The following is a 56,032-nucleotide window of genomic DNA, read 5'->3' on the forward strand; positions in this document are numbered from 1 at the left end:
CGCCGGTGCTGGCGGAGCTGCGCCCGGACGTCGTGGTGCACGAGGCGGGTGACCTCGGCGCCGGGCTCGCGGCGAAGGTGGCCGAGGTGCGGGGCCTGTGCCACGGGTTCGGCCGGGTCGCGGGCGGGAAGCTGCTCGCCCGCGCCGGCGACCATGTCGGCGGGCTGGCCGCCGAGCTGGGCCTGGACCCCGCCGCGGTCGCCGGGCCGGGACTCGGGGACCCGTTCCTCGACATCTGCCCCGCGTCGCTGCAGGACCCGGAGTTCCTGGCCGCGTTCACGCCGGGCCGCGCGCCGCGCGTGCCGCTGCGCCCGGTGCCCTTCGCCGAGCCCGCGCCGCTGCCGGCCTGGGTGACGGAGCCGGGTCCGCCGCTGGTCTACCTCACCCTGGGCACGGCGTTCGCGGAGGGCAGCGTGCTGCGCACGGCCATCGACGCGCTCGGCCGCCTGCCCGCACGGGTGCTCGTGGCCGCGGGCCCGATGATCGACGCCGCGCTGGTCGGCGACCTGCCTGAGACCGTGCGCGTCGAGCAGTGGGTGCCGCAGGCGGACCTGCTGCCGTACGCCGCCCTCGTCGTGCACCACGGCGGGTCCGGCACCACGCTCGGCGCGCTGGCGAACGGGGTGCCGCAGCTGGTCCTGCCCCAGGGGGCCGACCAGTTCGACAACGCCGGGGCCGTGGTCGCCGTCGGCGCCGGCCGGCTGCTGCGGCCCGGCGAGGCGACGACCGAGGCCGTCGCCGAGGCCGCGTCGTCGCTGCTCACGGACCCGGAACCCCGGGCCGCCGCCGCGGCGGTGGCCCGGGAGATCGCGGCGATGCCGTCGCCCGCCGAGGTGGTCGCCGACCTGCTGCGGTGAGCACGCTGCGCTGATCGGGCGTCAGCACTCCGGCACCTCGCGGCGGATCTCGTCGAGCCAGATCCGCGCGGACATGTCCGACGGCGCCCGCCAGTCCCCGCGCGGGGAGAGCGACCCGCCCGCGGACACCTTCGGCCCGTTCGGCAGCGCGCTGCGCTTGAACTGGCTGAAGGAGAAGAACCGCTGCGCGAACACCTCGCTCCAGCGCCGGATCTCGGCCATGGAGTAGCTCGGCCGCTCGTCCTCGGGGAACCCGGGCGGCCAGGGGCCCTGCGCCGGGTCGTGCCAGGCGTGCCACTGCAGGAACGCGATCTTCGACGGCCGCAGCCCGTAGCGGAGGGTGTAGAAGAGCGTGAAGTCCTGCAGCGAGTAGGGCCCGACCTTGGCCTCGCTGCTCTGGACCTCCTCGTCCTCACCGGTCGGCACCAGCTCCGGGGTGATCTCGGTGTCGAGGACGTCCGTGAGGACCGCGCCCACCTCGTCGTCGAACTGCTTCGACGAGACCACCCAGCGGATCAGGTGCTGGATCAGCGTCTTCGGCACGCCGCCGTTGACGTTGTAGTGCGACATCTGGTCGCCGACGCCGTAGGTCGACCACCCCAGGGCCAGCTCGGAGAGGTCGCCGGTACCGAGCACGATGCCGCCGCGCTGGTTGGCCGCGCGGAACAGGTAGTCGGTGCGCAGGCCGGCCTGGACGTTCTCGAACGTCACGTCGTAGACGGGCTCGCCGGAGGAGAACGGGTGGTCGAGGTTGTGGAGCATCATCCGCGCGGTCTCGGTGATGTCGAGCTCCTCGAAGGTGACGCCCAGGGCCTCGGCGAGCCGGTAGGCGTTGCCCTTCGTCCGGTCGCCGGTGGCGAAGCCGGGCAGGGTGAAACCGAGGATCTCGCTGCGCGGGCGGCCGGCCCGGTCCATCGCCCGCGCCGCCACGATCAGCGCGTGGGTGGAGTCGAGCCCGCCGGACACGCCGATGACGACCTTCGGGTCCCCGATCGCCCGCATCCGCTGCTCCAGCCCGGAGACCTGGATGTTGTAGGCCTCGTAGCAGTCCTGCTCGAGCCGGGACTCGTCCGCGGGCACGAACGGGAAGCGCTCCACCTCGCGGCGCAGGCCGAGGTCGCCGCGGGGCGGGTCGAGCCGGAACTCGATCCGCCGGAAGGCGCCCGTGCGGTCGGCGTGGTGGCGACGGTTGTCGTCGAACGTCCCCATCCGGATCCGCTCGGCGCACAGGGTCCCGAGGTCGACGTCGGCGACGGACTGCCGCGGTCCCTGCGGGAAGCGCTCGGTCTCGGCGAGCAGCAGGCCGTTCTCGTAGATCATCGTCTGGCCGTCCCACGCGAGGTCGGTCGACGACTCGCCCTCGCCGGCGGCGGCGTAGACGTACGCGGCCAGGCAGCGCGAGGAGGCGCTGCGGGCCATCAGCTTCCGGTCCTCGGCGCGGCCGACGGTGATCGGGCTGCCGGAGAGGTTGGCCAGCACCGTCGCGCCGGCCAGCGCGGCCTCGGCCGAGGGCGGGATCGGCACCCACATGTCCTCGCAGATCTCCACGTGCAGCACGAAGCCCGGCACGTCGGAGGCGGCGAAGAGCAGGTCGGGGCCGATCGGCACGTCCTCGCCGCCGATCCGGACCGTGCCGGTGACGTCGTCGCCCGCGCCGATCTGGCGGCGCTCGTAGAACTCGCGGTAGGTCGGCAGGTAGGACTTCGGCGCGACACCGAGGACGCGCCCCCGGTGGATGACGACGGCGCAGTTGCGCACCCGCTGCCGGTGCCGCAGGGGCGCGCCCACCACGAGCACGGGCAGCAGCTCGGCCGAGCCGGCCACGATCTCGTCGAGCGCCGCGGCCACCGCGTCGAGGAGGGTGTCCTGCACGAGCATGTCCTCGATCGAGTAGCCGCACAGGGTCAGCTCGGGGAAGACCGCGAGACCGACCCCGTCCTCGTCGAGCGCGCGGGCCGTCTCCAGGACCGCGGCGGCGTTCGCCTGCGGGTCGGCGATCGTCGTGTGGATCGTGCAGGCGGCCGTGCGCAGGAAGCCGTGCCGATAGGCCGAGTAGAAGTCCTCCACACCGGCAGTCTGCCCCAGCTGATCGGCGGCTAATCCAGTCGGTGGGCATCCACCCGGAGCCATGTGCGCCGACGTTCTCGGCGTGTCCTGCGACAGGGGGCGCGGTTGCCCGCTCGTCCACGGAACCCGGACGCCGCCTGATCTCCGGCCCGGCGCCGGAGGCCCCGTAGGCTGCCGGAATGGCGATCCCGGTCGGGACGGAGCGACGCCAGCTGTCCGAGCACGTCGCGATGGTCGTGCGTGAGGCGATCATGTCCGGGGAGCTCCGCGGGGCGGACTACCTGCGCACGGAGCAGCTCGCCGAGCGGCTCGGGGTGAGCGCCACGCCCGTCCGCGAGGCGTTGATGGTGCTGCACAGCGAGGGTGCCGTGCGCTGGGAGCCCCGGCGCGGGTTCCGGGTGGTGCCGCTGACCGAGCGCGACGTCGTGGACATGTTCGCCGTGGCCGCGTTCATCGAGGGGGAGCTGGCGGCGCGGGCCGTGGACCTGCTGTCCGACGCCGAGGTGGGCCGGCTGCACGAGATGCAGGGCGTGCTGTCCGACGCCGCCCGGGCGGGCGATCTCGACGAGGTGTTCCAGGTCAACCACGAGATCCACTCGGCGATCAACCGGCCGGGTCTCTCGGCGCGGCTGCAGACCCAGCTCACGATGTCGTTGAAGTACCTGCCGCGCAGCCACTACGGCCGGGTCGACGGCTGGGTGGAGGCCTCGGTGCGCGACCACGGCCCGGTGCTCGCGGCGTTGGCCGCCCGCGACGCGGAGGCGGCGCGGGCGGCCATGCGCGACCACATGCTGCACATCGGCGAGCTGCTGCGGGTCCACCTGGAGCGGGTCGGCGTGTTCGGCTCCTGAGGCGGAGGCGACCCTCGTCACTGAGCCGGTGGAGCCGACCCTGGCCCCGAGTCGGCCCGGCCGACCGCTCCGGTCCCGGAGCGGAGCTGCCGTCAGACCCTGATCGTGGCCATGGAGACGTCCCACAGTCGCTCCGCGGACTCCGGGTCCACGGCGTAGTCGGCAACGCCCCGGTAGGTCCCGGGCACGTGCCGCCCGGCCTCCGCGCAGTCCTCGAAGTAGCGCCCGCCGATGCCCTCCACCAGGGGTGACGCGGCGAGCAGCACCGAGGTCGCGGCCCCCTGTTCCGGCGTCTTCCAGCCCATCGTGGCGCCCCGCTCCTCCAGCGGGACACGGTCCGCCGGGCCGAGGTGGCGCTGCAGGTTCGTGCGGATGCCGCCCGGGCTGAGCGCGTTGACGTGGATGCCGTCGCCGCCCCACTGCCGGTTGGCCTGCACCGCGAACAGCACGTTCGCGGTCTTGGACTGCCCGTACGCGGTCCACGGGTCGTAGGCGCGGCCGTGGTAGTGCACGTCGTCGAACACGATCGGCGAGCGCAGGTGCGCCGCCGAGGACACCGACACCACCCGCGCCCCGTCCGCGGCGACGAGCGCCGGGTGCAGTCCGGTGGCGAGGGCGAAGTGCCCGAGGTGGTTGGTCGCGAACTGGAGCTCCCAGTGGTCCGCGGTGCGGGTCAGGGGTGCGGCCATGACCCCGGCGTTGAGGACCAGCATGTGGAGCGGGCCGTCCCAGTTGGCCACGAAGACCCGGATGGACGTGCGGTCGGTGAGGTCGAGCGGGGCGACCGAGACGAGCTCGTTGCCGGTGGTCCGCGTGATCTCGGCGGCGGTGGCCGCGCCCGCGTCCAGGTCGCGGACCGCGAGCGTCACGCAGGCGCCCGCGGAGGCGAGCGCGCGGGCGGTCTCCAGGCCGATGCCGGAGGCCCCGCCGGTGACGACGGCCCGGCGGCCGCCCAGGTCGAGGCCCGCGACGACCTCGGCGGCGGTGGTGTCGGCCCCGAACGGGCCGGTGAAGGGGCGGGAGATCGAGGGGGTGAACGTGACGGTCATGGGAACCCCTTCCGCGAAGATCGTGGCACGCCCGGCAGAACGCCCGGGCGCGTACAGTGCAACCGGAGCTGCCTCCGGTCCGAACCCCGATAAACCGGAGGCTGTTCCGGTTGGTAGGAGACAGTGATGCAGGTCACAGCAGGAGGCGGCGCGGTGGCGGAGTCGGGACGGCCGCTGCGCGCGGACGCGCGCCGCAACCGCGAACGGCTGCTCGAGGTCGCCGTCGAGGCCTTCTCCCAGCCCGGCCGGGATGTCTCCCTGGAGGGCATCGCGAAGGCCGCCGGCGTCGGGATCGGCACGCTCTACCGGCACTTCCCCACGCGGGAGGCCCTGGTCGAGGCCGCCTACCGCAGTGAGGTGGCCCGCCTGTGCGACGCGGTCCCGGGCCTGCTCGAGGCCGAGCCGCCGGACCGCGCGATGCGGACGTGGACGGACCGGTTCGTCGACTACATGACGGCCAAGCGCGGGATGGCCGACACCCTGCGCGCGATCGTCGCGACCGGCGGCAACCCGTACGCCGAGACGAAGGCGCGCATGCGGGAGGCCGTCGGCACCTTCCTCGAGGCCGGCGCGAAGGAGGGCACGCTGCGCTCCGACGTCGACCCGGGGGACGTGATCGCCGCGCTGTCCGGGATCACGCTGTCGGCGGGCGCGCCCGAGCAGCGCGAGCAGGCCGGCCGGCTGCTCGACCTGGTGATGGACGGGCTGCGGCCCCGGACCTGAACCACGGGTCCCGAGCTGCCTGGGCTACCGGGGCGCCAGGGCCTCGACGGTCGCGACCGGGTCCCCGCCGCCCAGCGGCGCCAGCACCGGCGTGGTCACCCCCGCCTTCACGTACGCCTCCACCTGCTCGCGCACCGCGGCGGCGGGGCCGTGCAGCACCAGCCCGTCGACGACGTCGTCGGGGATCGCCTCGACCGCAGCCCGCCGGTCCCCCTCCGCCCACAGCTTCCACATCGGCCCGAGCTCGGTGCGGCCCAGCCACTGGTGGAAGGCCTTGTAGACCGGGACGTTGAGGTATGCGGCGGTGAGCCGGCGGCCGAGCGCGCGGGCCTCGTCGGGCTCGACGTCGGGCGCCACGAAGATCCGGGCCACGATCTCGGCCTCGGGCTTGCCGTACTCGCGCACGTGCGGCGCGACCGCCCGGACGTCGTCGGCCGTGAGCCAGTTGACGATCGCGCCGTCGCCCTCCCGCCCGGCGAGCCGCAGCATCCCGGGCCGCAGGGCCGCGACCAGCACCGGCGGCACCTGCTCGGGCACCTCACCGAGGCGGAAGCCGCGGACCGTGAACGACGCCCACTCCTCCGACACCCGCTCGCCGGCGAACGCCGCGCGGAGGAACCGCAGGACGTCGCGCACCCGCCCGTACGGCTCGGTGAAGGGGATCCCGTTCCAGCCCTCGACGATCACGTCGGACGAGCTGCCGATGCCCAGCGCGAACCGTCCGGGCGCCAGGTTGGCCAGCGTGGCCGCGGACTGGGCGAGCAGGGCGGGGCCGCGGGTGAAGGCCGGCACGATCGCGGTGCCCAGCCGCAGGGCGGGCGCCCACTGTGCGGCCAGGACCAGTGGGGTGAACGCGTCCGTCCGGTCCGCCTCGGCGCTCCAGGCGTCCGTGTAGCCCAGGTCGGGGAGCCGTTCGACGACCGCGCGCTGCTCGCGGAGCGGGAGACCGGAGAGCGGCAGGGTGATGCCCCAGCGGTCGGGCACGAGGTACCTCCACGAGCGACGGTGATCTTCCCGGGACGCTAGTTCGCCCGGGCCCTCCGGCGCCACCACCGACTGCGTGGCGCGGGTGACTCCTCGGCTGTCTCCTCGGCGCGGGCCCGGCGGAGGGACTCCGACCGCGCCGCCCGGTGGGTCCGCCAGACCTCGACGGCGGCGTCGGGGTCGGCGCGGCGCAGCGGCAGCCGAGGACCGTCGGGGGCGCGCAGGTAGGCGACGACGCGGGCGTTCAGCTCGGCGACGAGGTCGCGCACGGCCCGTTCGGTGGGCAGGTCGCGGACCGTCTCCGGCAGCCGCTCGATCTCCTTGCGGAGCTGGATCGGGGTGGGCAGCAGGGCGTCGGACGGCACGCCCTCGCGCCTCAGGTAGCCCTTGATCCACCAGTTCTCGTCCGCGTCGGCCAGGTCGGGCAGGGGCTTGCCCTTGCCGGGCAGGTCGTCGAACTCGCCGCGTTCCACGGCCTCGCGGATGGCCTTCTCGACGGCGGACTCGTACCTCATGGAGCACCCCCGCTCCCACCGTAGGCGATGAGTTCCGGATCCGCGGCCGGTCCACCGCACGACGACCCGAGGAGGCCCGCCATGACCCGCACGCTCGAGCCCGTGACCGAGTTCGACGGCCGCTACAGCGAGCCCGCCGCGCAGCCGACCCCGTGGGGCACGGCGCGCGCCCGGCTCGCCGACGCACCGCTGTACTGGGTCTCGACGATCCGGCCCGGCGGCCGCCGCCCGCACGTCACACCGCTGATCGGGGTCTGGCACGAGGGGGCGCTGCACTTCTGCACCGGGGCGGGGGAGCGCAAGGCGCGCAACCTCGCGCAGAACCGCGGCTGCGTGGTGACGACCGGGTGCAACGACCTGGACCGCGGGCTCGACGTCGTCGTCGAGGGCGAGGCGGTGCGCGTCACGAACCTCGCGGCGCTGCACGACGTCGCCGACGCCTACGTGGCGAAGTACGGCGAGGAGTGGCACTTCGACGTCACCGGCGACGACACCGACGGGGCCTTCGTCGGCGACGGCGGCCCGGCCCTGGTGTTCGCCGTGGCCCCGGAGGCGGTGTGGGCCTTCGCCAAGGGCACCTACGGGCAGACCCGGTACCGCTTCTGAGGGGGCAGGAGAACGCGGGTCAGGAAAAGGCGTCGGCCACGGCCTCGAGCCCGCGCGGGTCGCCCTGCACCAGGATCGTGTCGACGACCGTCTCCTCCCAGGCGGCGAGCTCCGCGCGGATCTTGTCCTTCGGCCCGATCAGCGCGACGTCCTCGACCATCGCGGTGGGCACCGCGGCGACGGCCTCCTTCTTGCGGCCCGCCAGGTACAGCTCCTGGATCCGTGCGCACTCGGCCTCCCAGCCCATGCGCACGAAGACCTGGTTGTGGAAGTTGGCGTCCTTGGCGCCCATCCCGCCGACGTAGAGGGCGAGGAAGGGCCGGACGTGGTCGGCGGCCCGCTCCACGTCCGCGTCGACGATCACGGGCAGGGATGCCTGGACCCGGAAGTCCTCCGGCGTGCGCCGGGCGCCGGGCCGGGCGAAGCCCTCGGCCAGGGCCTCGCGGTAGAAGGCGTCGGCCTTGGGGGAGAAGAAGAGCGGCAGCCAGCCGTCGGCGATCTCGGCGGCGAGCGCGACGTTCTTCGGGCCCTCGGCGGCCAGGAGGATCGGCAGGTCGGCCCGCACGGGGTGCACCGTGGAGCGGAGCGGCTTGCCCAGGCCTGCGCCCCCGTCGACCGGGAGCCGGTAGAACTCGCCGTCGAACGCCACGGGCTCCTCGCGGGCCAGCACCTTCCGCACGATCGTGACGTACTCCCGGGTGCGGGCCAGCGGCCGCGGGTAGCGCTGCCCGTACCAGCCCTCCACGACCTGCGGGCCCGACGCGCCGAGACCCAGCACGAACCGGCCGCCGGAGAGGTGGTCCATGGTCAGCGCGGCCATGGCGGCGGCGGTCGGGGTGCGCGCGGCCATCTGCAGGATGTTGGTGCCCAACGTGATGCGGCTGGTCGCGGCGCCCCACCAGGCCAACGGCGTCAGGCAGTCCGACCCGTACGCCTCGGCCGACCACACCGACTCGAGGCCCAGCCGCTCGGCGGCCAGCACCGACTCCTGCGCACCCGGCGGCGGGCCCGAGGACCAGTAGCCGACGTGGAACCCCAGCCGCATGACGCCTCCTCCTGTGTCGGCGGAAACCTACCCGGCTCCTGTGGATGGCCCTGTGGACCGTGTGGATGGAGATGCGGAGCGGGCGCGCGAACACGTCGAGCGCCGCTAGTCTCCGCCCCATGAGCCCGGTCGACGAGATCCTCGCCCAGGTTCCGCTCGGAGACCTCGCCGCCCGCCTGGGCGTCGACGAGGCCACCGCGGAACACGCCGCCCGCCAGGCCCTGCCCGCCCTGCTCGGCGGTATCCAGGCCAACGCGGAGGACCCCGCGCGGGCCGCCTCCTTCGCGCAGGCCGTGCAGCAGCACGACTCCGGCCTGATCGACGGCGGCGTGGACCTCGGGCAGGTCGACACCACGGACGGCGACCGGATCGTCGGGCACGTGTTCGGCGAGCAGCGCCCGCTCGTGGTCAACCAGCTCGGCGGGATCGGCCCGCTCGGTGCGGGTCCCGGCGGTCCGGGCCCGGGCGGCGCGGGCCCAGGCGGCGCGGCCCCCGACGCACCCGCCGCGCAGGGCGCCCTCGGCGGGCAGGACGGCTCCGGGCTGATCGCGAAGCTGCTGCCGCTCCTGGCCCCGATCGTGATGTCCTACCTGGCCAAGAAGCTGGCCGGCGGTTCCGCGAACACGGGCGGGCTGCCCGGGGCCGGCGCGGGCTCCGGCGGCGGGCTCGGCGACCTGCTCGGCGGCATCCTCGGTGGCGGAGCGGGCGGGCAGTCCGGCCAGGGCGGGATCCTCGGCGGCGGCCTGGGCGACCTCCTCGGCGGCCTGCTCGGCGGCGGCCGCAAATAACCCCGAGTGCGTTATGGCTCCACAACGCACTCACAGGACGCCAATCCGAACATTTATGGTTCCATAACGCACTCACGAGGCTCGCATTCGTGCGTCATGGCTCCATGATGCGTGGGCTCAGCGCACCTGCTGGCGCAGTACCGGCTTGAGGACCTTGCCCGAGGCGTTGCGCGGCAGCGCGTCGAGCACCAGCACCCGGGTCGGCTTCTTGTACGAGGCGAGCCGGGTGCGGCACCACTCGGTGAGGTCGTCGAGCGACGGCGGCGCGGCGGGGTCCAGCGGCACGACCACGGCGACCGGGGTCTCGCCCCACTTCTCGTGCGGCGCGGCGACCACGGCGACGTCGGCCACCGCGGGGTGCCCGGCCAGGACGTTCTCCACCTCGGCGCAGTAGATGTTCTCCCCGCCGGAAATGATCATGTCCTTCTTCCGGTCGACGACGTAGAGGAAGCCCTCCTCGTCCTCGCGCACCAGGTCGCCCGAGTGGAACCAGCCGCCGGCGAAGGCCTCCTCGGTGGCCCCGGGCAGGTTCCAGTAGCCGGACATGAGGTTCGGGCCGCGGTAGACGATCTCGCCGATCTCGCCCTGGGCGACGTCCTTCATCTCGTCGTCGACGATCCGGATGGCCACGGCCGGCACCGGCCTGCCCACCGAGCCGATCTTGCGGATCGCGTCCTCGCCCTCCAGCACCGTGGTGACGGGGGACATCTCGGTCTGCCCGAAGGTGCACACGTTGGGCACGCCGGGGAAGGTCTCGGCCATCCGCTCCAGCAGGGTGACCGACGCCGGGGCCGCACCCCAGCACATGACCCGCAGGTGGGCGGCCCGCCGGCCGGCGTCGGGCACGCCGACCACGGCCTGCCACTGCGCGGGGACGAGGAACACGTGCGTGACCCGTTCGCGCTCCAGGACGTCGAGCAGCGCGTCGGGCTCGAACTGGCCGCTGGGCTGGATCACCGTGGTGCCGCCGGTCGCGATCAGCGGCGCGATGCTGCCGATCGCCGCGATGTGGAACATCGGCGAGGCACAGAGGTTGACCTCGTCCTCGCGGTAGAGGCGCCAGTAGCGGATCAGCGTCTGGGTCTGCACCGACAGGTTGAGGTGGCTGAGCACCGCGCCCTTGGGTCGCCCGGTGGTGCCGGACGTGTACATGATCAGCGCGGGGTCGTGCTCGTCGATCTCGACCTCGGGCAGCGGGCGCTCGGGGCCCGCCGCCAGCTCGTCGAACGACAGGGAGCCGGGGCCGGCCCCGGCCGGGTCGGCCCCGGTGACCAGCACGACGCCCGGGCCGGCGAGCGTGCCGCGGACCTGCGCCGCGAGCGGGGCGAGGTCGGCGTCGACGGCCAGCGCGACGGCGCCGCTGTCGCCGAGGATGAACGCGACCTCCTCGGCCGAGAGCCGGAAGTTCACCGGCACGGCGATGGCGCGCAGGGCGTTCGCGGCCAGCACGGCCTCGATGAACTCGGGCCGGTTGCTCATGAGCACACCGACGCGGTCGCCCTCGCGCACGCCCTGCTCGGCCAGCGCTCCCGCCAGGGCCCGGACGCGCGACCGCAGCCGCGTCCAGGTGATCGGTTCGCCCCGGAAGACCAGGGCGGCGCGGTCGGGCGTCTGGTGGGCGTGCCGGTCGATCTGCGCGATCCAGTGCTGGCCGCTGCCGGGGAGTCGCGAGGACGTCATCGTTCTCCTGAGGTCGCCTGGACGTGGTCATCCTCCGGCGGCGGGAGGGGCCCGCCGCCGGAGGAGAGCTTGCCGGACCGCGGTCTACCAGTCGGCCTCGGTGTAGCGGACGACGCCGCGCAGGTTCTTCCCGTCGCGCATGTCCTGGTAGCCCTGGTTGATCTCCTCCAGGGAGTAGGTGCGGGTGACGAGCTCGTCGAGCTTGAGCCGGCCCGCGCGGTACTCGTCGAGCAGCTTCGGGATCTGCGTGCGCGGGCTGATCCCGCCGAAGATCGCGCCCTGGATCCGCTTCTGCAGCAGGGCCAGCTCGAACAGCCCGACCTTGGCGTCGATCTGCTGCATGTCCGCGATCGCCGTGACGACGACCTGGCCGCCCTTCGCGGTGAGGTCGAGCGCGGGCTGGATCATGTCGCCCTCCAGCTCGCCGACGGTCAGCGCCACGGTGTCGGCCATCGCGCCCCAGCTCAGGTCGCGCAGCGGCTCGAGCGCCTCCTCCATCGAGGAGAAGGTGTGGGTGGCGCCGAACTCCTGGGCCCACTCGCGCTTGTAGGCCACCGGGTCCACGGCGACGACCATCCGGGCCCCCGCCGCGGCCGCACCCTGCACCGCGTTGATCCCGACGCCGCCGACGCCGACGACGACCACGACGTCGCCGGCCTTGGTGCCCCCGATCGAGGCGGTGGAGCCCCAGCCGGTGGAGACGCCGCAGCCGAGCAGGGCCGCGGTGGCCAGGTCGACGTCCTTCTCGATCTTGATCACGGACGACTGGTTGACGCAGACGTACGGGGCGAACGTCCCGAGCAGGCACATCGGCGAGACCGGGTTGCCGGACGCGGTGATCCGGAAGGTGTCGTCGGCGATGGCCTTGCCGGTCAGCAGGTTCGCGCCCTGGTCGCAGAGGTTCTGCATGCCCCTGGAGCACGGCCGGCAGACGCCGCAGGCGGGGATGAAGCCGAGGACGACGTGGTCGCCCTCCGCGAGCCCGACGACGCCCGGGCCCACCTTGGTCACCACGCCGGCGCCCTCGTGCCCGCCCAGGACGGGGTACACGGCCACGGTGTTCGCCCCGGTCCGGACGTGCTCGTCGGAGTGGCAGAGGCCGGTGGCGGCCAGCCGGACCTGCACCTCCCCGGCGACCGGGTCCCCGATCTCGATCTCCTCGACCTTCCAGTCGGTGTTCGGCTCGTACAGCAGGGCACCCTTGGTCTTCACGCTTCCTCCGACGGTGGGGGTCTGGCGACGGCGCGAGTCTCACATGACGACGACGTCACTCTCAAGGGTCTGCTGATCGATCGTTCAGCCCCGGACGGCGGCCCCGGGGCGCGTCGGATCGGTCACACCGGTTCGCCCGCAACGCCCGGCGCGCCCTTACCGTCCCGCTTGCGCCGTCCGCGCACTCCCCGCACTCCGCACACTCCCCGCTCTCCCCGCCGCAGCCTCCGCACCGTCGCCGACCGCTGCCCGGCGACGACCCGTGAAGGCCGCCCGTGTCCCGTCCCGCCCCGTCCGGCGCCGCTGTGCCCGGCTCCGTCCGGTCCGCGTTCGCGCGACCCGCCGTCCTGCGCACCGAGGTGCTGTCCGGCCTGGTGGTCGCGCTCGCCCTGATCCCCGAGGCGATCGCCTTCTCGATCATCGCGGGGTCGACCCGCGGGTCGGGCTCTTCGCCTCGTTCACGATGGCCGTGACGATCTCGCTGGTCGGCGGCCGCCCGGCGATGATCTCCGCCGCGACGGGCGCGGTGGCGCTCGTGGTGGCCCCGCTGGTCCGCGAGCACGGGCTGTCGTACCTGGTCGCCTGCGTGATCCTGGCCGGGGTCCTCCAGGTCGTGTTCGGGCTGCTGGGCGTGGCCAGGCTGATGCGGTTCCTGCCGCACAGCGTGATGGTCGGCTTCGTCAACACGCTCGCGATCCTCATCGCGGCCGCGCAGTTCCCACAGGTCTCGGGCGTGCCGTGGGCGGTCTACCCGCTACTGGGGGCGGGCCTGGTGATCATGGTGCTGCTGCCCCGGCTGACCCGGGCGGTGCCCGCGCCGCTCGTCGCGATCGTGGTGCTCACGGCCGTCACGGTGGGGGCGGGGATCGCCGTGCCGACTTTCGGGGACCAGGGGGCGCTGCAGTCGACGCTGCCCGTGCCGGGCCTGCCCGACGTGCCGCCGACCTGGGAGACGCTGCGCATTGTCGCGCCCTACGCGGTCGGGATGGCGCTGGTCGGCCTGCTCGAGTCGCTGATGACCACGCGCCTGGTCGACGAGATCACCGACACCCGCTCCGACGCCCGCCGGGAGTCCCGGGGCCAGGGCGTGGCCAACGTCGTCACCGGGATCTTCGGCGGCATGGGCGGCTGCGCGATGATCGGCCAGACGATGATCAACGTCCGGGCCGGCGCCCGCACCCGGCTGTCGACCTTCCTCGCCGGGGTTTTCCTGCTGGTGCTGTGCGTGGTGCTCGGGCCGGTCGTCGCGTGGATCCCGATGGCCGCGCTCGCCGGCGTCATGCTCATGGTGGCGGTGGGCACCTTCCGCTTCGCCTACGCCGAGGACCCGGCCGGCGTGACGATCGACCTTTCCGACGCGCACGTCTGGGACGCCTCGACGGTGGCCGTGCTCGACGCCGTCACGCAGAAGTACGCAGCTCGTGGGACCGAGGTGACGATCACCGGGATGGACGCCGACAGCGCGCGTCGGCACGAGGCCCTGGCGGGACGCCTCGGCGCCGCCGCGTGAGTCCCGGGGCCTGAGCCCCACGGCCTGGGCGCAGAGCCCGGGTCACAGGGCGCCGGTGACCGCCAGCAGGCCCAGGCTCGACGCGGCCACGGCGGCCCACAGCAGGCCGCCGAGCAGCAGCGGGCGGAACCCGGCGGCGCGCATGTCCGCGAACCGGAGGGTGAGCCCGATGCCGGCCAGCGCCGTCGTCAGGAGGAAGGTGCCGAGCAGGGCGAGGGCGTCGTGCCAGCCCGCGGGCACGAGCCCGAGGCTCTGCGCGCCGGCCGCCAGCAGGAACCCCACCAGGAACAGCGGCACGACCTTCCGCCACGGCACCCGGCGAGCCTCCCCGGCCCGACGGCCGCGCAGCAGGGCCAGCACGAGGACGACCGGCACGATCATGAGGGTCCTCGTCAGCTTGACCACGACGCCCTCCTGCGCGGCCTGCGGTCCGTAGGAGACGGCGGCCGCCACCACGGACGACGTGTCGTTGATCGCCGTGCCGGCCCAGAGCCCGAACGCGGTCTGGTCCATCGCGAGCGCGTGCCCCACCACCGGGAAGAGCAGCACGGCGGCCACGTTGAAGGTCACGATCGTGCCGACGGCGTAGGCCAGGTCGGTCCGCCGGGGCTCGATCACGGAGGCGACGGCCGCGATCGCCGAGGCGCCGCAGATCCCCGTCCCGACCGAGACCAGGGTCCGGGTGTCGCCGGCGACGCCGAGCATCCGGCCGAGCAGCCAGCCGCCGGCCAACGCCACCGCGAGCGTGCCGAGCATGACCGGCAGCGAACCGACCCCGACCCGCACCACCTGCTGCAGCGAGATGCCGGTGCCGAGCACCACGATCGACGCCTGCAGCAACGGCCGGGCGGCCACGGCGAGCCCGGGCGCCAGGACGCGGCCCGGCCGGATCACCGCCCCGACCAACGCGCCCAGCAGGATCCCCAGCACCGGCCCGCCGAGCACCGGGAGCAGCCGGCCGAGGGCGGTCGCAGCGGCGGCGACCAGCAGGGCGAGCCCGAGCCCGGGGCCGATGCGGCGCACGAACCGGCCGACCCGACCGAGCCCTGCGGTAGCGGACCCGAGGAGCCCGGTGCCACGGAGGGCGGGGGTCCCACCCACGGACCAGGTGCTCATCGTCTCTCCCTTCGGGACGTCGACCAGAAATGTACGGACATTATGGGTCGACGGCAAGAGCCGGGGCCGAAAGGGGATCGCAAGGTGATCCACCCAGCGTGACCTAGTTCACGGTGCAACACTCCTGCGCACCACGCCGTCGGACCGGGAGAGGCCCTCATGGCCACGATGGATTCACGCAACGCCACCGCGGAACGTGTCGCGGGGGTGAACGCCCGACTGGACCGGCTCCCGGCCTTCGGGCTCTCACCAGTCGTGTTCGTCGTCGTCGGGGCGTCGTACTTCTTCACCTTCTACGACATCACCGCGATCGGGGTCACGCTGCCGGTGCTGCAGGATCGCTTCCAGCTCACCGGTGCGGACCTCGCGCTGCCGGTGACGACGAACCTCTTCGCCTACATCGTCGGCGCGTACGTGCTGTCCAGCCTCGCCGACTACATCGGACGGCGACGGGCCCTCGCGATCTCGGTCGTCCTGCTGGCCATCGGGGCGATCCTCACCGCGGTGTCCTGGAACCTGTCCAGCCTCGCGATCTTCCGCGCGGTCACCGGGCTGGGGATGGGCGCCGAGATCGCGCTCGCCGCCACGATCATGACCGAGCTGTCGCCTCCGCGCCTGCGCGGGCGCGGGGTGGCCCTCAACGTCTTCTGGGGCGGGGTCGGGCTGGCGGCCGCGCCGTGGATCGGGCTCGCCCTGATCTCCTGGCTGCCGCCGGACATCGGCTGGCGCGTGGTGTTCGCCCTCGGTGCGCTGGCGATCATCGTGCTGATCTTCCTCAACGACCGCTGGGTGCCCGAGTCGCCGCGCTGGCTCGTGCTGCACGGCCGGCCCGACCGGGCGGACGCGCTGCTGGACCGCATGGAGGCGCACCTGCGGGCCCGCGGGCACACGCTGACCACACCGAAACCCGCCGAGGCCGAGGCGGACCTCTCCACCTTCCCGACCTGGGAGCTGCTCCGCCCGCCCTACCTCAGCCGGGTCATCGTCGTCTTCCTGTTCTGGTTCTTCAGCTACATGGCCGCCTACGCCTACCTGGCCTACCTGCCCACGCTGCTCAAGGAGATGGGCGTCTCGGAGAGCCTGCTCTACAGCGCCATCGGCGACCTCGGGTTCGTCGTCGGCGGGCTGGGGTCGGTGCTGGTCATCGACCGCTGGAACCGCAAGCACTCCGCGGCCGCGGCCGGCGTCGTCGGCATGATCGGCATCGGCCTGATCGCGGTCAGCCACGGGCCGGGGCTGCTGATCGCCGGCGCGTTCCTGGCCGGCATCTGGATCATGGCGCCGGCCCTGGGCTACGCCTACACGTCGGAGGTCTTCCCGACGCGCGCCCGCGCCTCCGGCATGTCCATCGGCGACGGCCTCGGACACCTCGGCGGGGCGGTGCAGCCGTACATCGTGGTCGCCGGGCTGGCGGCGTTCGGCGCGCGCGGCACGTTCGGGCTGATGATCGCCATGATCGCGATCGCCGCCGCCATCATCCTCTTCGGCGGCATCCGGACGGCGGGGGACTCGCTGACGCACCTGGCCCGGTAGTGCGGTCGTTGACCGGCGCGCGAGGCGCAGGGCAGAGTCGGGGCCCGTGAAGATCGACGCGCGGTTGCGGGACGGCCTCGAGCACGTGGCGGAGGACGCCCGCACCGCCGAGGAGCTCGGCTTCGACGGCGCCTGGAACAGCGAGAACAAGGCCGACGCGTTCCTGCCGATCGCGGTCGGCGCCGAGCACACCACGCGGCTGGAGCTGGGCTCGTCCGTCGCGATCGCCTTCGCGCGGACCCCGATGACCGTCGCGTACCAGGCCGTGGACCTGCAGCGCTTCTCCCGCGGCCGGTTCGTGCTCGGCCTCGGCAGCCAGATCCGCCCGCACGTCCAGCGCCGGTTCTCGATGCCGTGGTCGAGGCCGGCGGCGCGGATGAAGGACTTCGTGGTGGCGCTGCGGGCGATCTGGCACGCCTGGGACACCGGCGAGCGGCTGCACCACCGCAGCGAGTTCTACGACCACACGTTGATGACGCCGAACTTCGTGCCGCCCGAGAACCCGTACGGGCCGCCCACGGTGTTCCTCGCCGCCGTCGGACCGCACATGCTGCGAACCACCGCGGAGGTGGCGGACGGGCTGTTCACGCACCCCTTCCTCACCGAGCGGTACCTGCGCGAGGTGATCCTCCCCGAGGTCGAGGCGCACCGGGGGGAGGGGCTGGCACCGCTGGAGATCGCGCTGTCGGCGTTCGTCGCGCTCGACGACGCCGACGTCGAGGCCGTCCGCCGGCAGATCTCGTTCTACGGCTCCACGCCCGCCTACCGCCCCGTGCTGGAGCTGCACGGCTGGGGCGACCTCCAGACCGACCTCAACACGCTCTCGAAGCGCGGCCGGTGGGACGAGATGGTCCCGCTCGTCACCGACGAGATCCTGGAAGCCATGTGCTCGATCGGCACCGAGCAGGAGGTCGCCGCCGACCTGCGCCGCCGATACGGCTCCCTCGCCCACCGGGTCCGCTTCAACCGTCCCGGCGACACCTCGGGCCCCGCCCGGTTCGCCGGCCTGGTGGAGGCCCTGCGCGCTGCGTGAGCGGCAGCGCTCACGTCTCCCGGTGAGCGGTGGCGGCGTCGAGGCGCAGGGCGGCGTCGGCAGCGAGCTCGAACAGGGCGGCGCGGACCTCGGCCGCGGTGGTCCAGCCCCGGTGCTCCCAGTCCTCGCCCGCGAGGGAGTCGCCGGCGAAGAGCAGGTGGGCGAGGCGGATCCCGCGGTACCGGGCCACCGCGATGAGCGCCGACGCCTCCATGTCGACCACCGCGCAGCCCTCGGCCGTCCGCCGCGCGATCCTGCCGCGGGTCTCGCGGAACAGTCCGTCCGTGGTCCAGGCGCGGGCCGTGACGTAGGGGATGTCAGCGGCGTCGAGCGTGCCGCAGAGGGCGGCGACGCCGGCGGGATCGGCCTCCACGACCCGCCCGGCGGGCAGGTAGTGGAAGGAGGTGCCCTCGTCGCGCAGGGCGCTGTCGACCACGACCGCGTGCCCGACGGTCAGCTCCGGCACCAGCGAGCCCGCCCCGCCGACCGCCACCACCGCCCGCACACCGAGCGCGATGAGCTCCTCGAGGAAGATCGCCGACAGCGGCGCCCCGACACCCGGCTGGACGACCGCCAGCCGCCGCCCCTCCCGCTCGATCTCGTGCACCGGCCACGGGCCGAGCTCCGACGTCAGGTGGACCGTCCGCACGGCGGGCACCGCGGCCACCACCTCGGGGAAGAAGCAGAGCACCGCGGCCTCCGGCAGCCGCACCCGGCGGGGCACGACGCGGTGCGGCTCGAGCACCCCCGCATCGGTCAGGTCGTCCTCGCACAACGGCAGCGGATCCACGGGCCGATCATGCCGCGCGGCGCTACCGTTTCCGGGAGTGGGCACGGAATGTTGCACGCTCAACAATCGTTGGACGGGGCACCACCGACGGAAGGGGAGTCCGATGCCGCAGCCCGAGGGAGCCGAGCTCGAGGCCATCCGCGCCCGGCGCGCCGATCTGCGCGGGAAGTACCTGCAGGCGCCCGCCGACCGCAGGCCCTCCACCGTGCAGGGCGTGCACCACCTCGCCCTGATCTGCAAGGACGTCGAGGAGACCATCCGCTTCTACCAGGAGCTGCTGGGCTTCCCGCTCGTCGAGCTCGTGGAGAACCGGGACTACCGGGGCTCCAGCCACTTCTTCTTCGACATCGGCCACGGCAACCTGCTGGGCTTCTTCGACTTCCCGGGCCACGACCACCCGGACTTCGGCGAGACGATCGGCGCGGTGCAGCACCTCGCGCTGTCCACCACGCCGGAGGAGTTCGAGCGGGCGAAGGCGCGCCTCGACGAGGCCGGCATCGACTACCTCGGCCCGGATCGCGGCGTCGAGAACAGCCTCTACATCCGTGACCCCAACGGCGTCGGGCTCGAGTTCTACCGCGAGGAGCTCGGCAAGTTCGAGGGGCACGAGCTGCTGAAGTGAGCGGTCGCCACTGATCCTTCCGGCCCGCCGCCGGCACCGGCCGGCGCGGGTTCCGGCCCGTCGCGCAACCTCGACCGTCCCCGCGCGTCCCACGGATGAGGGACCGCTGTGGCCCCTCGCTACCGTGGTCCGCGGCAGGAGCGGACCGGCGACTCGCCGAGCAGGGCTTGCGGAGCGAGCATCGCCTCGAGCGGAGCTTGCGGAGCGAGCATCGTCTCGAGCGGAGCGTGTGGAGCGCATCGACACCGACGGGACGGTGCAGGGACGGATGAACGGTGACCGACGCGGCCCGGCCGGGCCGCCGCCGGGCAGGGGCGCGCCGCCCCCGCGGCGCGGCGGCGGGCCGGGCTGGACCTCCCAGCCGGGGCGTCGCCCCGGGCCGCCGCCCCAGGGCCGTCCGATGCCGCCCCCGGGCGGTCGACCGCCGGGGCCGCCCCCGCGGCAGGGCCCGCCGCCGGCGCAGAACACGCGGATGATGCCGTCGGCGGCGCCCGCGCCGGAGACGTACCGGCCGCCGGACCGCACGAGGCCGCCGAAGCAGCCACCGGTCCGGAAGCCTGCGCGGTGGGGCCGGCGCATCAAGATCGTCCTCGCGCTGCTCGTCATCGCGCTGATCGGGTGGGGCGTCTACCTCGACCAGAACCTCAACCGCGTCCAGGCGCTGCCCACGGACAGCACCGCGGAGTCGTCGGGCACGAACTGGCTGATCGTCGGCTCGGACAGCCGCGCCGACCTCTCCGCCGAGGACGAGGAGCGGCTCGGCACAGGCGACGCCGCGGGCCAGCGCACCGACACGATCATGCTGCTGCACTCCGGCAGCTCGGGATCGGTGCTGGTCAGCCTGCCGCGCGACTCGTACGTACCGATCGCCGGGCACGGCACCAACAAGCTCAACGCCGCCTACGCGTTCGGCGGCCCGCAGCTGCTCATCAGCACCGTCGAGGCGGCCACCGGCCTGCACATCGACCACTACGCGGAGATCGGGTTCGGCGGGTTCGTCAACGCGGTCGACGCCGTCGGCGGGGTGAACCTCTGCGTGCCGCAGGCGATCAAGGACCCGAAGGCGGCGCTGGACATCAAGGCCGGCTGCCAGGAGCTCGACGGTCAGACGGCGCTCGGCTACGTCCGCACCCGGGCCACGGCAGGCTCGGACTTCGACCGCGTGCAGCGGCAGCGCGAGTTCCTGTCCGCGCTGATCGCGAAGGCGACGAGCCCGGCCACCCTGGTCAACCCGTTCCGCGTGATCCCGCTGGCCGACGCGATGACCAAGCTGATCACCGTCGACGAGAGCGACCACATCTGGAACGTCGGCCAGCTCGGCCTCGCGATGCGCGGGGTGACCAACGGCGGGATCGCGACGACCGCGCCGGTCGGGAGCACGCCCACGATCGGCGGGCAGTCCGTGGTCCGCTGGGACAAGACTCGGGCGAGCGCGCTGTTCGGCTCGCTGCAGAAGGACCAGACGCCGGCCCAGAGCTCGCTCGGCCCCTGACGGCCGCCTCGTGAGTGGCGCCTCGTGAGTGGTGCCTCGTGAGTGGCCACCGCCACTCACGAGGGTCAGGCGGTGCGGCGCTTGCGGGTCGTGGTCTTCTTCTCGGCCCCGTCCTCACCCTCGTCGGCCTTCTTGCGACGGGTGGTGCTCCTGCGCGTGCGGGCCGGCTTCTCCTCCGCCGGCTCCTGGGTCTCCTGCGGCTCCGCGCCGGCCTTCGTCGCGGCCTTCTTCCCGGACGAGCCGCGCGCGGCCTCGACGCTGGCCTGGAGCGCCGAGAGCAGGTCGGTCATCGAGTCGCCCTCGTCGTCGCGCTTCTGCTCGACCGGGGCGGGCTTGGTGTCGCCGTGCTCCTTCTTCGACTCGATCAGCTCGACGACGGCGTCGCGGTACTCGTCGTGGAACTCCGTGGGGTCGAAGTCCGCGCCCATGCTCTCGATCAGCGAGGCGGCCATCTGCTTCTCCTGCGGCCGCAGCTCGATGTCCTGCTCGAGGATGTCGAAGTCCGGCTCGCGCACCTCGTCCGGCCAGAGCATCGTCTGCAGCACGATCGTCTTGTCCCGCACCCGCAGCAGCGCCAGGCTCTCCCGCTGCCGCAGGGCGAACCGCACGATCGCCATCCGGTCGGTCTCGGCCAGCGCCTCGCGCAGCAGCGCGTACGGCTTCGCCGCCTTCGTCTCCGGCTCGAGGTAGTAGCTCTTGTCGAACAGCAGCGGGTCGATCTGGTCCGCCGGCACGAACTCGACCACGTCGATCTCGTGCCCGCTGGCCACCGGCAGCGAGTCGAGGTCGGACTCGTCGAGCGTGATCAGCTCGCCGTCCTCGGTCTCGTAGCCCTTCACGATGTCCGCGTACTCCACGACCTCGCCGCACACCGTGCAGGTCCGCTTGTACCGGATGCGGCCGCCGTCGGCGCCGTGCACCTGGTGGAAGCGGATGTCATGGTTGGTCGTGGCCGAGTACAGCTTGATCGGCACGCTGACCAGTCCGAAGGACACCGCGCCGCTCCACATCGCGCGCATCGAGGCCCGTCCCTTCCGCACCGGTTGCCGTCCGTGACGGCACGTCGGGTGACAGCATGACGGTGTGCAGCCCATGCTCGCCACTCCCGGACCGCTCCCCACGGGGGCGGAGTGGGTCTACGAGGTGAAGTGGGACGGCATGCGGCTGCTCGCCGAGGTCACCGACGGTGAGGTCCGCCTGGTCACGCGGGCGGGCCGGGACGTCACCGCGACCTTCCCCGAGCTGGCCGGGCTGACCGCGATCGCGCCCGACGTCGTGCTCGACGGCGAGGTCGTCCTGCTGGAGGAGGGCGTTCCCAGCTTCGCCGCGCTCACCGACCGCGTGCACCGGCCGGTGTCCCGGACCCGTGCCCTGGCCCGGCCCGTGACCTTCATGGTGTTCGACGTGCTGCGGCTCTACGGCGTCCCGTTGCTCGAACGCCCGATGCACGAGCGCCGCGCGACCCTGGAACGGCTCGACACGACATCGGTCCCGCCACTGCAGCTCTCGCCGCTCTACACGGACGGGCGCGCGCTGTTCGAGGCCACCGGGCGGCGCGGGATGGAGGGCATCCTCGCCAAGCGGCGCGAGTCCGAGTACCGGCCGGGCCGGCGCAGCCCCGCCTGGGTGAAGGTGACCCACCGGCACACCCAGACCTGCCTGATCGGCGGCTGGCGGCCCGAGCGGTCGGGGCAGGGCACCCGGATCACGGCCCTGCTGCTCGGCGTGCCCGACGGCGGGGACCTGCTCTACGCGGGCCGGGTCCCGGTCAGCCTCGCCGGGGCCGTGCTCCAGCGCGTCCTGGGCGAGCTGGTCACGGACCTGGAGACGGACGCGTCGCCCTTCCGGGGGCGCCCACCCCGGGCCGAGGCCGCCGGGGCGCACTGGTGTGAACCCGTCGTCGCGGTCGAGGTGGCCCACCACGGCTGGACGCCCGACGGGCGGCTGCGCCAGCCCGTGCTCCGCGGGATCCGCGCCGATGTCGACCCCTCCGAGGTCCGCCGGGAGGACCGGTGAGGGTCGACACGTATGGAAACCCGCGGCACGGGGGTGTTGGATGACGCCTACGGCGATGCTCGAGAAGGGGGCACCCACCGTGGACATGCACGAACCGGCGGGCCGGGGGGCACCGGCCGGACGCGACGGGCGGCGGCGGGGCCCCGCCGCCGAGCCGACCGGGGACCGCGCGCATCCGCTGCCGCCCCACTGATCACCTGCCCGCCGACGGGCGTGTCGCAGTGCGCCCGTCCCCGCTCCCTACGGTGGTGTCGATGACGACAATGCTCACCTGGCAGGCCGAAGGCCGTCCGGGACTCGAGGGCACGCGTGTGCACTTCGGACCGGATCCCGTCGGGTTCCGCGCGCTCGGCCGGATCGTCCGGCCGGACCCCGCGGGCGACTTCACGGCGTCGTACAGCCTGGTCGTCCGTGAGGACGGCACGCTCGGCCGGCTCTCGCTCAGCGCCGCGACGACCGGGTTCGAGAAGCACCTGACGATGAACCGGACCGACGACGGCTTCTGGCTGCTCGACGACGGGTCCGGCAGCGCGCGCCAGGACTTCGACGGCGCGGTCGACGTGGACCTCGCCTTCAGCCCGCTGTTCACCTCCCTGCCGGTCCGGCGGCTGGGTGTGCACCGCGAGTCCGTCGCCGTCGAGGTCCCGGTGGTCTTCGTGTCGCTGCCCGACCTCGAGGTGTCGCTGTCCACGCAGCGCTACCGGACGGTCCGGGCCGGCGAGGGGAACTCGCCGGCGGTGGTGGAGTTCTCCCGCGCGGACCTGCGGGTCGAGCTCGAGGTCGACGCGGACGGGTTCGTGCTCTCCGTGCCGGGCCTCGCCGCCCTGGTGTCGAACGAGCGGGCGGAGCCGGCCGGGCAGAGCTGACGGTCCGGCGCTACTTCCAGCCGCCGACGACGTCGCCGCGGCGGCCGAGCTCGCGCAGCTCGGCCAGGGCGTCGGGGCCGTCGAGCGAGACCTCCAGGGCCAGCGGCTCGCGGGTCGACGCCCAGCGCTGCCGGGCGAGGTACCCGGACTCGACGGTGGCCTTGAGCCCGCCGGTCGAGGCGAGCGCCCCGCGCATCGCGCCGAGCCGGCCGAGCGCCTCGTCGACCGCCGCGAGCAGCGCCGACCGGTTGCCCTCGCACATGGCCAGAGTCAGCTCGGGGCGGGTCCCGGCGACGCGGGTGCCGTCGGCGAAGGAGCCCGCCGAGAGGGCGAGGGCGAGGTCGTCGTCGGGCTCGCCGGCGCCGACCGTCGCCAGCACCGCGGCGAGCAGGTGCGGGAGGTGGGAGATCCGGGCGACCGCGAGGTCGTGCTCGTCGGCGGCCGCCGGGACCACGCGCGAGCCGCAGGCCCAGGCCAGCTCGGCCACGTCCTTCCACACCTCCAGGTCGGCGCCGTCGTCGGCGATCACCACCCAGGCGGCGCCGCGGAACAGCTCGCCGTCGCCGGCGGCCCAGCCCGACTCGGCCGTGCCGGCCATCGGGTGCCCGCCGACGTAGCGGGCGTGCGGGGCGAAGGTGGCGACGGCGTCGGCCACCGCGACCTTGACGCTCACGGCGTCGGTGAGCCGGACCGTGGGCGCGACCGCGTCGACCCGCGTCAGCACACCCTCGACCGCGGGCAGCGGCACGGCGACCACCACCAGCGCGTCGGCCTCGGTGGACCGGCGGAGGGCGGCGTCGAGGTCGGTGGTGACGTCGAAGCCGTCGGCCCGGGCCGCCTCGGCGGTGCCGTCGGACGCCGCGACGCCCCAGCACTCCCGGCCCGCCGCCCGCGCCGCGCGCAGCAGCGACCCGCCGATCAGCCCGGTCCCCACCACGCACAGCGCCCGCATGGGCGAGCAGGCTAGCCGACCCGCGGTCCCCGGATCCCCGCGCCCGGCAGGGGTGGTCAGTCCCGCTCCAGCACCCCCGCCACCCGCAGGATGCCGCGCTCCTCGAGCCGGACGCCGGTGATCTGCACGCCCGCGGGCAGCTCGCCCGGTGCCACGGGGGCCGGGACCGATACCGAGGGCCACTTCGTGAGGTTGAACGGGCAGGTCAGCGCCAGCATCGACGACCGCACCGGCACGCCGTCGACCTTTCGCTCGCCGATCGGGGTGGCGCGCAGCCGCGTGGTGGCGCTCACCAGCACGTCCATGCTCGACACGGCCGCACGGAACTCGGCGGTGAGCCGCTTCCGGGTCCGCTGCGCCGCCACGTACGCGTATGCCGGCCGGTCCGCGAGCATCTCCAGCCGCTCGGCGGTCTCCGGCTGGTAGTCGTGCCGCCGGGTGGCGAGCCACTCCCGGTGCGTCGCGTAGGCCTCGGCCCCCACGATGTCGGCGTAGACCCCGGCCAGCTCGTCGATGAAGGGCGTCCGGATCTCGAAGATCTCCGCGCCCGCCTTCTCCAGCAGCCGCACCGACTCCCGCACCGCCTCGGCCAGCACCGGGTCGGCGGCCTGCCAGTACTCGTCGACCAGCACGCCGACGTGCGCGCCGCGGATCCCGGGCGGCTGGATGCCGCCGCCGGTGCCGTCCGGGCGGGACAGGACGTCCCACGCGACGGACGCCGAGTGCACGTCCGCCGCAAGGATCCCGACGGTGTCGAGCGTCTCGGCCAGCGGGAACACGCCGTCGGCCGAGAGGGTGCCGAACTCCGGCTTGAGCCCGACGACCCCGCACAGCGCCGCGGGGGTGCGCACGCTCGCCCCGGTGTCGGTGCCCAGCGCGATCGGCAGGTGCCCGGCGGCGACCGCTGCGGCCGACCCGGACGACGAGCCGCCGGTGATCCGCGTCGGGTCGTGCGGGTTGCGGGCGGGGCCGGTGGCCGAGACGTCGCCGGTCGGGCCGTAGGCGAACTCGTGCGTGGCCAGCTTCCCGACGATGACCGCACCCGCCTCGCGCAGCCGCGCCACGACCGGCCCCTCGGTCGTCGCGGCGGGGGCGTCGGCGAGCACCGCCGAGCCCGCGTGGGTGGGCAGGCCGACGACGTCGAACAGGTCCTTCACCCCGACCGCCACGCCGTGCAACGGGCCGCGCCACTCGTGCCGGGCGAGCTCCGCGGCACGCTCCTCGGCGGTGGCCAGCGCACGCTCGGTGTCGAGCGTGACGACGGCCGCGTGGTCGTCGGCGGCGAGCCGGTCCAGGACGTCGCGGACGTGCTCGACGGGCGAGAGCTCGCCGGAGCGCAGGGCGAGGGAGAGATCACGCAGGCTGGTCACACGTCCACCCTGCCACTCGGTCAGAGCAGCGCCAGCGCGGCGTAGAGGGCGGCGCCCGCGGGGAGCACCGACTCGTCGAACCGCACGCGGTTGGAGTGGTTGGGCGGGGTGTCGTGCGGCGAGGCCCCGGGCGGGCAGGCGCCGAGGAAGGCGAGGGCGCCGGGCACCCGCTCGAGCACGTAGGCGAAGTCCTCGGCGCCCATGATCGGGGTGGCGAGGGTGCCGACCCGGGCGTCGCCGAGCAGCCGGCGCGCGACGTCGGACAACCGCGTGGTGGCGGCCGGGTCGTTGACGGTCACGGGGTAGCCGGGCTCGATCTCGACCTGCGCGGTGCAGTCGTGGGCGAGCGCGGTGTGCGTGCAGACCCGCTCGATCTCGGCCCGCACCGCCCGGCGGACGCCCTCGGACATCGTCCGCAGGGTGCCCTCGAGCTCCGCGGTCTCCGGGATGACGTTGTCCGTGGTCCCGGCGCTGATCCGGCTCACGGTCAGCACGGTGGGGTCGTGCGTGTCCACCTTCCGGGTGATCATCGTCTGGAGGGCGCCGACCATCGCCGCGGCGGCCGGGACAGGGTCGACGGCGTGGTGCGGGGCCGACGCGTGCCCGCCACGGCCCGTGACCGTGACCCGGAGGACGTCGGCCGCCGCCATGATCGGGCCCGGCCGGGTGTGCACCTCGCCGCTCGGCATGGTGGCGCTCACGTGCAGGGCGTACGCGGCGTCGGGCCGGCCGCCGGGACCGCGGCGCTCCAGCAGCCCCTCCTCGATCATCTGCCGGGCGCCGTGGAAGCCCTCCTCGCCCGGCTGGAACATCAGCACCACCCGGCCGGTGAGCTGCTCGCGCCGCGCGCACAGCAGCCGGGCGGCGGCGGCCAGCATCGCGACGTGCAGGTCGTGACCGCAGGCGTGCATCACGCCGTCGACCTCGGAGCGGAACGGGCCGGGCACGTCCTCGGGCAGCGGCAGCGCGTCCATGTCCGCGCGCAGCAGCACGGTGCGGCCCGGCCGCGCGCCCTCCAGCACCCCGACGACCGAGCTCAGCCCTCGGCCGAGGTGCAGGCGCAGCGGGAGGTCGGCCAGGTCGGCGACGAGGGCGTCGCGCGTGTGCGGCAGGTCCAGGCCCACCTCGGGCCTGCGGTGCAGGGCGCGGCGCAGCGCCACGGCGCGGGGTTGCAGGGACCGGGCGGCGCCCAGGAGGGTGGCGGGGGCGGTCGCGAGGTCGGGCACGGTCCGATCCTGGCACCGCGCCCACCTCCACCCGAATTGTGGTTTGTGACACAGCGCGAACACGCCTACCGTGGGCGCATGCCGGTGCAGACGGTGGAGGCGCCCACGGAGACGCGCGGTTCGTCGCTGCCCGGGTTCGCGGTCGCCGCGATCCGGGAGGAGGGGCGTTGGCGTTGCGTGCGCCTGGATCCCGACGCCCTGGTCGACCTCGACGCCGCGATCACCGAACTGCGCGGGCTGCGGTCCACCGGCGCGGTCGTCGGGCTCCTCGACGTCGACGACGAGTTCTTCGTCCTGCTCCGCCCGGTGCCCAACGGGGTGTCGCTGATGGTGTCCGACGCCGCGGCGGCGTTGGACTACGACGTCGCGGCCGACGTGCTCGACCTGCTGCGGGTGGAGCTCCCGCCGGACGACGACGCGCTCGACGACGACCCGTGGCCCGAGGGCGACCTCGCCATCCTCGCCGACCTCGGGCTGCCGGCCGAGGAGCTGGGCGTGCTTGCCGGCGAGATCGAGCTGTACCCGGACGAGCAGCTGGCCGCGATCGGCCGCCGCTGCGGGTTCGCCGAGGAGCTGGCGAAGCTCATCGGCAGCTGAGCGGAGCGCGCGGGCGGGCTTCGGCGCCGAGCGCAGGCTGCGGAGCGGACATCGGCGCCGAGCGGAGCCTGCGGAGCGGACATCCGCGCCGAGCGGAGCTGCGGAGCGAACATCCGCGCTGACCGGGCACGATGGCCGGGTGCTGCCCACCAAGGCCGACGACGTGCTGCTCGGCCGCGCCCTCGAGGTCGCGGCCGGTGCCCTGCGGACTGGGGACGTGCCGATCGGCGCCGTGGTCGTCGACGCCGCGGGGTGCGAGCTGGCCGCCGCCGCCAACGCCCGGGAGGCCCTGGGCGACCCCACCGCCCACGCCGAGATCCGCGCGCTGCGCGAGGCCGCGCGGGTCCGCGGCGAGTGGCGGCTGGAGGGCTGCACGCTGGCGGTGACCGTCGAGCCCTGCACCATGTGCGCCGGCGCGTTGGGCCTCGCCCGCGTGGAGCGCGTGGTGTTCGGGGCATGGGAGCCGAAGACCGGCGCGGCGGGCTCGCTGTGGGACGTCCTGCGCGACCGTCGGCTCACCCACCGCCCCGAGGTGGTGGGCGGGGTCCGGGCCGCCGAGGCCGCGGCGCTGCTGGAGGCGTTCTTCGCGGGGCACCGGGGGGCCTGAAACTCCTCGCGGACCGGCTTGTAACCTTGTCGGCGGTAGCGTGTCCGAGCGGCCGAAGGAGCGCGCCTCGAAAGCGCGTGAGGTTCACGCCTCCGTGGGTTCAAATCCCACCGCTACCGCCAGACCCGCCGGGCGGGCCCACAAGGGCCCCCCGGCGTTCGTCGTCCCGGGGGCGTTGACGGCGGCCGGAGCCCTCAGCACCATCGTCCGATGCGCCTGCTCGACCGAGCCGCCGTCCGGGCTCTGCTCGACCCGGACGAACTCCTCGACGCGGTCTCGACCGCCCTGGTCGACCTGAGCACGGGGCGGGCGTCCGTCCCGCCGCGGATCGCGGCGCAGGTCGGCGAGCTCGGCCTCCTCGCCGCCATGCCGGCGTACAGCGAGACGCTCGGCGTCGTCGCCGCGAAGCTGCTGACCCTCTACCCGGGGAACGACTCGCTGGGGCTGCCGACGCACCAGGCCCTCGTCGCCGTGTTCGCGCCCGAGGACGGCACCCTGCGCGCACTGATGGACGGCGACGTCGTCACGGCCGACCGCACCGCGGCTGCGTCGGCGCTGTCCGTGCAGGCCCTGGCCCGCCCCGACGCCCGGGTCCTGGCCGTGCTCGGCACCGGTCCGCAGGCGCAGGCCCACGCGCGCTACCTCGCGCGGATGCGCCCGTTCGAGGAGATCCGCATCGGCGGGCGCGACCCGCACAAGGTCGCGGCGGTCGTCGACTCCCTCGCGGCGGAGGGCGCCGCCGCCCGGGCCTGCACGATCGAGGCGGCGCTGCACGATGCGGACGTGGTCTGTGCGGCCACCAGCACCCTCCGTCCGCTCGTCGGGCCGGACGGGCTGCCGGACGGGGTGCACGTGGTCTCCGTCGGCTACCGCCCGGAGGGGCGCGAGGTGGACGCGGCCCTGCTGACCCGCGCGCAGATCGTGGTCGAGCACCGCGCGACCACCCTCGCGCCGTACCCGGTCGGCTCGAACGACCTCGCCGAGCTCCTCGAGCGGGGGAGGATCCACCCCGACGTCGTCCTCGAGCTCGGGGAGATCCTCGGCGGCCTGCGGCCCGGACGGGCCTGGGACGAGCAGCCGACCGTCTACAAGTCGGTCGGGGTGGCGGTGCTCGACGTGGCGGCCGCGGCGGTGGTGCTGGCCGCGGCCGAGCGGACGGGGGCGGGGCTCGAGACGGCGCTGTAGACGGCGCTGTAGACGGCGCTGTAGACGGTGCCCGTGGTCCGGGTGCTGTCGGCGGTGGGCCTGTCGGCGCTGTGGGCCTGTCGCGGCTCTCAGACATGTCGACGCCGCCGCGGCGGGCCCGGGAACGACGAACGCCGGGCCTCGACCCGGCGCTCGTGTTCGCGTGGCGGAGGATAGGGGATTCGAACCCCTGAGGGATTGCTCCCAACACGCTTTCCAAGCGTGCGCCCTAGGCCACTAGGCGAATCCTCCGGCGGGAACGATACGCGACGCGTTTTCCGACCCCCGCCCCGGGACCCTCCCCGGGGGATGCGGCTACACTCGGCACCGGACCCCGCGCGGCGTCCATCCTGTGAACTCCCCCAGGGCCGGAAGGCAGCAAGGGTCAGCGGGCTCTGGCGGGTGCGCGGGGTCCCCTTCGTTCTCTCCCCGCTCCGCCCCTTCCCGGTCTTGTCGGGGGTGGTGGGTAGCCTCGCTCGCGTGGCGCTGGCTCTGTACCGGAAGTACCGCCCGGCGAAGTTCGCCGAGGTGGTGGGGCAGGAGCACGTCACCGAACCCCTGGGTACGGCACTCGCGGCCGGCCGGATCAACCACGCGTACCTGTTCTCCGGCCCGCGGGGCTGCGGGAAGACGTCGTCGGCGCGGATCCTGGCCCGTTCGCTGAACTGCGTCGAGGGGCCCACCCCGGATCCCTGCGGCGTCTGCTCCTCGTGCATCGCGCTCGCACCCGAGGGGCCGGGGAACATCGACGTCGTCGAGCTCGACGCCGCATCGCACGGCGGCGTGGACGATGCGCGCGAGCTCCGCGACCGCGCCTTCTACGCGCCGGCCGAGTCGCGGTACCGGGTGTTCATCGTCGACGAGGCGCACATGGTCACCACGCAGGGCTTCAACGCCCTGCTCAAGATCGTCGAGGAGCCGCCCGAGCACCTCGTCTTCGTCTTCGCGACCACCGAGCCGGACAAGGTGCTGCCCACCATCCGGTCCCGCACGCACCACTACCCGTTCCGGCTGATCCCACCCGGCACGCTGCGGTCGCTGCTCGAGCGCATCTGCGCCGACGAGGACGTGCACGTCGAGCCCGCGGTGTACCCGCTGGTCATCCGCGCGGGCGGCGGCTCGGCGCGCGACACGCTCTCGGTGCTCGACCAGCTGCTCGCCGGCGCCGGGCCGGCGGGCGTCACGTACGAGCGTGCGGTGGCGCTGCTCGGCGTCACCGACGTCGCCCTGATCGACGACGTGGTCGACGCCCTCGGCGCGGCCGACGGCGCCGCCGTCTACCAGGCGGTGGACCGGCTGGTCGAGGCCGGCCACGATCCGCGCCGTTTCGCCTCGGACCTGCTGCAGCGCCTGCGTGACCTGATGCTGCTGCAGGCCGTGCCCGAGGCCGCCGAGCAGGGGCTGGTCGAGGCTGCCGCGGACGAGCTGTCCCGGATGGTCGAGCAGGCCGCCCGCCTGGGCCCGGCCACGCTCACCCGGTACGGCGAGATCGTGCACGCCGGGCTCACCGAGATGCGGGGGGCCACCGCGCCGCGCCTGCTCCTCGAACTGTTGTGCGCAAGGATGCTGCTGCCCGCGGCCACGACGTCCGACGCCGGGCTGCTCGAGCGCCTCGAACGGGTCGAGCGGCGGCAGGCCATCGCGCCCGAGCCGGGTGGGGGCGGACCGTCCTCCGGCCTGGGTGGTGCTGCACCGGCCGTGTCGGGTGGTGCGGCTTCCGCCTCGTCCGGCGGCCCGGCTTCCGCGGTGTCCGGTGGGGGAGCCGCCGGCGGGGAGGCCGCGCCGCGGTTCGTCCGGCGGTCGCAGCGGGCGAAGGGGGACTCCGCCCCGGCGGCGGTGCGGCCGTCGCAGGAGGGTGCGGCGGACGGGGCTCGTCCCCCGCAGAAGGCGGACGACGCTGCGGCGTCCGAGCAGGTCACGACCGGTCGCGAGGACGTCGCTGCGCGAGCGGAGGACCGGCCGGCAGGTGCCGGCGACAGCAGCGCGCCGCGGGAGGCGGAGGGTGCGCCGGGTGGCGAGGCTGCTGCTTCCGCTGACGCACCCGAGCAGACAGACGCAGCCGCTGGGGTACACGGACCCGGCCGCGCAGAAGCGCCCGCCCGGGAAGACGGACCCGCTCCCACAGACGGACCCGACCGGGGAGACGGACCCGCCCGCGCAGACGGACCTGCCCGCGCAGACGGACCCGCTCCCGCAGGCGGACCTGCCCGCGCTCACGGACCTGCCCGCGCAGACGGACCCGCTCCCGCAGACGGACCCGACCGGGGAGACAGACCCGCCCGCGCTGAAGCGCCTGCCCGCGCTGACGGACCTGCCCACGCTGACGCACCGGCCCGAACTGATGCGCCCGCTCGCGCTGACGCACCTGCCCGCAATGACACGTCCGCCCGCACAGACGCGCCCGCCCGCGCCGACGAGTTCGAGGCTTCGGCGCGCGGCGAGGACTCCGGCCCCGCGGCGTCTGCTCAGGAGGCGGCCCCGCGCCGGAAGGACGAGCCCGAACGCGCAGGTGCCGGTCGCGAGGCCGCCGCCTCCGGGCCGGATGCTGATGAGGCATCGCACGAGGCCGTCGGGCATGTTTCCGCTGGTCACAACCCGTCGAGCGAGGCGCCCGGTCGCGAGACTTCCGGCCGCGGAACTCTGCCCGGGCACGAGGCTGCCGCCCGTGAGAACGCTGGACGGGCTGACGAGTCGCGGGCAGCCGAGAGACCCACTCGACGCGAGTCCTCGGCGCGGTCCGACGCGTCGCCGCATCAGGTGGCCCCGAGCGGTCCTTCGCCCGCAGCGGAGCCCGCTGCCGAAGCCGGCGCTCCCGGCGCGGTTGAGGGGGCGCCTGCCGCGCAGGGTCTCGACGGGAGCGGCGTCCGACGCGTGTGGTCGGAAATCCTTGCCGCAGCCCGTCAGCGCAGCCGCAGCACGGAGGCGCTGCTGGTCAACGCCACCGTCCGTGCGGTGCAGGACGACACGCTGGTCCTCAGTATCGGCTCGCCACCGCTGGCCCGGCGGCTCTCGGAGCAGCGGAACACGGACGTGATCTCCGAGGCGTTGCGCGCGGTGCTGGGCGTGCAATGGCGCGTCCGGTGCGAGACGGGCGACGGCGGCGTCCCCGCCCAGCCGCCCCGGCAGGCGGCGCAGCGGCCAACTCCGCAGCGACCGTCGCGGCGCGAGGCCCCGGAGCCGGAGCGGCCGCGGCCCGAAGCCACGCGACCGGAGCGCGCCGAACCACGCCGCTCCGCACCGCAACGCCCCCGCGATGGCAGCAGCTCCGACGAGGGCATCCCGCTCCCGCCCGAGCCGCCGTCCGACGAGCCCCCGCCGGACGACGAGGAGGCCATGTTCGCCGAGGCCGACGCGTCTCGCGCGGAGCGAAGCGTCCGCCGCGACCCCGAGGAGGTCGCCATCGAGCTGCTCTCCTCGCAGCTCGGCGCCCGCGCCTTCGACCAGCGCTGACCGCTCACACCTTGGTTCCCGCGCCCTCAGCCGCGTCCCGTGCGCGGCCTGAGCTTGATCTTTAACCTGCTGCTGCCGGGCTGGTAGCGCTGGCAGGGTGTTTGCCGACGTCGTGGCGGGTGGCGCGTGCTCGGTTGCGGGAGCCGGGTGGACGTCCTGGGCCGGGGCGGCCGGGTTTCGGTGCTCTGGCCGGATGGCTGGTCTTCGCGCGGAGGTGGCGAAACCCGCGGCGGACCCGCGCGGGGGTCAGCCGGCCCGGCTCGGCGGGTTTCTCCCAGGGCCGCCGTAGATCGGCGGCGAGCGGGCGGGCCAGACGCAGCTGGGTGTAGGCGCCGATGATCAGCCAGGTCCAGCGGTCCGCCGCGCCGGGGGTGCGGATCTTCGGGACGGTCCAGCCCAGGGTCTGCTTGAACAACCGGAAGGTGTGCTCGAGATCGAACCGGCGCAGGAACCCCTGCCACCACCGGTCTACATCCGCTGCCGTGGCGCCGACGACCGAGGACCACAGCCAGACCGGTTTCGGGGCGTGATCACCGGGCAGGCGCTCGACCTGCAGCCGGATCAGGGTGCCGGAGATGATCGGTAGCTCCCCGGGGTGGTCGACCCACACACCGCGGTGGGTCAGCCGCGGGTAGAGCCCATCCCAGGCAGTGGCGACCGCCCGGCCGTAGCGGGTGGTGTCGGTAGCAGTGGTGTGCGCCGGTGTCCACCACGTGTCCGGGTCGGAGAGGGCGAAGTCCGGGCCGTGGCGCGGTGGGCGCCCGGTCGCCCGGGCCGGGCGCAGAGCACGCGGGCCGCGTAGGACCCGGTCCGAACGCAGCCGGCCGAGCAGCTCCACCGGCAGGTCCGCCAGCACATGCGCGAGGCGGGTGATGTCGTAGCCGGCATCGGTGACGATCAGGATTGGCAGGTCCCCATCACGCCACTGCCCGGCGGCGATCAGCCGGTCGACGACCTCGCGGAGTTGGGCGGCGGCGACCGCGGTGGCGTCCTGGGCGGGGCCGACCCGGACCACATCCAACAGCGCGGTCCACGAGGTGCGACCGGGTTCCAGCGCGGCGACGAACGAGTACGGCCAGCCCGGGATCATCTGCGCGTTGCCCCGGCCACGGCCGTAGACGTGACAGAACAGCCGCTCCGCGCTGGTCGGGGCATCCGAGCGCAGCCACGGCGAGGTGTCCACCGCCAGCACGATCCGCCCGTCGACCGCCCGGGGCAGCGGAAGCGCGGCCAGAGCCCGACGCAGCGCCCGTGGCTCGACCGCCCCGCAGGCCAGCGCGTCATACATCGCGCCGTGCCCACGCCGATGCTCACCGACCAGGGTCAGCTCCGGCAGCGGACCGGGCCGTCCGCGCACAGGACCGCCTCGCACAGCTCGAACAGCGCGTCCGCCCGCGCGCTGAGCGAGCCGTAGAACTCCAGCCGGAACCGGCCGAGTTCACCCCGCCAGCCCAGGGTGTCGAACACACCGCCGCCCCGACCATCCGTCACACTCATCACCGCGGCCATCGCCTTCGTCTTCGAGCTCTGTGGAAGGAACCCGAAGAGGATCAAGCGATGGCCGCGCCCATGTCCCGCCGACACGCCGCACGAACAGCACCGACTCGACGTCGACAGCGCACCAAGGTTAAAAATCAAGCTGAGGACGGCACCAGGGGGCACCAAGATCGCTCTGGGATGAGCATCAAGATCGTTCTGACCGTCACTGGAGCGCGGGGCGTGCAGCAGTAGCGTGTCGCTCGGATCGATCACCGACTGGGTAGTGGTCGCGAGCGTCACCGGAAGGCTGTCTTGGCAGCCACAGCGCTCCTCTCGGATTGATCATGGTCCTTCGGCAGGCCCGACAGTCATCGAGGTCGCGGCGGCGGCGCGGTTCGCGACCCCTATCACGAACCCGGGAGCACGAGCCCAGGAGCAGCAGCCGTGCTCATCGCGGCCAGGGCGCCGGATTCGGCCATCCCTGCGGACCGTCGGCATGGTGCGGTGCTTCAGCCGCTCCACAGCGGCTGCTGCACCACAACCGCCCTCGCAGCCCGGCTCGGGGCGCCAGAAGCCGCGACCTGCCGAGGCACACAGGCCCGACTCGCGGAGGTTCAGAGCCCGACTCGGGGAGGCGAAGAGCTGGACTCGCGGAGGTTCAGAGCCCGACTCGCGGAGGCGCACAGCCCGACTCGCGAAGGTTCAGAGCCCGAGTCGCGGAGGTTCAGAGCCCGACTCGCGGGAGCCCACACCCCGACTCGCGGAAGCTCAGGGCCCGACTCGCGGGAGCCCACACCCCGACTCGCGGGGCCGGAGACCCAGGACCGCGAGCTCAGAGGTGGGAGAGGAGGTCCAGGCCCCGGGAGAAGGCGGTGATCTTGTTCTCCCGCTTGTCCGGCCCGTGACCCTCGTCGGGGAAGACCAGCAGCTCGGCGCCCGTGGCCTCGGCGATCTGCCGCGCCTCGGAGACCGGAACCCGCGGGTCGTTCTCCCCGTGCACCACGAGCAGTGGCGCACGGATCTCGTCGAACCGCGTGAGTGGCGACGCCGAGGCGAGGAACCCGGGGTCCTCGCCGTACTCGCGCGCCCGGAACGCCCGCCGGTGCGGGGCGGTGTTCTCCAGGAAGGTGACCAGGCTGGACATGCCCGCAATGTCGACACCCACCGCCCACCGCTCCGGCTGGAACGCGAGCCCGAGCAGCACCAGGTAGCCGCCGTACGACCGGCCCCACAGCGCCGCCCGGGCGGGATCGCAGCCGAGCCCCGGCAGGGCGTCGTGCAGCGCGGCGAGATCGAGCAGGACGTCGAGACGCCGCTCCCGGTCGTCGGCCGAGTACCAGCGCTTCCCGAACCCGGTCGACCCGCGGACGTTCGGCACCAGCACGGTGTGCCCGGCGGCCACGAGCAGTTGCACGACCGGGTCGAAGCTGCGCACCGCCTGGCTCTCCGGCCCGCCGTGCAGCACGACCACCGCGGACCCGTCGGGCGAGGCCGGCCGGTACACCGCGCACGGCACCTGCTCGCCGTCCGATACCGGCACCTGCACGTCCGTGGGATGCACGAACGGCGGGCCCTCCCACGACGCCACGGTGCCCGTCATCGGCGCGGCCTGCCCGGACGTCAGGTCGAGCAGCACGACGTCGCCGGGCGTGTCCGGAGCGGTGAACGACAGCGCCGCGAACCGCCCGTACGGCGAGAAGACCGGCGGGGTCCGTGTGACCACCCCGTCGACCGGCAGGGCGACCGTCGTCCGCAGCTCGCCGGTCGCCGCGTCGTGCAGCCGGATCGTGTCGATGCCCTCGGCCGACCGCACCACCAGCAGGGCGCTGCCGTCGGGCGCGAGCAGGCCCAGGAGGTCGGCGTCGTCGTCGGCGGCGAGCCAGGACCTGCCGAGCAGCGCGACGCCGATCCGGTCCCGGCGCGCGTCCGTGCTGACCACGACCTCGTCGCCGGCGAACTGCGGCCGCACGAACCGCGCGCCCTCGGCGAGCACCTGCACGCGCCCGCCCTCGGTCTCGGGCATCGTGTCGACGGCCAGCAGCCGGTCCGTCATGGCCTCCTCACCGGGCACCGTGACCAGCAGCCGCCGCCCCTCCGCGTCGGCCGCGACCTCGCCGACCGGTCCGCAACCGCTCAGCACGGTCTCCTCGACGCCGGCCCCGACACCGTGGATCACGAGGTCGAACCCGACGCCGTCGCTCCGATTGGTCATGTAGACGACCCGCCCGGGCAGCACCGCGAGCAGCAGGTTCACGTGCTCCGGGTCGTCGACCAGGGGGACGAGCTCGCCGGACGCGAGGTCGAGCAGGCTGAGCTGGGCGCGCTCGTTGCCGTTGCGGTCGTGCTCGACGACGACCCGCCGCTCGCCCGGCAGGTACCGCCCGCGGCAGGGGCTCTCGAAGTTCGTGAGCGGGGTGGCGGTGCCGTCGGGGGCGAGTTCGACGAGCTGGACGGAGCCGGAGGCGTCGCCGCCGGCGAGGACCCGGCCGGAGTCGTCGACGTCGAAGGCCCGCCAGGTGGGGAGCGCGAGGAGCTGTTCGGCGTGCACCGCGGCGACCCTACGAAAGGATCAGCTCGGCAGCGCGCCGAGGAAGTTCCGGATGCCCGTCGCGATCGCGGCGGCGTAGCGCTCCCGGCCCTCGGCTGACGAGACCACGGCGGCCTCCTCGGCGTTGCGCATGTTCGCGCATTCCACCAGGGCCGCGGGGACCGTCGCGAAGTTGAGCCCGCCCAGGTCGGGCCGGGGGGACAGGCCCTCGCGGCCGACGTAGGTGCTGGTCGGGAAGCCGCCGCCGCGCAGGGCGTCGCGCAGGTCACGGGCGAGGTCGACGGCGGGGCCGGACTGCGCCGCGTTGAGCGGCGGCGAGGAGTAGGCGACGTGGAAGCCGTGCCCGGCCGCCGCCGCCCCGTCGGCGTGCAGCGAGACGAGCAGGTCGGCGCCGGCCTGCTGGCCCGCCTTTCCGCGCTCGTCGACGCAGGGGCCCACGCCGTCGTCGGAGGTCCGCGTGAGGACGACGGCGATGCCGGCGGCCTCGAGATGGGCCCGGACCCGTCCGGCCAGGTCCCAGGTGAAGGCGTGCTCGGGGTAGCCGGCGTCGGTCGAGGTGCCGGTGGTGTTGCAGGCCTTGGTGCCGCCGCGGCCGTCGGGGACCTGACGGGTGATCGCGGCGCGGGCGGACCCGTTGCCGCCGTTGTGCCCGGGGTCGAGGACGACCGTCCGCTTCGGCGCAGGCGCGGCCGTGGGGGACGCGACGACGCTGCTGGTCGGGACCGCCACCGAGGGAGCGGGCGCCGCGGGGCCGGCCCTCGCGCAGGCGACCAGCAGGAGCAGGGCCGGCGTCAGGACGAGGGCGCGACGCGGGGCGGACACGGCAGACAGCGTGTCACGGCTACCCTGGGTCGCGAGACCGCACACGCGGGCGAGACCTCGAGGAGTGTTCTGGTGCAACCGGGTGGTCAGCCGGACATGTCGATGATCCTGCAGCAGGCGCAGAAGATGCAGGAACAGCTCATGACGGCGCAGCAGGAGCTCGCCGAGGCCGAGGTGACGGGCCAGGCGGGCAACGGGCTCGTGCGCGTCACCCAGACGGCGGCGGGCGAGATCCGCCGCGTCGAGATCGATCCGAAGATCGTGGACCCCGAGGACGTCGAGACCCTGCAGGACCTGCTGGTCGGCGCCATCCAGGACGCCTCGCGCGCCGCGCAGGAGCTGCAGGCCGAGAAGATGGGCCCGCTGACCGGTGGCCTGGGCGACCTCGGCGGGTTCGGCCTTCCCGGCGTCTGACGTGTTCGAGGGACCGGTCCAGGACCTGATCGACGAGCTGGGCCGGCTGCCCGGCGTCGGTCCCAAGAGCGCGCAGCGCATCGCGTTCCACCTGCTCGCCGCCGACGCCGCGGACGTCACCCGGCTGCAGGAGGTCCTGCAGAAGGTCAAGCAGGGCGTGCAGTTCTGCGAGGTGTGCGGCAACGTCTCGGAGAAGGAGCGCTGCCGCTACTGCTCCGACGCGCGCCGCGACCCCACGGTCGTCTGCGTGGTCGAGGAGCCCAAGGACGTCCTGGCGGTGGAGCGGACCCGCGAGTTCAAGGGCCGCTACCACGTGCTCGGCGGCGCGCTCGACCCGTTGGGCGGGATCGGGCCGGAGTCGCTGCGGATCCGCGAGCTGCTCGCGCGGCTCGGCGGCACCGGTCCGGCGACGGACGAGGGCGACATCGGCGAGGTCATCATCGCCACCGACCCGAACACCGAGGGCGAGGCGACCGCGACCTACCTGGTCCGCCTGCTCAAGGACTTCCCCGGCCTCAGCGTCACCAGGCTGGCCTCGGGCCTGCCGATGGGCGGCGACCTGGAGTTCGCGGACGAGATGACCCTCGGCCGCGCCCTCGCAGGCCGTCGCGCCCTCAGCTGATCAGCCGGCCAGCACCTTCGTCAGCACCTCGGCGAACTCCGCCGGGGCGCCGAGGAAGCCGCCGTGGTCGCCGGGGAAGATCGTCGGCGTCACCCCGAGCCGCTCGGCCAGGGCCGTCGACGTCGCCTGGGTCAGCAGGTGACCGGACTCCGCGCCGATGCCGACGACGATCCGGGTCGGCGCCGCCCGCAGCGCCTCGACGTCGGGCACGAACCGCGTCGTGACCATCAGGTCGTGGCCCAGGAACCGCTCGGCGTCGCGCATGTCCTGCTCCGACGGCGGCGGGCCGGGCGGCGGCTCGGCCGGCGCACCGTCGTCGCCCACGAAACCGGCCGCGGCCATGAACTTGGCGAAGGCCGGGCCGGGGCCCTCGGCGTGGAAGGTCGCCACGACGTCCTCGCTCACGGCGATCCGGGCTTCGCGATCCGGCAGCAGCTCGATCAGCGGCGGCTCGTGCGCGACGAGGGTGCGCAGCCGCTCCGGGTGCCGGGCGACGAGCGCGAGCCCGGTGGTCGCACCGCCGCTGGATCCGAAGACGTCGGCGGTGCTCGCGCCGAGGGCGTCGAGGATGGTGACGACGTCGTCCGCCCGCTGCTCCACCGGAACGTCGAGATCGGGGTCCTCGAGCGGGCTGTTCGCGATCCCGCGTGGGTCGGTGGTGACGACGGTGTGGTGGGCAGCGAGGGCGTCGGCGAGCGGGGCGAAGTGCGCCGCCGACATCGGCGACCCCACGACGACCAGCAGCGGGCCGGAGCCGCGCACCTCGTAGTGCAGGCGCGCGCCGGGGACGTCGAGCGTGTGGACCTCGGTCACGGTTCCTCCAGGTCATCGAAGCCGGCACGGGGAAGACCGGGTGCGCGGCGAGAACTCATCGCCGAGAACGAAGAAGCCCGGCGCCGCGGGCCGCGACGCCGGGCTCGGCCCGGTCGCTCAGCCGGGAGGAGGCGACTGCAGCTCGGCTCGGGCGCGCAGCAGCGCGCACGAGGGGCAACCGGTCACCGCGGCGACGGACACGATCTCGTTCTCCCGCAGCCACAGATCCCATTCGACGCCCTTGAGCCGATTGCGTTCCTTCTCGACCTCTTCCTTCCCGACCGCGACGCCGATGGACACGCTGAGTCCGACGAGGGCTGCGAGCCCGACGGCCACGACGATCGCGTACACGGTTCCTCCTTCGACCTGGGCTGGGTGCTGACTCGGCCGTTCGGAACGGCCCGTGCGCAGGAACCCCCCGGCACTGCGCAGTGGTGAACGGCATCGGCGGATCTCCCCTCGACCGAGGGTGTGGAGCCGATACGTTCTCAGTCGCTGTCCTCGTCGCCCCAGGAGTCGTAGCCCGACCGGCTCGTCCCGGCCTGCCGGACCTCCCAGTTGCGGCGACGTTCGGCAGCCACCTGTCGCCAGGCACGGGCCTGTGCGGCATCGAGGACGCCGACGACCGCGCCGATGACGACCAGGCCACCCAGCCCGATCAGGACGACCACGATCGGCGTGATCACGGTGACCACCTCCCGGAACGACGCCGGGCGACCTTGCTGGAGACCGATCCGGTACGTGCGCGGACGGCTCGGACATGGATCATCGGGACTCACCTTCCACTCGGAGTGCTGCCCGGCGGACACCGGGAGTCGAGGGGGTCCCTGCTGCGGGACCGGGGCCGTGGCGCGGCGGGTGCGACGGGCGGGGCGCGAGCCGGTCGGGGAGATCACGGGCGCCTCCTTCCCACGGGGACCCCGGGTGGAGGTGATGCGAACCGCTCGGGGTCCAGCTGTGCTTAGATTGCCCGACGGGATGTCCTCATGCAATTGCACCGAGACGCTGCCGTGTGAATCACTCGCTCGGAGCAACCGGCCGGTTCCGATGGGTGAGCGGACGGGGGGAAGGCGGGATGGCGCCACAGCAGGGGCCCGCGGGACCGCGGCGACGGCTCGGCGCCGAACTGCGGCGGCTCCGACTCAACGCCGACATGACCCTCGACGAGGTCGCGGAGCAGATGACGTGCTCGACGTCGAAGATCAGCCGGCTGGAGACGGGCAAGGGCATCCCCAAGCTGCCCGACGTCAACGAGCTGATCCGGATCTACGGCGTGACCTCCGACGCCGAGCAGGACATGCTCCGCCGGCTGGTGCGCGAGGGGCGGACGCAGGGGTGGTGGGAGCCCTACGTCGAGGGCGTACAGCCGGAGCGGTTCGTCATGGACTCGCCGGCCCGCTACCCCTCGCTGGAGACGGCGGCGCGCGCGGTGTCGTCGTTCGACATGGCGGTGATCCACGGGCTGCTCCAGACCGAGGACTACGCCCGCGCCGTACTCAACGCGGTACTCCCGCACCACCGACGTCGCGAGATCGACAAGCTCGTCGAGCTCCGGCGGATGCGTCAACTCGCGGTTGTCGAGCGCGACCCGCCGCTGTCCCTGGCGGTGGTGCTGGACGAGGCTGCGCTCAATCGGGTCGTCGGCGGTGCCTCCGTGATGTCGGCCGAGTTGGAGTTCGTCGTCGAGCGCTCGCGCATGCCGCACGTGGATGTGCGCGTGTTGCGCTTCGGCGCTGGTGCGCACCGGGCACACGCCGGCGACTTCGTGCTGCTCGAGTTTCCCGACTCCACGATGGACTGCGTCTACATCGAAGGACACGCCGGGGACCAGTATCTCGAAGGAGAGGCGGACGTTGAGCTGTATAAAGGCGTCTTCGCTGACGTCGCCGACCGCGCACTCGACCCCGATGAGTCGCGGGAGCTGATCAGCTGGTACGCCCGCAACCACGCTCCCCGACGGAAGGCCACCTCGTGATCGAGTTCCGGACCAGCAGCTACTGCGATCTCGGTAGCTGTGTCGAGGTCGGACGCACCGCCGACGGCTCATTCCTGGTGCGGGACACCAAGAACCGCGAGCAGGCCCCGCTGGCGTTCACTCGCGAGGAGTGGGCGGCGTTCGTGGCGGGCGTGAAGAACGGCGAGTTCGAGGCCTCCTGAGAGGCCGTCCTGTGAGGACGGTCCACTCCGGAACATCGTCGCCGGTCGGCCCACCGGTCCATCACGGACCGTGAGTTCGTGACGTCCGCCTCACGCAGTTGAGGTGGATTTGAGGTAGCTGTGCCCCAACTGTGACGTTCTGGGCTACCGACGGGTAAAGGCTGTGACTAGCGTCTCCGGGCATCGCTCGAACCCGACGACCTCGGAGTGCCCAGAGAATGCCCACCACACGACGTCTGCTCGCCACCATCGCCGCTGGCGCGCTCGCCGTCTCGCTCGCCGCGTGCGCGACCTCCGAACGAGGTGGCGGCACGCAGGCCGGCGCGACCGGCGGGACGATGGTCTTCGGCGCGGCCGGCGCCCCGAAGAACTTCGACCCGATCTTCAACGACGACGGCGAGAGCTTCCGTCCGATCCGTCAGATGTACGACACCCTGATCACCTACAAGGCGGGCACCACCGACCTCGCGCCGGGCCTGGCGACCGAGTGGTCGTCCACCCCGGACGGCAAGACGTGGACCTTCACGCTCCGCCAGGGCGTGAAGTTCCACGACGGCACCCCGCTCGACGCCGCCGCCGTGTGCACCAACTTCGACCGCTGGGCCGACACGACCAGCGAGGCCGCGCAGAGCAACATGATCTACTACGCGGACGTGTTCGAGGGCTTCAAGAACTCGGGCGGCATCTACCAGGGCTGCCGGGCCACCGACCCGAACACCGCGGTCATCTCCCTGTCGAAGTACAAGGGCGCCTTCCCCGCCGCCTTCGGCCTGACCTCGCTGTCGATCTCCAGCCCGGCCGCCCTGAAGCAGTACGACGCCGACAACGTCAGCCAGAGCGGCGACTCGTTCTCCTACCCGGCCTACGCCACGGACCACCCGACCGGCACCGGCGCGTTCAAGTTCGAGAGCTACGACCGCACCGCGAACACGATCACCCTGGTCCGCAACGACGACTACTGGGGTGAGAAGGCCAAGCTGGACAAGCTCGTGTTCAAGATCATCCCGGACGAGAACGCCCGCAAGCAGGAGCTCACGGCCGGCACGATCGACGGTTACGACTACCCGTCGCCCGCCGACTACAACGCCCTCAAGCAGGCCGGCCAGCAGGTGCTGATCCGCCAGCCGTTCAACGTGCTCTACATGGGCATCAACACCAAGAACAACCCGGCGCTCGAGGACATCCGGGTGCGTCAGGCTCTCGCCTACGCGATCGACCGGCAGGCGCTGGTGCAGACCAAGCTCCCCGAGGGCGCCGAGGTCGCGACGCAGTTCATGCCCAAGACCGTCGCCGGGTACGCCGACGACGTCGAGCAGTACCCGTACGACCCGCAGAAGGCGAAGGACCTGCTGGCCCAGGCCGGGGCGTCGAACCTGACGCTGAACTTCTACTACCCGACCGAGGTCACCCGGCCCTACATGCCGAACCCGACCGACCTCTTCCAGCTGATCTCGGAGAACCTCAAGCAGGTCGGGATCACCGTCAACGCGGTGCCGCGGCCGTGGAACGGCGGCTTCAAGGACGACGTCCAGACCGCGGGCAAGCAGGACCTGCACCTGCTCGGCTGGACCGGCGACTACAACGACGCCGGCAACTTCATCGGCACCTTCTTCGGACGCGAGAAGGCGGAGTTCGGTCCCGAGGACCCGGCCATGTACGCGCAGATCAACGCGGCCGACGCCGAGCCCGACCCGGTCAAGCACGCCGCGGCGTACCAGCAGGCCAACCGCGACCTGATGGCGAAGTACCTGCCGGCCGTGCCGATCAGCAGCAGCCCGCCCGCGATCGTCGTCTCCGGCGCGATCCAGGGCCTGGTGCCCAGCCCGCTGACCGACGAGCGGTTCAACACCGTCAGCAAGACGCAGAGCTGATCCGACCGAACTGCATTATGGAACCATAATGGGTCTATTTCGCTGGTCCGACCACATTATGGTTCCATGATGCGTGAAACCGGCTGCCCTGAGCGCGTTATGGAACCATAATGCGCTCGGGGTGCCGGTGTGAAAGGCCACCATGCTGCGCTTCATCGTGCGGCGGTTGATCCAGGTCGTCCCGACGCTCCTGCTGCTGTCCCTGCTCCTGTTCGCCTGGCTGCGCTCGCTGCCCGGCGGACCGGCGGCCGCGCTGCTCGGCGACAAGGCGACCCCGGAGAAGATCGCCCAGCTCAACACCGTGCTCGGGCTCGATCAGCCCGTCCCGGTCCAGTACGTCCGCTTCCTCGGCCGCGCCGTGACCGGCGACTTCGGCAACTCCCTGATCACCGGCGAACCGGTCACCACCGAGATCGCCCGGGCGCTCCCCGCGACCATCGAGCTCTCGATCGCCGCGCTGCTGCTCGCCGTGCTGCTGGGCATTCCGCTCGGCTACGTCGCGGCCCGGTACCGCGGCCGGCCGCTCGACACCACCACCGTGATCGCGACGCTCGTGGGCGTCGCGGTCCCCGTCTTCTTCCTCGGCTACCTGCTCAAGCAGTTCTTCGCCGTGGACCTCGGCTGGTTCCCGCCGTCCGGGCGCCAGGCCGTGGGCATCGACGCCACGCACGTCACCGGCTTCGCCGTCCTCGACGGTCTCCTGACCAGGGAGTTCGACGCGTCGTGGGACGCCCTCGTGCACCTCGTGCTGCCCGCGATCGCCCTGGCCACGATCCCGCTGGCGGTGATCGTGCGGATCACCCGGGCGTCCGTGCTCGACGTCATGGGCTCGGACTTCGTGCGCACGGCCAACTCCAAGGGCCTCGCGCCGCGCATCGTCCGCGAGCGGCACGTGCTGCGCAACGCCCTGCTCCCCGTCTCGACGACGATCGGCCTGCAGACCGGCCTGCTCCTCGCGGGCGCGGTGCTCACCGAGAAGGTCTTCGTGTGGGGCGGCCTCGGAACCCTGCTCGCGCAGGCGATCGAGCGCCGCGACTACCCGCGGCTGCAGGCCGTGGTGCTGCTCGGCGCGCTGGTCTACGTGATCGTGAACCTGCTCGTCGACCTGTCCTACGCGATCATCGACCCGAGGGTGAGGGTGCGATGACCTCGCCGAGAGGCAGCCTGCGACCCCGACCCCCGACCCTGCTGGACCGCCGCCGGCGCCGCGTCGACGAGCTGGCGGAGGCGAGCGGGCGCAGCCTCACCGCCGACGCCTTCCAACGGCTGCGGCGCAACCCCGTCGCGATCGTGGGGGCCGTGATCGTCGGGCTGTTCGTGCTGGTCTCGATCCTCGCGCCGTGGATCGCCCCGCACGACGCCGCGACCGCCTTCCCCGAGCTGCAGCGCACGCTGCGGCCCGACTCCATCCCCGGCGCCCAGCCGGGCTTCCCGCTGGGCTCGGACCAGAACGGCCGGGACTTCTTCTCCCGCATGATCCTGGCCTCGCGGCAGACGCTGCTGGTCGGTGTCTTCGCCACGCTGATCGGACTGGTGTTCGGTGTGCTGATCGGGGCGCTCGCGGGCGCCTTCGGCGGGTGGGTCGACACCGTGCTCATGCGGGTCACGGACGTCCTGCTGTCCATCCCGTCCCTGCTCCTGGCGATCTCCATCGCCGCGCTGACCGCCAAGCCCAGCCAGACGACGGTGATCATCGCCGTCGCGCTGGTCAGCGTGCCGGTGTTCGCCCGGCTGCTGCGCGGCGCGATGCTCGCGCAGCGGGAGTCCGACCACGTCCTCGCGGCCACCTCGCTGGGGGTGAAGCGACGTGCGATCGTGCTGCGGCACATGCTGCCCAACGCCATGGGCCCGGTGATCGTGCAGGCCACGCTGACCCTGGCGACGTCGATCCTCGACGCGGCCGCGCTGTCCTTCCTCGGGCTGGGCGACGGCGACCCGGCCCGCGCCGAATGGGGGCTCATGCTCGCCAACGCCCAGGCCTACCTCGATGTCCGGCCCGCCCTGGCGTTCTGGCCCGCGATCGCGATCATCCTGGTCGCGCTCGGGTTCACGCTGCTCGGCGAGGCCCTGCGCGAGGCGCTCGACCCGAAGGGACGACGCTGATGACCGCGCTGCTGGAGGTCGAGGACCTGCGGGTCGCGTTCACCCGGCGCGGCGAGCCGGACACCGTCGCCGTCGACGGGGTGAGCTTCGACGTGAAGCCGGGTGAGATCGTCGGGCTGGTCGGCGAGTCCGGCTGCGGCAAGTCGGTGACGTCGCTGGCGGTGATGCGGCTCCTGCCCGAGCGCGGCAACCGGGTCACGGGCTCGATCCGGATGGACGGCGAGGACCTGCTGGCCCTGTCGGACTCCGCGATGCGCGAGCGCCGCGGCCGGGACCTGTCGATGATCTTCCAGGACCCGCTGTCCTCGCTGAACCCGGTGATCCCGGTGGGGCTGCAAGTCACCGAGGTGCTGACCCGGCACCGCGGCATGAAGAAGCACGCCGCGCGCCGGGAGGCCGCGGAGCTGCTGGACCGCGTGGGGATCCCCGACCCGACGAGGCGGCTCGACTCGTACCCGCACCAGATGTCCGGCGGCATGCGGCAGCGCGCCCTGATCGCGATCGCGCTGGCCTGCACGCCCCGGCTGCTGATCGCCGACGAGCCGACGACGGCCCTGGACGTCACGATCCAGGCCCAGATCCTCGACCTGCTCGAGCAGCTGGTCGCGGAGACCGGGACGGCGCTCGTGATGATCACGCACGACCTCGGCGTCGTCGCCGGATTGTGCGACCGGGTCAACGTGCTCTACGCGGGCCGGATCGTGGAGCGCGCGGACCGGCACGAGCTGTTCCGCGCCCCGCGGCACCCCTACACGCACGGGCTGCTCGGCTCGATCCCACGGCTCGACGGGCCGCCGGGGGAGGAGCTCGCGGCGATCCGTGGCTCGGTCAACGACAACCTGCCCTGGGCGGCACCGGAGGGCGGCGCCTGCGCGTTCACCCCGCGCTGCCCGCGGGCGCTCGACGTCTGTGGCGAGGTGACCCCGTTGGCGGAGCGGGCCGGGACCCGGTTGCTGCGTTGCCACAACCCCGTCCCGGTCGCGGAGGGAGCGGCATGAGCGAGGAGACGAACGGGTCGGCGCCGGCGCTGCTGGAGGTCGAGGACCTCGCCGTCCACTTCCCGATCACCCAGGGCGTGTTCCGGGGCCGGACGGTGGGGCACGTCTACGCCATCGACGGCGTCTCGCTCACGGTGCGCCGCGGGGAGACGTACGGGCTGGTCGGCGAGTCCGGGTGCGGCAAGTCGACCCTCGGCCGGGCGATCCTCAAGCTGACCGAACCGACCCACGGCCGGGTCCGGTTCGACGGCGAGGACATCGCCGGGCTGAAGGGCGAGGAGCTGCGCCGCCGGCGCCGCCGGTTCCAGATGGTGTTCCAGGACCCGATGTCGAGCCTCGACCCGCGGCAGTCCGTGGAGTCGCTGCTCAGTGAGGGTCTCACGGCCCACGGGCTGTCGAAGGGGCCGGAGGCGGACCGACGGCGGCTGCGGGAGCTGGTCGACGCCGTCGGGTTGCCGAAGGGGTCGCTGCGCCGCTACCCGCACGAGTTCTCCGGCGGACAGCGGCAGCGGATCGGGATCGCGCGGGCGCTGTGCGTGGAGCCCGACCTGATCGTGGCCGACGAGCCGGTGTCGGCGCTCGACGTCTCGGTGCAGGCCCAGGTGCTCAACCTGCTGTCCCGGCTGCAGCGCGAGCTCGGGCTGACCTACCTGGTCATCGCGCACGACCTGGCGGTGGTCCGGCACGTCAGCGACCGGGTGGGCGTGATGTACCTGGGCGGGATCGTCGAGGAGGCGCCGTCGACGGACCTCTACGCCGACCCGCAGCACCCCTACACCCGTGCGCTGCTGTCCGCGGTGCCGCTGCCGGACCCGGAGGCCGAGGACCGGCGGGAACGGATCCTCCTGGCCGGGGACCTGCCGTCGCCCGCCGCGCCGCCCAGCGGCTGCCGGTTCCACACCCGCTGCCCGTGGAAGCAGGCGGAGCGGTGCGACACCGAGCGCCCCGAGCCGCGCCGGCTCGAGGGCGCGGCGCCGGGACACCGGGTGGCCTGCCACTGGGCCGAGCAGATCCGCGACGGCCGGATCCGGCCGCACCACGTCGACGCGGACATGGTCGACGAGGCCGCCACCCTCGCCGTCGGTGCCCCGGAGCACGCCTCCAGCGTCCAGGAGATCCTCGGCCGCTGACGCAGCGTGCGCGGTGAGCCGGGCCGGAGCACCGCGCACGGCTCACGCGGCGAGGGGGCAGGGTCCCTCGTGGTGCTCCGGCTCGCGGCGGAGCGGGGTGGGCTCGCAGGCGCACGCGTCGGGCTGCCCGGCCCGTTCCGGCGCGACGCGCCGCCTGGCCAGCAGGCCGACGACGACGGCGGCCGGGACGGCGAGGGCGAAGCCGAACCACGGGTCGCCGGTCACGGTGGCGCCCAGGAAGCCGAGGCCGAGGCAGACGGTCGCCCAGATCAGCGCGCCCACGGCCGAGCCGAGCACCACCCCGCGCAGCCGCATGCGCAGGGCCCCGCAGGCGATCGTCGAGGCCACCACGCCGAACGGCACGAAGTACGACGGCGCGATCACCATCGGCCCCGACGCCGCGAGCCGGGACTCGATCCAGGTGACCGCCCGTGCCCCGGCCCGCCGCCGGGCGATCCGCCGCAGCAGGGCGGGCCCGGCGGCGCGGCCGAGGGCGTACTTCGCCAGGTCGCTGGCGACCGACCCCGTTGTGGCGGCCAGGATCGCGAACGGGAGCAGGAGGCCCCCGGCGCCCGCGAAGGCGCCGCCGGCGAGCAGCACGGGTTCGGCGGGCGCGAACGGCACCGCGGACCAGAACAGCAGGAACAGGTACGCGGCGAGCGGGGCGACCGGTAACGGCACGGTCACGACGGTAGGGGATCAGCCCGGTTCCGCCGCATCGGCCGCTGTGAGCCCGCTGAGCGTGGGCGGGCTCCGCCGGGACGCCGACCGGCCGCCCGTGGGTCGCACGGGCGGGCCGGTCGCTGCCGGACGCGCGGGTCAGCGCAGGGTGGTCAGCTCCGGGTGGTCAGCTCGGGGTGGTCAGCGCAGGGCGCGGTTGATCGCCGAGACCAGCGCCTTGAAGGAGGCGGCGACGATCGAGGAGTCGATCCCGACGCCCCAGAGGACCTTCTCCTCCACGGCGCACTCGACGTAGGCCGCCGCCCGGGCGTCGTCGCCGCCGCCCATCGCGTGCTCGTGGTAGTCGAGGACGCGGACGTCGAACCCGATGCCGGCCAGCGCGTCCACGAACGCGGCGAGCGGGCCGTTGCCGCTGCCGCTGATCTCGTGCAGCTCGCTCTCGACCCGGACGGTCGCCACGATCTCGTCGCGGCCCTCGCCGTCGCTGGTCAGCCGGTGCCGGATCAGCTTGAGCGGGGTCTCGCGGGTCAGGTACTCGGTCTCGAAGACGTCGCGCATCTCCTTCGGAGAGACCTCGCCGCCCTCGGAGTCGGTGACCTCCTGGACGACCTTCGAGAACTCCATCTGCAGCCGGCGCGGCATGTCCAGCTGGTGCTCGGTCTTCATGATGTAGGCGACGCCGCCCTTGCCGGACTGCGAGTTCACCCGGATCACGGCCTCGTAGGTGCGGCCGATGTCCTTGGGGTCGACCGGCAGGTACGGCACCTCCCACGGGTGCTCGTCCACGGTGTGCCCGGCGGCGTCGGCGTCGGCCTTCATGGCGTCGAAGCCCTTGTTGATCGCGTCCTGGTGCGAGCCGGAGAAGGCCGTGTAGACCAGGTCGCCGCCCCACGGGTGCCGCTCGTGCACCGGCAGCTGGTTGCAGTACTCGACGGTCCGCCGGATCTCGTCGATGTCCGAGAAGTCGATCTGCGGGTCGATGCCCTGGGTGAACAGGTTCATGCCCAGGGTGACCAGGTCGACGTTGCCGGTGCGCTCGCCGTTGCCGAACAGGCAGCCCTCGATGCGGTCGGCCCCGGCCTGGTAGCCCAGCTCGGCCGCCGCGACCGCGGTGCCCCGGTCGTTGTGCGGGTGCAGCGACAGGATGATCCCCTCGCGGCGCGCCAGGTTGCGGTGCATCCACTCGATGCTGTCCGCGTAGACGTTCGGGGTGGCCATCTCGACGGTCGCCGGCAGGTTGACGATCATGGGCTTGTCCGGCGTGGGCTGCCAGATCTCCGAGACCGCGTTGCAGATCTCGACGGCGTACTCCAGCTCGGTGCCCGTGTAGGACTCCGGCGAGTACTCGAAGCGCCAGTCCGTGTCCGGGTACTTCTCGCTGATCTGCTGGACCAGCTCCGCCCCGTCCGTGGCGATCTTCGTGATGCCCGCGCGGTCCTGTCGGAACACGACCCGGCGCTGCAGCACCGACGTCGAGTTGTAGAGGTGGACGATCGCGTTGGGCGCGCCCTCACAGGCCTCGAAGGTGCGCTCGATCAGCTCGGGGCGGGCCTGGGTGAGGACCTGGATCCGGACGTCCGACGGGACGGCGTCCTGCTCGATGATCTCGCGGACGAAGTCGAAGTCCGTCTGGCTGGCGGCCGGGAAGCCGACCTCGATCTCCTTGTAGCCCATGCGGACCAGCAGGTCGAACATGCGGCGCTTGCGCGCGGGGCTCATCGGGTCGATCAGGGCCTGGTTGCCGTCGCGCAGGTCGACGGCGCACCACAGCGGGGCCTTCGTGATCCGCGTCGAGGGCCAGGTGCGGTCGGGCAGCGAGACCGGCTCCACCAGCTCGTGGAACGGCTTGTACCGCCCGATCGGCATATGGGAGCCCTTCTGGGGGTTCCAGACGGGCTGGTCCGTGGGCGCCGGTACGGACGGCGTGCGGATCCTGCTGGCCGAGGAGGCGGTGTAGGCGTCGGGCGACATGGACACGGGAATCGTGCTCCTTCTGGGGGTGCTACCGGGAGGTGTCGACCGGCGGCACGCCAGAACCCGCGACGAGGGGCCGGTCGGTCAGACCCCGCCGCGGCGGCGAAGGAGCAGGCGCGCCATGGACCCGACTGTAACCCCCCGCCCCGGGTCGTCGGCAACCCCGCCCCCCGCCGCGATGACCGCGGCCACACCTCGTGACGCCGAGCCACCCGATAGGGCGAGCGCGCGGACCCCCCGAACGGCCGCCGGTCTGAGAGGATGCGCGCAACTCGTGCCCTGGAGGGAACACAATGGCGGTGGGAACGACCGTGCGTCGCGGGGCAGGCCTGCTGGCCTCCCTGGTCCGGCTCGTCGGGATGCTGATCGTGGCCGTCCTGGTGATCCACATCGTGCTGACCCTGCTCGACGCGAACCCGGCCAACGGCTTCACGATCTTCATCCGCGACCTCGCGGAGTACTTCAACCTCGGGCTCGGGAACCTGTTCCTGCCCGCGGAGCCCAAGCTCGCCGTGACCCTGAACTACGGCACCGCGGCGATCATCTGGGGCATCATCACCGCCGTCGTCACGCGCCTGATCCGCCGGATCGGCTGATCCCGGTCCGATCCCGGTCAGATCGCGTACGGCCAGTCGGCCAGGGCGTAGGCCCCGAACCAGGCCGAGACCAGCACCGCGGCCACCAGGACGGACACCCGTGTGCCCGGCCGGCGCCGGGCGAGGCCCACGGCCATCGGCAGCAGCAGGGTGAACGCCGGCACCAGCAGCCGCGCCTTGGAGCCCATGAGCCCGTTGCTGCCCACGTCCATGAGAAGCACCACCGCCGAGTAGACGACGAGCGGCCACGGCATCCACCTGCGCACAGCCTGAGCCACGGAGACCACCAGGAGCGCGACCGCCCCGAGCAGGATGCCGACGGTTGCGACCTCCATGACCGAACGGCCGTCGGCCAGCGCCGCGACCGCGAACGACGCGGTGGCCCGGCCGCCGTCGAACCGCGAGTCCCAGCCGCGCTGCTGCAGCGCGAACCAGCCCGTCGGCGAGCCCGTGCGGGTCGCGACGTAGCCGAGGTAGGCCAGCAGCCCGGCGGCCGCGAGCGGGCCACCCAGCCAGGGCCGCCATCCGTCCCGCCGCGCGACGACGGCCACGAGCGCGGCCAGCCCGACGGCCGCGACCAGCGCGGCCGCGGTCGGTCGGACCAGCCCGGCGGCGGCCGCGGCGAGCCCCGCGCCGACCCACTGCCCGCGCAGCAGGAACACCAGCGCCCAGGCGGCCGCCGCGCAGAACAGCGCCTCCGAGTAGGCCATCGAGAACACGACCGCCATCGGCGTGCTCGCGAACAGCACCACCAGCACCAGACCCACCCGGCGGGAGCCGCCGGGGACGAGCTCGCCGAGCCTGGCGACGCCGTGGGCGGCCACGATCCCGGCCAGGACCGTCGCCACGAGCGCCGCCGGCAGCAACGGCAGACCCGTCACGAACCGGACGCCGGCGACCGTGGCCGGGTAGCCGGGGAAGAACGCCAGCGGGGTCTCGCCGCTGCGGTGGCCGTAGGCGTCGCTGAGCCCGATCGGGACATCGTCGTAGCCGCCCTGGGCCAGGCCGAGGAACCACTGCCCGTCCCAGGAGCCGAGCTCGTCGCCGAGCCGGGTGCCCTGCCGGGTCGCGACCATGGCGAGCACCACGATCCCCACCGCGCGGACGCCGAGGAACAGCGCCGCCGGCAGCAGGGCGTGCCCGACGGCGGCCCACGGGACCGCGCGGGCGCGGCCCCGGACGGCGGCGAGCGGCTCGGTCGGGCCCTCGGCGGGCAGCGCGTGCCGCGCTCCGTGCCCCGGCCTGATCGGCGACCCGGCCGGCAGCTCGCGGGGCAGGGACCCGGGAACCGGATCCCGGACCGCCTCCGCGCCCCCGTCGCCGCCCGCCGCGCTCATCGGTCCATGATCTCCTGCCGGGGCGCACACGAGGCGCGGCCCCGCCCAGCCGCACCCGACGGGGTGGTTCCGGGTGGTTTCCCCGGGGCGGCGCCGGACGCCGACCCGCTGGTCAGCGCGCGGTGCCCCGGGGCCTCGGCACCCAAACGTGGCGTGGGCCTCTGTGGCATCGGTCAAACACATCAGCCCTGCACGTCGCAGCCGGTATCCTCGGCTTCCGACCAGCGCCCGGAGTGCGGTGCGCACCCGCCCCGAGGCGGAGGACCAGGGCGCCGGACCGGCGCCGGACAGGAGGTCGGAGTGGCCCTCGTCGTGCAGAAGTACGGCGGATCGTCGGTCGAGAGCGCGGAGCGGATCAAGAAGGTCGCCGAGCGCATCGTCCGCACCCGCAAGGAGGGTCACGACGTCGTCGTCGTCGTGTCCGCCATGGGCGACACGACGGACGAGCTGACGGACCTCGCGGAGCAGGTCTCCACCGGGGCCCCGCCGCCGCGCGAGATGGACATGCTGCTGACCGCGGGCGAGCGCATCTCCAACGCCCTCGTCGCGATGGCGATCCACTCGCTGGGTGCCGAGGCCCGCTCGTTCACCGGCTCCCAGGCCGGCATGCTCACCACCTCGAAGCACGGCGACGCGCGGATCGTCGAGGTGAACCCGCACCGGCTGCGCAGCGCGCTCGCCGAGGGCCAGATCGTGCTGGTCGCGGGCTTCCAGGGGATGAACGAGGACTCGAAGGACATCACCACGCTCGGCCGCGGCGGCTCGGACACCACCGCCGTCGCGCTGGCCGCGGCGCTCGAGGCCGACGTCTGCGAGATCTACACGGACGTCGACGGCATCTTCTCCGCCGACCCGCGGATCGCGCCGAAGGCCCGGCACCTCGAGACCGTCACCTACGAGGAGATGCTCGAGCTGGCCGCGTGCGGCGCGAAGGTGCTGCACCTGCGCGCCGTCGAGTACGCCCGCCGCTACAACGTCCCGCTGCGCGTCCGCAGCTCGTACAACGAGAAGCCCGGCACGCTCGTCGCCGGCTCGATCGAGGAGATTCCGTTGGAGAACCCCATCATCACCGGGGTCGCGCACGACCGGTCCGAGGGCAAGATCACCGTGACGGGCGTGCCGGACACCCCCGGTATGGCCGCCCGGATCTTCCGCGTGGTGGCCGATGCCGAGATCAACATCGACATGGTGCTGCAGAACATCTCCAACCAGTCGGACGGCAAGACCGACATCACCTTCACGCTACCCCGCTCGGACGGCCCCAACGCCGTCGCGGCGCTGGAGAAGGCCAAGGAGCAGATCGGCTACGCCGAGCTGATCTACGACAACGAGGTCGGCAAGGTCTCGCTGGTCGGCGCCGGCATGCGTAACCACCCGGGGGTCACGGCCACGTTCTGCGAGGCGCTGTCCGACGCCGGGATCAACATCGAGACCATGAACACCTCGGAGATCCGGATCTCGGTGATCTGCAGGTCCGACCAGCTCGACGACGCCGTCCGCGCGCTGCACGCCGCGTTCGAGCTCGACTCCGAGGAAGAGGCCGTCGTCGCGGCCGGGACGGGGCGCTGAGACATGTCCGGACCCGTGCTCGCCATCGTCGGCGCCACCGGCGCCGTCGGCACCACCATGATCGAGATCATCGACGCCCGCACGACCGTGCCGTGGGGCGAGATCCGGCTCGTCGCCTCCGCCCGCTCGGCCGGAAAGGTGCTGAAGGTCCGCGGTGAGGACGTCACCGTGCAGGCGCTCGCGCCCGAGGTGTTCGACGGCGTCGACATCGCCCTGTTCGACGTGCCGGACGAGATCTCCGCCGAGTGGGCCCCGATCGCCGCCTCCCGCGGCGCCGTGGCCGTCGACAACTCGGGCGCCTTCCGGATGGACCCCGAGGTGCCGCTGGTGGTGCCCGAGGTCAACGCCGAGGCCGCTGCGAACCGGCCCAAGGGGATCATCGCGAACCCCAACTGCACCACGCTCTCGATGATGGCCGCGATGGGCGCGCTGCACCGCGAGTTCGGGCTCGAGGCGCTGGTCGTGGCCTCGTACCAGGCCGCGTCGGGGGCCGGCCAGCCCGGCATCGACCGATTGGCGGCCGAGCTGTCCGCGGTGGCGGGCAAGGACGTCGGCAAGAAGGCCGGGGACGTGGCGGAGGCCGTGTCCGGCCTCGGTGGCGACTCGCCGTTCCCGGCCCCGCTCGCGCTGAACGTGGTGCCGTGGGCCGGCTCGCTCAAGGACGACGGCTGGTCCTCCGAGGAGCTCAAGGTCCGCAACGAGTCCCGCAAGATCCTGGGCATCCCGGACCTGCGCGTGTCGGCGACCTGCGTGCGCGTCCCGGTGGTCACCACGCACGCGCTGGCGGTGCACGCCACCTTCGCGCGCGAGGTCACGGTCGAGGCGGCGCACAAGGTGCTGTCCGCCCAGCCCACGATCGTGCTCGACGACGACCCGGCCGCCGGCGTGTGGCCGACGCCCGCCGCCGTCGTCGGGCAGGACCCGACGCACGTCGGCCGGGTCCGCCAGGCGCTGGACTTCCCCCGCACCCTCGAGCTGTTCGTGTGCGGCGACAACCTGCGCAAGGGCGCCGCGCTGAACACCTACGAGATCGCCGAGACCATCGCCGACCAGGTCTGATCCAGCCCGCCGACGGCACCCCCGCCACGCGCGGGGGTGCCGTTCGTGCGTCCGGGGACGCGCAGGGGCGTGAGATGCAGCGCCCCGCCTCGCCCGGGCCCGGTCCGTCCCGGACGATGGGGGGCGTGAGCGACGACGTACTCCTGACCCGTCACGCCGAGCGCGGTGCGGCCGCCTCCGCCGAGGCCGCCAAGGGGCTGCCCGCCCCGCCCTCGCTGCACACGCTGATCGTGACCTGCATGGACGCGCGGATCGACCCGGTCGCGCTGTTCGGCATCGAGCCCGGCGAGGCGCACGTGCTGCGCAACGCGGGCGGGATCGTGACCGACGACGTGGTGCGGTCGGTGACGATCAGCCAGCGCGAGCTGGGCACCCGGACCGTCTACGTGGTGCAGCACAAGGGCTGCGGGATGGGCACGTTCACCGACCCGGAGTTCGTCGCGAAGCTGCAGGAGGAGTGCGGCGCCACCCCCGACTGGGCGCCCGGCGCGTTCTCCGACGCCTTCGAGAGCGTCCGCCAGGGCGTCGCGCGCCTGGTGGACAGCCCCTTCACCCTCCCGGAGATGCGGGTCAAGGGCTTCGTCCTGGACCTGGAGACCTTCGCGCTCGAGCCGGCCTGATCCGGCGGGTCGTGCGCGACACGCCGCCGCGCACGACCCCTTCGGCGTCCACCCGGCCACCCGGAGGGTGGTGAGGATCGCCCGGTGGGGCTGCCGGGCAGAGGGACCGTGACCTGATTACAGCGGCGGTCGCCTCGGGCAGGCGCAGCGGCCAAACTCCCCGCCCAGCTCGAACTCGTAGCTCGCCTGTATCGAGATCGGCGCGCCGGCGCGGGTCTACTCGCTCAGCCTCGCGGCTTCGACACCCACGCCAACGAATACAGCACCCAGCAACGACTGCTCACCGAGTTCGACAGCGCAGTCTCGGCATTCCTCACCCGCAGCTCAACCATCTTGGCTGCGGTGGGGATCGGGGAACCGCGGATTCTGCCCGGCTGGCATCGTGGATGTTGTGGTGGTGGGCTCCGGAGATCTCGAGCGCGAGCTGCTCCGGCTGCGGGCCGAGAACGCACGGCTTCTGCGGCTGCTGGGCATGACGGGGCAGCAAGCGCGTGTGC

The 56,032-nt window shown here is 73.4% G+C and carries 54 protein-coding genes, 2 tRNA genes and 1 other RNA gene (2 of these 57 running past the window's edge); 33 read left to right on the top strand and 24 right to left on the bottom strand.

Translation table 11 applies throughout. The features are described from left to right. Window positions 1-857 carry the 3' portion of a glycosyltransferase gene (locus LWC33_RS03210; RefSeq protein ID WP_233302675.1) on the top strand. It extends 310 nt beyond the left edge of the window, so the window shows 857 of its 1,167 coding nt (coding positions 311-1,167); its start codon lies beyond the left edge, outside the window; its stop codon occupies window positions 855-857. 21 nt (window positions 858-878) lie between these two features. Here the strand turns inward: LWC33_RS03210 and LWC33_RS03215 are convergent, their stop codons facing one another. Further along, window positions 879-2,924, bottom strand: coding sequence for an NAD(+) synthase (locus LWC33_RS03215; protein ID WP_233302676.1), 2,046 nt, complete (start codon window positions 2,922-2,924; stop codon window positions 879-881). A gap of 179 nt (window positions 2,925-3,103) precedes the next feature. Here LWC33_RS03215 and LWC33_RS03220 point away from each other — a divergent pair, with 179 nt between their 5' ends. After that, on the top strand, window positions 3,104-3,775 hold the full coding sequence (locus LWC33_RS03220; protein WP_233302677.1) for a GntR family transcriptional regulator: 672 nt from the start codon (window positions 3,104-3,106) through the stop codon (window positions 3,773-3,775). A gap of 92 nt (window positions 3,776-3,867) precedes the next feature. Here LWC33_RS03220 and LWC33_RS03225 read toward each other — a convergent pair whose 3' ends face one another. Next, window positions 3,868-4,824, bottom strand: a complete 957-nt coding sequence (locus LWC33_RS03225; RefSeq protein WP_233302678.1) for an SDR family NAD(P)-dependent oxidoreductase — start codon at window positions 4,822-4,824, stop codon at window positions 3,868-3,870. Between the two features lie 126 nt (window positions 4,825-4,950). Here LWC33_RS03225 and LWC33_RS03230 point away from each other — a divergent pair, with 126 nt between their 5' ends. Further along, window positions 4,951-5,547, top strand: a complete 597-nt coding sequence (locus tag LWC33_RS03230) for a TetR/AcrR family transcriptional regulator (protein WP_233302679.1) — start codon at window positions 4,951-4,953, stop codon at window positions 5,545-5,547. Window positions 5,548-5,571: 24 nt separating this feature from the next. On the opposite strand, the gene LWC33_RS03235 is transcribed toward LWC33_RS03230, so the two are convergent. Both LWC33_RS03235 and LWC33_RS03240 read right to left on the bottom strand, forming a co-directional pair. Further along, window positions 5,572-6,531: an LLM class F420-dependent oxidoreductase gene (locus LWC33_RS03235; RefSeq protein ID WP_233302680.1), complete on the bottom strand. Its 960-nt coding sequence runs from the start codon at window positions 6,529-6,531 to the stop codon at window positions 5,572-5,574. Between the two features lie 38 nt (window positions 6,532-6,569). Beyond that, the gene (locus LWC33_RS03240; protein WP_233302681.1) at window positions 6,570-7,046 is read right to left on the bottom strand and encodes a DnaJ family domain-containing protein; all 477 of its coding nucleotides are present in this window, start codon (window positions 7,044-7,046) and stop codon (window positions 6,570-6,572) included. Window positions 7,047-7,127: 81 nt separating this feature from the next. Between LWC33_RS03240 and LWC33_RS03245 the strand changes: the two genes are divergently transcribed. After that, entirely contained in the window at window positions 7,128-7,652 is a 525-nt protein-coding gene (locus LWC33_RS03245) for a pyridoxamine 5'-phosphate oxidase family protein (protein ID WP_233302682.1), read from the top strand. Between the two features lie 19 nt (window positions 7,653-7,671). Here LWC33_RS03245 and LWC33_RS03250 read toward each other — a convergent pair whose 3' ends face one another. After that, window positions 7,672-8,697, bottom strand: a complete 1,026-nt coding sequence (locus tag LWC33_RS03250) for an LLM class F420-dependent oxidoreductase (RefSeq protein WP_233302683.1) — start codon at window positions 8,695-8,697, stop codon at window positions 7,672-7,674. A 119-nt stretch (window positions 8,698-8,816) separates the two neighbouring features. On the opposite strand from LWC33_RS03250, the gene LWC33_RS03255 reads away from it, so the two are divergent. Next, on the top strand, window positions 8,817-9,485 hold the full coding sequence (locus LWC33_RS03255; RefSeq protein WP_233302684.1) for a DUF937 domain-containing protein: 669 nt from the start codon (window positions 8,817-8,819) through the stop codon (window positions 9,483-9,485). A 117-nt stretch (window positions 9,486-9,602) separates the two neighbouring features. On the opposite strand, the gene LWC33_RS03260 is transcribed toward LWC33_RS03255, so the two are convergent. Next, window positions 9,603-11,165 carry a long-chain-fatty-acid--CoA ligase gene (locus LWC33_RS03260; protein WP_233302685.1) on the bottom strand — a complete coding sequence of 521 codons (1,563 nt, stop codon included), beginning with the start codon at window positions 11,163-11,165 and terminating at the stop codon, window positions 9,603-9,605. 84 nt (window positions 11,166-11,249) lie between these two features. After that, window positions 11,250-12,377, bottom strand: coding sequence for an NDMA-dependent alcohol dehydrogenase (locus tag LWC33_RS03265; protein WP_233302686.1), 1,128 nt, complete (start codon window positions 12,375-12,377; stop codon window positions 11,250-11,252). 275 nt (window positions 12,378-12,652) lie between these two features. Between LWC33_RS03265 and LWC33_RS36420 the strand changes: the two genes are divergently transcribed. Next, entirely contained in the window at window positions 12,653-12,850 is a 198-nt protein-coding gene (locus tag LWC33_RS36420; RefSeq protein ID WP_372476537.1) for a hypothetical protein, read from the top strand. Beyond that, window positions 12,841-13,887: a SulP family inorganic anion transporter gene (locus tag LWC33_RS03270; protein WP_372476538.1), complete on the top strand. Its 1,047-nt coding sequence runs from the start codon at window positions 12,841-12,843 to the stop codon at window positions 13,885-13,887. Before LWC33_RS36420 ends, LWC33_RS03270 begins: the two co-directional genes overlap by 10 nt. A 42-nt stretch (window positions 13,888-13,929) precedes the next feature. Here the strand turns inward: LWC33_RS03270 and LWC33_RS03275 are convergent, their stop codons facing one another. Next, entirely contained in the window at window positions 13,930-15,003 is a 1,074-nt protein-coding gene (locus tag LWC33_RS03275; protein ID WP_233302687.1) for a YeiH family protein, read from the bottom strand. 168 nt (window positions 15,004-15,171) lie between these two features. Between LWC33_RS03275 and LWC33_RS03280 the strand changes: the two genes are divergently transcribed. Then, window positions 15,172-16,536: an MFS transporter gene (locus tag LWC33_RS03280; RefSeq protein WP_233302688.1), complete on the top strand. Its 1,365-nt coding sequence runs from the start codon at window positions 15,172-15,174 to the stop codon at window positions 16,534-16,536. Window positions 16,537-16,582: 46 nt separating this feature from the next. Beyond that, complete coding sequence (locus LWC33_RS03285) at window positions 16,583-17,569, top strand: TIGR03617 family F420-dependent LLM class oxidoreductase (RefSeq protein ID WP_233302689.1); 987 nt, start codon at window positions 16,583-16,585, stop codon at window positions 17,567-17,569. 10 nt (window positions 17,570-17,579) lie between these two features. On the opposite strand, the gene LWC33_RS03290 is transcribed toward LWC33_RS03285, so the two are convergent. Continuing rightward, window positions 17,580-18,359 (bottom strand): nucleoside phosphorylase, encoded by a 780-nt coding sequence (locus LWC33_RS03290; RefSeq protein ID WP_233302690.1) that lies wholly within the window; start codon window positions 18,357-18,359, stop codon window positions 17,580-17,582. Between the two features lie 103 nt (window positions 18,360-18,462). Between LWC33_RS03290 and LWC33_RS03295 the strand changes: the two genes are divergently transcribed. Next, complete coding sequence (locus tag LWC33_RS03295; RefSeq protein ID WP_233302691.1) at window positions 18,463-18,981, top strand: VOC family protein; 519 nt, start codon at window positions 18,463-18,465, stop codon at window positions 18,979-18,981. Between the two features lie 475 nt (window positions 18,982-19,456). Further along, window positions 19,457-20,473, top strand: coding sequence for an LCP family protein (locus LWC33_RS03300; protein ID WP_372476541.1), 1,017 nt, complete (start codon window positions 19,457-19,459; stop codon window positions 20,471-20,473). Window positions 20,474-20,538: 65 nt separating this feature from the next. Here LWC33_RS03300 and ku read toward each other — a convergent pair whose 3' ends face one another. Next, complete coding sequence (gene ku, locus LWC33_RS03305; protein WP_233302693.1) at window positions 20,539-21,492, bottom strand: non-homologous end joining protein Ku; 954 nt, start codon at window positions 21,490-21,492, stop codon at window positions 20,539-20,541. Window positions 21,493-21,565: 73 nt separating this feature from the next. Between ku and ligD the strand changes: the two genes are divergently transcribed. Together ligD and LWC33_RS03315 are read left to right on the top strand one after the other, a co-directional pair. Continuing rightward, window positions 21,566-22,489 carry a non-homologous end-joining DNA ligase gene (gene ligD / locus LWC33_RS03310; RefSeq protein WP_233302732.1) on the top strand — a complete coding sequence of 308 codons (924 nt, stop codon included), beginning with the start codon at window positions 21,566-21,568 and terminating at the stop codon, window positions 22,487-22,489. A gap of 254 nt (window positions 22,490-22,743) precedes the next feature. Next, window positions 22,744-23,355: a putative glycolipid-binding domain-containing protein gene (locus tag LWC33_RS03315; protein ID WP_233302694.1), complete on the top strand. Its 612-nt coding sequence runs from the start codon at window positions 22,744-22,746 to the stop codon at window positions 23,353-23,355. Window positions 23,356-23,365: 10 nt separating this feature from the next. On the opposite strand, the gene LWC33_RS03320 is transcribed toward LWC33_RS03315, so the two are convergent. The 3 genes from LWC33_RS03320 to LWC33_RS03330 are packed head-to-tail and all read right to left on the bottom strand — an operon-like array spanning window position 23,366 to window position 26,903. Next, window positions 23,366-24,307 (bottom strand): prephenate dehydrogenase, encoded by a 942-nt coding sequence (locus LWC33_RS03320; RefSeq protein WP_233302695.1) that lies wholly within the window; start codon window positions 24,305-24,307, stop codon window positions 23,366-23,368. 56 nt (window positions 24,308-24,363) lie between these two features. Next, window positions 24,364-25,677 (bottom strand): amidase, encoded by a 1,314-nt coding sequence (locus LWC33_RS03325; protein WP_233302696.1) that lies wholly within the window; start codon window positions 25,675-25,677, stop codon window positions 24,364-24,366. A 20-nt stretch (window positions 25,678-25,697) separates the two neighbouring features. Further along, window positions 25,698-26,903: a M20 metallopeptidase family protein gene (locus LWC33_RS03330; RefSeq protein WP_233302697.1), complete on the bottom strand. Its 1,206-nt coding sequence runs from the start codon at window positions 26,901-26,903 to the stop codon at window positions 25,698-25,700. Window positions 26,904-26,981: 78 nt separating this feature from the next. Here LWC33_RS03330 and LWC33_RS03335 point away from each other — a divergent pair, with 78 nt between their 5' ends. The 4 genes from LWC33_RS03335 to LWC33_RS03350 all read left to right on the top strand — a co-directional run bounded on the left by LWC33_RS03335 (window position 26,982) and on the right by LWC33_RS03350 (window position 29,292). Beyond that, window positions 26,982-27,500 (top strand): tRNA adenosine deaminase-associated protein, encoded by a 519-nt coding sequence (locus tag LWC33_RS03335; protein WP_233302698.1) that lies wholly within the window; start codon window positions 26,982-26,984, stop codon window positions 27,498-27,500. Between the two features lie 139 nt (window positions 27,501-27,639). Next, complete coding sequence (locus LWC33_RS03340; protein WP_372476539.1) at window positions 27,640-28,107, top strand: nucleoside deaminase; 468 nt, start codon at window positions 27,640-27,642, stop codon at window positions 28,105-28,107. Window positions 28,108-28,141: 34 nt separating this feature from the next. Next, a tRNA-Ser gene (locus LWC33_RS03345) sits at window positions 28,142-28,229 on the top strand. Between the two features lie 88 nt (window positions 28,230-28,317). Further along, window positions 28,318-29,292 carry an ornithine cyclodeaminase family protein gene (locus LWC33_RS03350; protein WP_233302699.1) on the top strand — a complete coding sequence of 325 codons (975 nt, stop codon included), beginning with the start codon at window positions 28,318-28,320 and terminating at the stop codon, window positions 29,290-29,292. 164 nt (window positions 29,293-29,456) lie between these two features. Here LWC33_RS03350 and LWC33_RS03355 read toward each other — a convergent pair. Continuing rightward, a tRNA-Ser gene (locus tag LWC33_RS03355) sits at window positions 29,457-29,544 on the bottom strand. A 73-nt stretch (window positions 29,545-29,617) separates the two neighbouring features. On the opposite strand from LWC33_RS03355, the gene ffs reads away from it, so the two are divergent. Together ffs and LWC33_RS35755 are read left to right on the top strand one after the other, a co-directional pair. Next, window positions 29,618-29,714: signal recognition particle sRNA small type (gene ffs / locus LWC33_RS03360), an RNA gene on the top strand. 58 nt (window positions 29,715-29,772) lie between these two features. Continuing rightward, a complete protein-coding gene (locus LWC33_RS35755) occupies window positions 29,773-32,742 on the top strand; it encodes a DNA polymerase III subunit gamma and tau (RefSeq protein ID WP_308190897.1) in 2,970 nt (989 codons plus the stop codon). Window positions 32,743-32,803: 61 nt separating this feature from the next. Here LWC33_RS35755 and LWC33_RS03370 read toward each other — a convergent pair whose 3' ends face one another. The 4 genes from LWC33_RS03370 to LWC33_RS03385 form a co-directional block, all read right to left on the bottom strand. Beyond that, a complete protein-coding gene (locus tag LWC33_RS03370) occupies window positions 32,804-34,099 on the bottom strand; it encodes an NF041680 family putative transposase (RefSeq protein ID WP_233302700.1) in 1,296 nt (431 codons plus the stop codon). Then, window positions 34,066-34,521, bottom strand: coding sequence for a hypothetical protein (locus tag LWC33_RS03375; RefSeq protein ID WP_233302701.1), 456 nt, complete (start codon window positions 34,519-34,521; stop codon window positions 34,066-34,068). Before LWC33_RS03375 ends, LWC33_RS03370 begins: the two co-directional genes overlap by 34 nt. 532 nt (window positions 34,522-35,053) lie before the next feature. Continuing rightward, window positions 35,054-36,769, bottom strand: a complete 1,716-nt coding sequence (locus LWC33_RS35760) for an alpha/beta hydrolase family protein (RefSeq protein WP_233302702.1) — start codon at window positions 36,767-36,769, stop codon at window positions 35,054-35,056. A gap of 21 nt (window positions 36,770-36,790) precedes the next feature. After that, window positions 36,791-37,591 (bottom strand): N-acetylmuramoyl-L-alanine amidase, encoded by an 801-nt coding sequence (locus LWC33_RS03385; RefSeq protein ID WP_233302703.1) that lies wholly within the window; start codon window positions 37,589-37,591, stop codon window positions 36,791-36,793. Between the two features lie 72 nt (window positions 37,592-37,663). On the opposite strand from LWC33_RS03385, the gene LWC33_RS03390 reads away from it, so the two are divergent. Continuing rightward, complete coding sequence (locus LWC33_RS03390) at window positions 37,664-38,005, top strand: YbaB/EbfC family nucleoid-associated protein (RefSeq protein ID WP_081924365.1); 342 nt, start codon at window positions 37,664-37,666, stop codon at window positions 38,003-38,005. Between the two features lies 1 nt (window position 38,006). Continuing rightward, window positions 38,007-38,627, top strand: a complete 621-nt coding sequence (gene recR, locus LWC33_RS03395; protein WP_232868081.1) for a recombination mediator RecR — start codon at window positions 38,007-38,009, stop codon at window positions 38,625-38,627. On the opposite strand, the gene LWC33_RS03400 is transcribed toward recR, so the two are convergent. The 3 genes from LWC33_RS03400 to LWC33_RS03410 all read right to left on the bottom strand — a co-directional run bounded on the left by LWC33_RS03400 (window position 38,628) and on the right by LWC33_RS03410 (window position 40,126). Further along, window positions 38,628-39,440, bottom strand: a complete 813-nt coding sequence (locus LWC33_RS03400; RefSeq protein ID WP_233302704.1) for an alpha/beta fold hydrolase — start codon at window positions 39,438-39,440, stop codon at window positions 38,628-38,630. 117 nt (window positions 39,441-39,557) lie between these two features. Then, window positions 39,558-39,791: a hypothetical protein gene (locus LWC33_RS03405; protein ID WP_233302705.1), complete on the bottom strand. Its 234-nt coding sequence runs from the start codon at window positions 39,789-39,791 to the stop codon at window positions 39,558-39,560. 137 nt (window positions 39,792-39,928) lie between these two features. Then, window positions 39,929-40,126, bottom strand: a complete 198-nt coding sequence (locus LWC33_RS03410) for a hypothetical protein (RefSeq protein WP_233302706.1) — start codon at window positions 40,124-40,126, stop codon at window positions 39,929-39,931. A gap of 389 nt (window positions 40,127-40,515) precedes the next feature. On the opposite strand from LWC33_RS03410, the gene LWC33_RS03415 reads away from it, so the two are divergent. The 7 genes from LWC33_RS03415 to LWC33_RS03445 all read left to right on the top strand — a co-directional run bounded on the left by LWC33_RS03415 (window position 40,516) and on the right by LWC33_RS03445 (window position 47,699). Continuing rightward, a complete protein-coding gene (locus LWC33_RS03415) occupies window positions 40,516-41,415 on the top strand; it encodes a helix-turn-helix domain-containing protein (protein ID WP_233302707.1) in 900 nt (299 codons plus the stop codon). Then, complete coding sequence (locus LWC33_RS03420) at window positions 41,412-41,597, top strand: DUF397 domain-containing protein (protein WP_233302708.1); 186 nt, start codon at window positions 41,412-41,414, stop codon at window positions 41,595-41,597. The genes LWC33_RS03415 and LWC33_RS03420 overlap by 4 nt, the downstream gene beginning before the upstream one ends. A 218-nt stretch (window positions 41,598-41,815) precedes the next feature. Then, window positions 41,816-43,468, top strand: a complete 1,653-nt coding sequence (locus tag LWC33_RS03425) for an ABC transporter substrate-binding protein (RefSeq protein WP_233302709.1) — start codon at window positions 41,816-41,818, stop codon at window positions 43,466-43,468. Window positions 43,469-43,610: 142 nt separating this feature from the next. Then, the gene (locus tag LWC33_RS03430) at window positions 43,611-44,615 is read left to right on the top strand and encodes an ABC transporter permease (RefSeq protein WP_233302710.1); all 1,005 of its coding nucleotides are present in this window, start codon (window positions 43,611-43,613) and stop codon (window positions 44,613-44,615) included. Continuing rightward, window positions 44,612-45,571, top strand: a complete 960-nt coding sequence (locus LWC33_RS03435) for an ABC transporter permease (RefSeq protein ID WP_233302711.1) — start codon at window positions 44,612-44,614, stop codon at window positions 45,569-45,571. Before LWC33_RS03430 ends, LWC33_RS03435 begins: the two co-directional genes overlap by 4 nt. Then, window positions 45,571-46,569 carry an ABC transporter ATP-binding protein gene (locus LWC33_RS03440; protein WP_233302712.1) on the top strand — a complete coding sequence of 333 codons (999 nt, stop codon included), beginning with the start codon at window positions 45,571-45,573 and terminating at the stop codon, window positions 46,567-46,569. Before LWC33_RS03435 ends, LWC33_RS03440 begins: the two co-directional genes overlap by 1 nt. Continuing rightward, complete coding sequence (locus LWC33_RS03445) at window positions 46,566-47,699, top strand: ABC transporter ATP-binding protein (RefSeq protein WP_233302713.1); 1,134 nt, start codon at window positions 46,566-46,568, stop codon at window positions 47,697-47,699. The genes LWC33_RS03440 and LWC33_RS03445 overlap by 4 nt, the downstream gene beginning before the upstream one ends. Before the next feature lie 42 nt (window positions 47,700-47,741). Here LWC33_RS03445 and LWC33_RS03450 read toward each other — a convergent pair whose 3' ends face one another. Both LWC33_RS03450 and leuA read right to left on the bottom strand, forming a co-directional pair. Further along, window positions 47,742-48,380, bottom strand: a complete 639-nt coding sequence (locus LWC33_RS03450) for a DedA family protein (RefSeq protein ID WP_233302714.1) — start codon at window positions 48,378-48,380, stop codon at window positions 47,742-47,744. A gap of 180 nt (window positions 48,381-48,560) precedes the next feature. Further along, the gene (gene leuA / locus LWC33_RS03455; RefSeq protein WP_233302734.1) at window positions 48,561-50,351 is read right to left on the bottom strand and encodes a 2-isopropylmalate synthase; all 1,791 of its coding nucleotides are present in this window, start codon (window positions 50,349-50,351) and stop codon (window positions 48,561-48,563) included. Window positions 50,352-50,647: 296 nt separating this feature from the next. Here leuA and LWC33_RS03460 point away from each other — a divergent pair, with 296 nt between their 5' ends. Then, entirely contained in the window at window positions 50,648-50,950 is a 303-nt protein-coding gene (locus LWC33_RS03460) for a hypothetical protein (RefSeq protein WP_233302715.1), read from the top strand. A 17-nt stretch (window positions 50,951-50,967) separates the two neighbouring features. Here LWC33_RS03460 and LWC33_RS03465 read toward each other — a convergent pair whose 3' ends face one another. Next, window positions 50,968-52,287 (bottom strand): hypothetical protein, encoded by a 1,320-nt coding sequence (locus LWC33_RS03465; RefSeq protein WP_233302716.1) that lies wholly within the window; start codon window positions 52,285-52,287, stop codon window positions 50,968-50,970. A 300-nt stretch (window positions 52,288-52,587) separates the two neighbouring features. On the opposite strand from LWC33_RS03465, the gene LWC33_RS03470 reads away from it, so the two are divergent. From LWC33_RS03470 to LWC33_RS03485, 4 genes are all read left to right on the top strand, one after another. Then, the gene (locus tag LWC33_RS03470; RefSeq protein WP_233302717.1) at window positions 52,588-53,856 is read left to right on the top strand and encodes an aspartate kinase; all 1,269 of its coding nucleotides are present in this window, start codon (window positions 52,588-52,590) and stop codon (window positions 53,854-53,856) included. A 3-nt stretch (window positions 53,857-53,859) separates the two neighbouring features. Beyond that, on the top strand, window positions 53,860-54,915 hold the full coding sequence (locus LWC33_RS03475; protein WP_233302718.1) for an aspartate-semialdehyde dehydrogenase: 1,056 nt from the start codon (window positions 53,860-53,862) through the stop codon (window positions 54,913-54,915). Between the two features lie 125 nt (window positions 54,916-55,040). Continuing rightward, window positions 55,041-55,535: a beta-class carbonic anhydrase gene (locus tag LWC33_RS03480; protein WP_308190898.1), complete on the top strand. Its 495-nt coding sequence runs from the start codon at window positions 55,041-55,043 to the stop codon at window positions 55,533-55,535. Between the two features lie 382 nt (window positions 55,536-55,917). Next, a protein-coding gene (locus LWC33_RS03485) for a TOTE conflict system archaeo-eukaryotic primase domain-containing protein (protein WP_233302719.1) crosses the window boundary here: on the top strand, window positions 55,918-56,032 show its beginning. Its footprint extends 1,238 nt past the window's final position; the window shows 115 of its 1,353 coding nt (coding positions 1-115); it begins with the start codon at window positions 55,918-55,920; its stop codon lies beyond the right edge, outside the window.

The organism is Pseudonocardia terrae, assembly GCF_021343995.1.
In the GTDB taxonomy this organism is placed as follows: Bacteria; Actinomycetota; Actinomycetes; order Mycobacteriales; family Pseudonocardiaceae; genus Pseudonocardia; species Pseudonocardia terrae.

Bases quoted from the DNA above. Each gene is read 5' to 3' on its own strand.
- LWC33_RS03295 (WP_233302691.1), top strand. From the start codon at position 18,463: ATGCCGCAGCCCGAGGGAGCCGAGCTCGAGGCCATCCGCGCCCGGCGC.
- leuA (WP_233302734.1), bottom strand. From the start codon at position 50,351: ATGTCGCCCGACGCCTACACCGCCTCCTCGGCCAGCAGGATCCGCACG.
- LWC33_RS03465 (WP_233302716.1), bottom strand. From the start codon at position 52,287: ATGAGCGCGGCGGGCGGCGACGGGGGCGCGGAGGCGGTCCGGGATCCG.
- LWC33_RS03460 (WP_233302715.1), top strand. From the start codon at position 50,648: ATGGCGGTGGGAACGACCGTGCGTCGCGGGGCAGGCCTGCTGGCCTCC.
- LWC33_RS03440 (WP_233302712.1), top strand. From the start codon at position 45,571: ATGACCGCGCTGCTGGAGGTCGAGGACCTGCGGGTCGCGTTCACCCGG.
- LWC33_RS03430 (WP_233302710.1), top strand. From the start codon at position 43,611: ATGCTGCGCTTCATCGTGCGGCGGTTGATCCAGGTCGTCCCGACGCTC.
- ligD (WP_233302732.1), top strand. From the start codon at position 21,566: ATGCTCGCCACTCCCGGACCGCTCCCCACGGGGGCGGAGTGGGTCTAC.
- LWC33_RS03230 (WP_233302679.1), top strand. From the start codon at position 4,951: ATGCAGGTCACAGCAGGAGGCGGCGCGGTGGCGGAGTCGGGACGGCCG.
- LWC33_RS03320 (WP_233302695.1), bottom strand. From the start codon at position 24,307: ATGCGGGCGCTGTGCGTGGTGGGGACCGGGCTGATCGGCGGGTCGCTG.
- LWC33_RS03270 (WP_372476538.1), top strand. From the start codon at position 12,841: ATGGCCGTGACGATCTCGCTGGTCGGCGGCCGCCCGGCGATGATCTCC.
- LWC33_RS03475 (WP_233302718.1), top strand. From the start codon at position 53,860: ATGTCCGGACCCGTGCTCGCCATCGTCGGCGCCACCGGCGCCGTCGGC.
- LWC33_RS03280 (WP_233302688.1), top strand. From the start codon at position 15,172: ATGGATTCACGCAACGCCACCGCGGAACGTGTCGCGGGGGTGAACGCC.
- LWC33_RS03300 (WP_372476541.1), top strand. From the start codon at position 19,457: ATGCCGTCGGCGGCGCCCGCGCCGGAGACGTACCGGCCGCCGGACCGC.
- LWC33_RS03240 (WP_233302681.1), bottom strand. From the start codon at position 7,046: ATGAGGTACGAGTCCGCCGTCGAGAAGGCCATCCGCGAGGCCGTGGAA.
- LWC33_RS03445 (WP_233302713.1), top strand. From the start codon at position 46,566: ATGAGCGAGGAGACGAACGGGTCGGCGCCGGCGCTGCTGGAGGTCGAG.
- LWC33_RS03245 (WP_233302682.1), top strand. From the start codon at position 7,128: ATGACCCGCACGCTCGAGCCCGTGACCGAGTTCGACGGCCGCTACAGC.
- LWC33_RS03250 (WP_233302683.1), bottom strand. From the start codon at position 8,697: ATGCGGCTGGGGTTCCACGTCGGCTACTGGTCCTCGGGCCCGCCGCCG.
- LWC33_RS03415 (WP_233302707.1), top strand. From the start codon at position 40,516: ATGGCGCCACAGCAGGGGCCCGCGGGACCGCGGCGACGGCTCGGCGCC.
- LWC33_RS03425 (WP_233302709.1), top strand. From the start codon at position 41,816: ATGCCCACCACACGACGTCTGCTCGCCACCATCGCCGCTGGCGCGCTC.
- ku (WP_233302693.1), bottom strand. From the start codon at position 21,492: ATGCGCGCGATGTGGAGCGGCGCGGTGTCCTTCGGACTGGTCAGCGTG.
- LWC33_RS03335 (WP_233302698.1), top strand. From the start codon at position 26,982: ATGCCGGTGCAGACGGTGGAGGCGCCCACGGAGACGCGCGGTTCGTCG.
- LWC33_RS03315 (WP_233302694.1), top strand. From the start codon at position 22,744: ATGACGACAATGCTCACCTGGCAGGCCGAAGGCCGTCCGGGACTCGAG.
- LWC33_RS03225 (WP_233302678.1), bottom strand. From the start codon at position 4,824: ATGACCGTCACGTTCACCCCCTCGATCTCCCGCCCCTTCACCGGCCCG.
- LWC33_RS03260 (WP_233302685.1), bottom strand. From the start codon at position 11,165: ATGACGTCCTCGCGACTCCCCGGCAGCGGCCAGCACTGGATCGCGCAG.
- LWC33_RS03220 (WP_233302677.1), top strand. From the start codon at position 3,104: ATGGCGATCCCGGTCGGGACGGAGCGACGCCAGCTGTCCGAGCACGTC.
- LWC33_RS03350 (WP_233302699.1), top strand. From the start codon at position 28,318: ATGCGCCTGCTCGACCGAGCCGCCGTCCGGGCTCTGCTCGACCCGGAC.
- LWC33_RS03435 (WP_233302711.1), top strand. From the start codon at position 44,612: ATGACCTCGCCGAGAGGCAGCCTGCGACCCCGACCCCCGACCCTGCTG.
- LWC33_RS03255 (WP_233302684.1), top strand. From the start codon at position 8,817: ATGAGCCCGGTCGACGAGATCCTCGCCCAGGTTCCGCTCGGAGACCTC.
- LWC33_RS03275 (WP_233302687.1), bottom strand. From the start codon at position 15,003: ATGAGCACCTGGTCCGTGGGTGGGACCCCCGCCCTCCGTGGCACCGGG.